The sequence below is a fragment of the Curtobacterium sp. ME26 genome (assembly GCF_903970945.1).
In the GTDB taxonomy this organism is placed as follows: domain Bacteria; phylum Actinomycetota; class Actinomycetes; order Actinomycetales; family Microbacteriaceae; genus Curtobacterium; species Curtobacterium citri.
This window is the reverse complement of the sequence record NZ_CAJCKG010000010.1, coordinates 56,169-105,716: the sequence shown is the minus strand read 5'-3', so window position 1 is coordinate 105,716 and position 49,548 is coordinate 56,169. Positions and strand designations below refer to the sequence as shown.

The window sequence follows — 49,548 nt, the reverse complement described above, 5'->3', positions numbered from 1 at the left end:
ACTCACGAGACGAGTGTACGGACCGGACGGAAGGGGCTGTCACCCGTCCGGGGGCACTGGGGACGAGCGACCTCCGGAGGGCCCTCCGCGACACGCCGATCGTCGGATTCCACACATGTGGATCGAACCTGTCCACGTGTGTGGGGAAGTGTCGGTGGTCGGCCCCAGACTGGCGGAATCACGGGCCTCCCCGAGGTGTTCACACTGTGGAGAGCTTGTGGAGAACTACACGGCTGTAACACTTCCTCTTGTGGTCGGTGCGGCGGCCAGCCACTAGATGTAGTGTGGAGTCATCGCAGCGGCCCCTCCCGGACCGTGTCTGCGGACAAGCATCAGCACCACCTCCACAGCATCGGAACACCCAGCAAGAACCAGGGGAGATCATGGCCGTCACCGTCTACACCAAGCCGTCCTGCGTCCAGTGCACCGCGACGTACCGCGCCCTCGACAACAAGGGCATCCAGTACGAGGTCCTCGACGTCTCCGCGGACGAGGCAGCGCTCGAGCACGTCAAGAGCCTCGGCTACATGCAGGCCCCCGTCGTCGTCACCGACGACGACCACTGGTCGGGCTTCCGTCCCGACAAGATCGCGACGCTCAGCGCCGAACTCGCGTGATGCGTGCGGGTCCCGTCACGGGACCCGCACCTCCGCCGGCCTGGAGGCACGCACCGCCTCCGACGGGCCACCCCCGATCTGCTGTCCGCACCTCTCCCAAGGAGCGCGCGCATGAGTCGCCTCGTCTACTTCTCCAGCGTTTCCGGCTACACGGCCCGTTTCGTCGAGAAGCTCGGCAGGGACGCGGACCGCATCCCGCTCCACCCGCGTGATCCGTTCCTCCAGGCCGACGAGCCCTACGTGCTCGTCCTGCCGACGTACGGGGGCGGCAACGGGCAGGGCGCGGTGCCCAAGCAGGTCATCAAGTTCCTCAACGACGAACGCAACCGCTCGCTCATCCGCGGCGTGATCGTCGGGGGCAACACGAACTTCGGCGAGGCCTACGGCCTCGCCGGGGACGTCATCGCGCAGAAGTGCGGCGTCCCTCTGCTCTACAGGTTCGAACTCTTCGGAACGCCGGACGACGTCCAGGCGGTCAACCAAGGATTGGATGCATTTTGGACGCAGCAGTTGCAGACGTCGATCTGACGTCGCCGCAGACGGGGATGGACTACCACTCCCTCAACGCGATGCTCAACCTCTACGACGCGAACGGGAACATCCAGTTCGACAAGGATCGTGAGGCTGCCAAGCAGTTCTTCCTGCAGCACGTCAACCAGAACACCGTCTTCTTCCACAACCTGAAGGAGCGGCTCGACTACCTGGTCGAGAACGAGTACTACGAGCGCGAGACGATCGACATGTACTCGCTGGAGTTCATCCAGCAGCTCAACGACCTGGCCTACTCGAAGAAGTTCCGGTTCCAGACGTTCCTCGGTGCGTTCAAGTACTACACGAGCTACACGCTCAAGACGTTCGACGGCAAGCGCTACCTCGAGCGCTTCGAGGACCGCGTCGTCATGACCGCCCTCGGCCTGGCGCAGGGCAACGAGCAGCTCGCGATCGACCTCGTCGAGGAAATCGTCGCCGGCCGCTTCCAGCCCGCGACCCCGACGTTCCTCAACACGGCGAAGGCCCAGCGCGGCGAGCTCGTCTCCTGCTTCCTCCTCCGCATCGAGGACAACATGGAGTCGATCTCGCGCGGCATCAACTCCTCGCTGCAGCTCTCGAAGCGCGGCGGCGGCGTGGCCCTGCTCCTCTCCAACATCCGCGAGGCCGGCGCCCCGATCAAGCAGATCGAGAACCAGTCCTCGGGCATCATCCCCGTGATGAAGCTGCTGGAAGACTCCTTCTCCTACGCGAACCAGCTCGGTGCGCGTCAGGGTGCCGGTGCCGTCTACCTGTCGGCGCACCACCCGGACATCATGAAGTTCCTCGACACCAAGCGCGAGAACGCCGACGAGAAGATCCGCATCAAGACACTGTCGCTCGGTGTCGTCGTGCCGGACATCACGTTCGAGCTCGCGAAGAACAACGAGGACATGTACCTGTTCTCGCCGTACGACGTCGAGAAGGTCTACGGCGTCCCCTTCGGCGACGTCCCGATCTCCGAGAACTACCGCGCGATGGTCGACGACCCGCGCATCAAGAAGACGAAGATCAAGGCGCGTGACTTCTTCACGACGATCGCCGAGATCCAGTTCGAGTCGGGCTACCCGTACATCGTGTTCGAGGACACGGTGAACAAGGCCAACCCGATCAAGGGTCGGATCAACATGTCCAACCTGTGCTCGGAGATCCTGCAGGTCAACACCCCGACGACCTTCAACGAGGACCTGTCCTACAAGGAGATCGGCAAGGACATCTCCTGCAACCTCGGCTCGCTGAACATCGCGCTGACGATGGACTCGCCGGACTTCGGCAAGACCATCGAGACGGCGATCCGCGGCTTGACCTCGGTGTCGCAGATGTCGCACATCTCGTCGGTCCGCTCGGTCGAGGACGGCAACGACAAGTCGCACGCCATCGGCCTCGGCCAGATGAACCTGCACGGCTACCTCGCTCGTGAGCGCGTGTACTACGGCTCCGAAGAAGGCATCGACTTCACGAACATCTACTTCTACACGGTGCTGTTCCACGCCCTGCGTGCCTCGAACAACATCGCGATCGAGACGGGGGAGACGTTCGACGGCTTCCGTGACTCGAAGTACGCGTCGGGCGAGTTCTTCGACAAGTACACCGAGCAGGCGTGGACGCCGGCGACCCAGCGCGTCGCCTCGCTGTTCGACGACGCGAACATCGCGATCCCGACGCAGGACGACTGGAAGGCGCTGAAGGCGTCCATCCAGGAGCACGGCATCTACAACCAGAACCTGCAGGCCGTCCCGCCGACCGGTTCGATCTCGTACATCAACCACTCGACGTCGTCGATCCACCCGATCGCGTCGAAGATCGAGATCCGCAAGGAAGGCAAGCTCGGCCGCGTCTACTACCCGGCGCCGTTCATGACGAACGACAACCTGGACTACTACCAGGACGCGTACGAGATCGGTGCCGAGAAGATCATCGACACCTACGCGGCTGCCACGCAGCACGTCGACCAGGGCCTGTCCCTGACGCTGTTCTTCAAGGACACCGCCACCACGCGCGACATCAACAAGGCGCAGATCTACGCATGGCGCAAGGGCATCAAGACGATCTACTACATCCGTCTGCGCCAGCTCGCCCTCGAGGGCACCGAGGTCGAGGGCTGCGTCAGCTGCATGCTGTAGAGCTGCTGCTCTCTTCCTGGAGGCGCGGGGCGGGCCCCGCCCCGCGCCTCCAGTCGATACAAGTCCACAAAGAGCTCAGGACCAGGTTCGCGAAAACCTGGTCCTGAACAGCCCCTAACAGGGACTCCAACTTGTCGGCTGGAACGTCCACTGTACATGAGTCGAACCGACCCTCCCGGGTCGGGCTCTCGGGGCTGAGGTAGCCCCGAGAGGAGGTGATGACAGTGGGCAAGAACGTTAACAGGAGTGCGGCAAGTGGGCGCTTCGTCAGTAACGCTGCTGCCGCTCGTTGGCCGTCGAAGACGACCACCGAGCGCGTCGGTAGCGGGACTGGGAACTCCCGTACCGTGAGCCGGTCGGCCAGCAGCGGCCGGTTCGTGACCGAGGCAACCGCGAAGCGGGACCCCGGCGGCACCATCACGCAGCGCGTGTAAGCGCTGGGACGGGGCAGGTTACGGCCTGCCCCGTTCACCTCGACGGCAAGCTACATTCAGGAAGAGACCATGACCCTCACCGACCCGGTCCACGCCACGGGCAAGTCCATCCCGCTGATCAGCGCGGTCAGTGCCATCAACTGGAACCGCATCCAGGACGACAAGGACGTCGAGGTCTGGAACCGTCTGGTCAACAACTTCTGGCTGCCCGAGAAGGTGCCGCTGTCGAACGACGTGCAGTCGTGGAACACGCTCACGCCGGAGGAGCAGCAGCTCACCATGCGGGTCTTCACCGGCCTGACGCTGCTCGACACCATCCAGGGAACCGTCGGCGCGATCAGCCTGATCCCCGACGCGATCACCCCGCACGAAGAGGCCGTCTACACGAACATCGCGTTCATGGAGTCGGTGCACGCGAAGAGCTACTCGTCGATCTTCTCGACGCTCGCCTCGACGCCCGAGATCGACGACGCCTTCCGCTGGTCCACCGAGAACGTGAACCTGCAGAAGAAGGCTCAGATCGTCCTCGACTACTACACCGGTGACGACCCCCTGAAGCGCAAGGTCGCCTCGACGCTGCTCGAGTCGTTCCTGTTCTACTCCGGCTTCTACCTGCCGATGTACTGGTCCTCGCGCGCCAAGCTCACCAACACTGCCGACTTGATCCGCCTGATCATCCGCGACGAAGCCGTCCACGGGTACTACATCGGCTACAAGTTCCAGAAGGGCCTCGAGGGCGCTTCCGAGGAGCGCAAGCAGGAGATCAAGGACTACACGTTCAACCTGCTGTTCGAGCTCTACGAGAACGAGGTGCAGTACACGCAGGACCTCTACGACGGTGTCGGGCTGACCGAGGACGTCAAGAAGTTCCTGCACTACAACGCAAACAAGGCGCTGATGAACCTGGGCTACGAGCCGATGTTCCCCAAGGAGACGACGGACGTGAACCCGGCGATCCTGTCGGCGCTGTCGCCGAACGCGGACGAGAACCACGACTTCTTCTCGGGGTCGGGGTCGTCGTACGTCATCGGCAAGGCCGTCGTGACGGAGGACGAGGACTGGGACTTCTGATCCTGGTCTGACTCGAGGGAACGCCCCGCTGGCTTCGGCCGGCGGGGCGTTTTCGTGCTTCCCGAGCTGTGGACGCCTCCGGATGGCGCCCCTTCACCGAGAACGATTGCGGACGGGCCATGTGCGACAGGCGGTCGCTGAGCCGGTCCTGCGTGCGACTGCGTCCGGTCCAGGACCGGCTATCGGACACCTCTAAGCTCGGGGCATGGGGATGAATAAGGATCAGCGACTGGCCGCGATCATCGGGGGCGTGGTGGCGGTGGTTGCGGGTTGCTCTGTGGCCGTTGCGGGGGCTCTCGGCCTATTCGGTTCGTAGCCGACCTGTCTCACCGACCGATCCCCTAGCGAGGTCTTCGAGGAGCCTTTGATCGTTTCGTGGCTCGTCGATGAGTGTCACGAGTTTCGGTGGCGGATGATCACTGAGGCGGAGCCCGTGAGGAGGGCGACGATTCCGACGACCTCGATTGTGAGGAGGTCGGGGTGGAGGACCGACTGGCCTCGTAGTGCCTGCCACAGCGTGATCGAGGTGGCTGCGGCGTAGCCCGCCCCGGCGGTGACCACGACGCGCAGCCGAGTCTGTTCGCGCATGGTCGCCGGCAGGACGAGCGCGAGGAGGGGGAGTACCTGCAGAGCGTGCATTCCCACGAAGTGGGACACCCGGAGGTCGCCGTGGACGGTGTTCCACCCGAGGAAGGGGATGCCGCCGGACGCGTCGTCACCGCCGACGGAGTGTGACCCGTACGTCCCCGAACCCGGGTCCGCGAGCTGCGCCGCCGTCGGGACGACCATGAGGAAGCCGACGGACAGGCCGACCAGCGCGATGACGAGACCGATCCGCAGTGCCCAGGCCGTTGCCCGGTCCGGCAGGTGCGAGAAGACGGCGACCGCGGCGCCGACCAGCAGGGTGGCGCAGTACATCAGGGTGACCCCGCCGGCCATGAGCTGGTAGAAGAGCTGGTTCGTCGGCGTCGAGACGTTGAAGTGGCTGCCGACACCGCGCACCACCTGGACGGCGATGACGACGATCTCCAGGAGGGACGCGCCCGCGCCGATGGTCCCGGCCCACCAGCCGAGTCGACGGAGGACGGGGCGCTGCACCATGGAGAGCATCCACGCCAGCGTCACCGCGTAGAGCGCCAGCGAGATCGAGAACTTGAGCGGCTTCGCCCAGATCGGGTCCGCGGCGAGCGTGCGGTGGTCGACGAGCATCCCCACGAGGCAGACCACCGCCCAGACGCACATCGCCGCGGCGAAGGCCACGAGCGGTCGATGCCACCCGCGCGCCCCGGGACGGACCGCCGGGGTGTCGACGCGGACGGTGCTCACCGGCGGGCGTCCACTGCGGTCATGTCCTCCGAGATCGACCAGAGACGAGCCGCGATGTCCGGGTCCTGCACGCGCTTGGACCGCCCGATCACCTCGGCGCCGCCCCGCATGTGCATCATGCGCTGCGGCCCGACGAAGGTGTCCCCGGGCAGGTCGGCCGTCGCGGCCATGAGGGAGGGTAGCGCCCCGTCCTCCGGCTCCTGTCCGAGGACCGGGACGAGTCGGTCCCAGAGGTTGGGGCGCGCTCCGGCCGGTCGCTCGTAGATGGCCGTCTTGACCAGCCCGGGGTGCGCGGCGAGGGCGCGCACGCGGGACCCCGCCGCCAGCAGCCGCCGGTCGAGTTCAGAGGTGAAGAGCAGGTTGGCGGCCTTCGAGTCGGCGTAGGCGCGGCCGCCGTTGTACGTGCGTCGGTACCAGTCGAGGTCCGTGAGGTCGAGTCGGGCCATACGCTCCGCTTGGGAGGCGACGGTGACGACCCGGTCGGTGATGTGCGGCAGGAGCAGAGTCGTCAGCAGGAAGTGCCCGAGGTGGTTCGTGCCGAACTGGAGTTCGTGCCCGTCCGCGGTCCGCTGGAGGTCCTTCGACTCGACGCCGGCATTGTTGACGAGGATCGCGATCGGCTCGTCGATGCCGGCCGCGAACGCCTCGACGGTCTCCAGTCGCGCGAGGTCGAGCGCGCGGACCCGGTGCGTTCCCGGCGTTCCCGGGAGGGTCGACGCGACCGCGCGCCCCTTCTCCGTGTTCCGGACCGCGAGGACGATCCGCGCTCCCGCCCCGGCCAGTGCGACGGCCGTCGCCCTCCCGATGCCGCTCGTGCCGCCGGTGATGATCACGGTCTCGTCGGTCGGTGCCCGACCGGTCCTGGTGTCGTCCATGACGTCAATGTAGACACCGCAAACATTGTTGTCAACGCCTACACTGGAGGCATGAGTGCGCAAGCGCGGACGTACCACCACGGGTCGCTCCGGCAGGAGCTCGTGCGCGAGGGGCGCGCGCTGCTGATCGAGGAGGGGCAGCAGGCGGTGACGGTGCGTGAACTCGCGCGTCGCGTCGGTGTGAGCCACGCTGCGCCGCTGCGCCACTTCCGCGACCGCGACGCCGTCCTCGACGCGATCGCCGCGGACGGCTTCGACGAGCTCCGCGGTCACCTGGAGGCCGCTCGCGGACCGGGGGACCTCGAGCCTCGCCTCACGGCGTACGTCCGGGCGCACGTCCGCTTCGCCCAGCGGAACGGGCCCCTCATGCAGCTGATGTTCGCCTCGACGGAGGGCGAGACCCGGGACGAGGCCTCGCGGTCCTCGGCGGAGCGGTTCTTCACGCTCGGTGCGGAGCTGCTCGGCGAGCGCGACCCGTCGTCGCTGGGCCCCATCCCGTTCCTGCTCGCGGCGACGACCGAGGGCATCAGCGCGCTGGCGGCCGCCGGCCGGATCCCGCCCGACCGGGTGGACGACGTCGTCACCGCGGCGGTGCGGATGCTCCTGCCGCAGATCGAGCAGCAGCTCGGCTGAACTCCGACGTCTCGGCACGCGACGCCGGGGCGACCTGCCGCTCACCGGCCGGCTGCGAAGTGTTCCTCGACAGCTGCTGCCGACAACGTGTCGTCGTAGACGGTGACGTCGTCGAGGTTGCCCTTGAAGTGGAACGTCGTGTGGTTGCCGGGCCAGCCGTTGAGGTTGTCGAAGCCGATCCGCCACCATCCGGTGCTGACCTCGGCCCTGGTGTTGCTGTTCGCCACGACCTGCTTGCCGTCGATGTAGAGGCGCATGCCCGAGGCGTCCATGGTCGCGGTGGCGAGGTGCCAGGCACCGTCGTTGAGGCCGGCTGCGGAGCTGATCGCGGTGTTGGTGCCGTTGTAGGCGCCGAAGTACACGGCGCCCTCGTCGGAGAGGTAGAGCTGGCGGTCGTACTTGGTGGACTGGTCGGTCTGGAGGTTCCCGAAGCCGAGGAGCACCCCGCCGGTGGTGGTGGTCGTCCTGAACCAGGTCTCGATCGCGAACACCTGCGGCGCCTCGATCGCCGTGTCCGTGATCACCTGCCCGCGGACCCCGCCGGTCAGCAGGGACGGGCTGTCGCCGGGACGACACGTGCCCGGGGCGAGGGAGACGCCCGGCGTGAGGGTGCCGTGGTGCCCGTTCCCGGATCCGTCGGCCGCAGTGGTCCCGGGTGCGTCGTCGAAGCGGTAGGTCAGATACGTGTGCGCGAACGGGGCGCGCTGAAGGCACGGGAAGGTGCCGGTGGCGAAGCGGTCCGCCGTGTTCGCGGCGGCCGCCGTGAACGCCGCGTGCGCGGCGCTGTTCGCAACGACCGCCACGGCGAGGCCCGCGGCCAGCACACCGATCAGGGCCACGCTCCGGGCTCGTTCCGCCCGGCCGGACCGTCGCCGTCGCCGTCCGTGCCCGACCGGACGGGTCACCTCGGACCCGCCGGGGCCGCTCAGTCGGGACGAGAGCACGAGGGCGCCGCCGAGTCCGAGCGCCGCCGCGGCGAGCCTGCCGGTGTCGTGCTCGCGGACCCACAGTGCGGGGAGACCGACCAGCGGGACCCGGAGCACGCCGATGCCGCGCACGTCCTCTGGGTCCACCGTCCGGGCGTCCGGCGCGGGGTTGGCGTCGCCGCGGAGCTGCAGGGCACCCGACGGCGTCCGCGCGACGAGTCGGTGCAGCAGCAGCGCTCCCGGGCGATCGGGGTCCTCGACCAGGAGCACCTGCCCGACCGTCACGTCCCGACCGTGGACCGGCATGGCGACGACGACGTCGCCGGGGCGGATCTGCGGCGCCATCGAGCCGGAGACCACCGTCGTGGGGATCCACGCCCACGCCGCGGGCAGCGCTGCCCACAGCAGCAGGCCCACCGTGACCAGGAGGACCGTGCGGCCGAGCAGTGCTGCGACGAACACCACCCAGGTCGCGGTAGAGGCGTCCTCGGACAGCGTCGCCACCGTTGCGGGGGACCGTTCGCGTCGTCCGTCCGGACGCGGGGCGACGTCGACCACGACCGGACTCAGGAACTCTGGGCTTCCCAGGTGAAACCGATGCGTGCGGTCCCGTTCTGGGCGGAGTTCGGCGTCGCAGGGTCGAGTGCGACCGTCATCTGGTAGGTGCGCGACTCGGGTGAGCCGCCGGCGGTGCGCCAGGTGCCGACGCCGTTCGAGGCCTTCGTGGCGGTCGTCCCGAAGTCGGCGAGGGTGCCCGACCAGACCATGGCGCCGGACGGCAGCGGGGTGAATCCGCTGCAGTTGCCGAAGGTGCCACCGGTGCCCTGCGTGATGGAGACGTTCAGCGAACTCGACAGCGCGTTGGTGGTCGCGGGGCTCGTGCCGTACAGCTTGACCGTCGACGGGAGCGAGCCGGTCGACGTGACGACGATGCACGAGGTCTGGCTGTCGCCGGGCTTCAGGCCGGTGGCCGTGAAGAGCGCGGTGTCGGAGTCGTCGTCGCTGAGCGCGACCGACCCGGCGGACCAGCTGTTCGGGGCGTTGCTCGTGGTGGCGGAGAAGGCGGCGTAGGACGCCTGCGCGATGATGAGGCCGGACGTCAGGACCGCAGTCGGGACGACGGCGAGGGCGATGGTGCGGCGTGCTCGCTGGGTGAGCTGCATGGTCTTCCTTCAGGAGTGTCGACACACCGAGATCGCGGACGCGCGACTGTGTCGGGTTTCGGAGAACGGTGTCTGGGGTGGCCGCAGGCGGAGCCCCAGGTGCGGGGTGCGTGTCGACGGTGAGCAGCAGCGTCGACCCGCGGAGTGTGGTGGGAGCCGGTCGTGCCGGCCCCCACCACGGGCGGGCGATCAGACGCGGCCGAGCAGCGCCTCGTTGAGGATGGTGCCGCCGAGCATCCAGCCGCCGTCGGCGACCTCGTCGAGGATGACGAGCGTCGTGGGGCGGGCTCGTTCGCCGTACGCGGCGACGATGGCGTCGGTGACGGCGTCCTGGAGCTTCTTCTTCGACTCGGGGGTCAGGGTGTCAGCGGGGACCTTGATGTTGGCGAAGGGCATGGTGTTCCTCTCGGTGGGTGTCCCGGACGGTCCGGGGTCAGAGTGCGGCGTTCGCGGACAGGAGGTCCCCGATGCCGACGCGGTGGTAGAACTCGGCTCGGATGCGGTCGGCCACCGCCGACACGACCTCGCTGCCGTCGCGCGAGGGGTCGACGTGGACCCGGTACGGGCGACTGCCGGCGGGGAGACCGACCAGGCGGACGATCTCGTCGGCGACGTCCTGCACGTCGGCGTCCACCGGTACGATCGCGGCGAGACGCCCGGTCAGGTCCTGGCGGAGCGTCCCGTACTCGGCGTCGTGTTCTGCGACACGTGCGGTGTCGTCGGGGACCGCGGCGTTGGTGAAGTGGTTCGTCCCGGAGGTGAAGGCCCCCGGCACGACGATGGTGGTGTCGATGCCGAAGCGGATCAGTTCCGCGGCGTAGCTCTCGGCGAGGGCGTCCATGCCGGCCTTCGCGGCGAAGTACGGCGCGAGGAACGGCGGGTGGCCGCCGCGGGTGGACGAACTGCCGACCCAGACGACCAGGCCGGATCGCCGGTCGCGCATGTGCGGCAGGGCGGCACGGGCGACGCGCTGGGCGCCGACGACGTTGACGTCGTAGAGCGCCGCGAACTGCTCCGGCGTGAACGCCTCGGCGGGTCCGTACGCCATGTGCCCGGCGTTCTGCACGAGGACGTCGATGCGTCCGTGCTTGCGGACGACCGTGTCGACGGCGTCGTCGACGGACTGCTGCGACTGGACGTCCAGCTCGACGGCGCCGAGCTGCAGGCCCTCCTGCGCGGCGAGGTCCGCGAGCGCGGTGCGGGCGGGTGCGTTCCGGCCGTCGACGGCACGCATCCCCGCGACGACGACGTTGCCGGCCCGCGCGAGCGACTCCGCGGTCAGTCGACCGAAGCCGCTGGACGCGCCCGTGACGAGGATGATACGGGGCGTGGTCATCAGACCATCCCGCCGTTGGCGCGGATCGTCTGCCCGTTGACCCAACGGCCGTCGGGCCCGACGAGGAACGCCACGACGCCGGCGATGTCCTCCGGCCGCCCGAGGCGCTCCAACGGCGGCACCTTCGCCAGCGCGTCGATCTGCTCCTGCGTCTTGCCGTCGAGGAACAGCTCGGTCGCCGTCGGCCCAGGGGCCACGACGTTCGCGGTGACGTCCCGGCCGCGGAGCTCCTTCGCCAGGATCATCACCATGCCCTCCGCCGCGCTCTTGCTCGCGACGTACGCGCCGTAGGTCGGGAACTGCGTCCCCACGACCGACGTGGACAAGCCGACGAAGGCGCCGCCTGCCCGGAGTCGGCGGGCTGCCTGCTGCGCGACGACGAAGGTGCCACGGATGTTCGTCCGGTGGAGTGCGTCGAGGGCCTCGAGGTCCTGGTCGGCGATGGTCGACAGGGCGAGCCGTCCGGCGGAGTGCACGACGACGTCGACGCCGCCGTGGTCGGTCTCGACCCGGTCGAGCATCGCGGCGACGGCGTGCTCGTCGGCGACGTCGGCCTGCACGGCGAGAGCGCGCCCGCCTGCTCCTTCGATCTCGGCGACGGTGGCGGCTGCGGCGTCTGTGCCGCTGGCGTGGTTCACGACGACGGTGAAACCGTCTGCGGCGAGTCGGGTCGAGATCGCGCGGCCGATGCCGCGGGATCCGCCAGTGACCACGGCGATGCGCTCGGGTGCGGTGCTCATGGTGCTTCCTTTCACTGGTACGCGTCGTTCATTTCGACGTTACGCAGACGCTAACACGGATACGATCATCGATACAACCTGCGCTACGATTGGCGCATGGCCCGTACTGACGAAGCACTCCGGAGCGATCTGCTCCGCGCCGCGGAGGAGCAGCTGGTCGCTGCGCCCGACGGCGACGTCGCCACCCGTGCGGTGTGCGAGGCGGCGGGTGTCACCCAACCGGTGCTCTACCGCCTGTTCGGCGACAAGCGTGGGTTGCTCGACGCCCTCGCGGACGCGGGGCTCGAGCGCTACACGCAGCGGAAGGCCGAACTCGAGGTGTCCGACGACCCTTCGGTGGACCTCCGCCGGGGTTGGGACGACCACCTCGCCTTCGCCCGCGAGCACGCCGCGCTCTACCGGCTGATGTTCGCACCGCGCCCCTGGGCGAGCAGCGCCGCGAGGGACGGTCTGACGGTGCTGCTCGAGCGGACCCTGTCCCGCTGCGCCGCCGCCGGCATGCTCCGGATCGACGTCCCCGTCGCGGCGACGATGCTCCTGGCTGCCAACGTCGGGTTCGCGCTCGACCGGATGGCGGACCCCGACGCTGTCGGCACGAGCGAGGTCGCTGACACCCTGCGGGACGCCGTCCTCGACGCGGTCCTCGTCGCCCCGTCGCGCCGGGGCGGCGCCTCGGACCCGGACGGCGCCAGCGCGGCCGCGCGTCGCCAGGTCCGCGCCCAGCTCGAGCAGGGGGCGTCGGACGCGCTCCTCCCGGAGGAGTCTGCACTCATGCGCATCTGGCTCGACCGACTCGACCACGACCACGACCACGACCGCGACCGAGACCGCGACCGCGACCGGAAGGCCTCCTGATGATTTCCACGTTCCTCGTCGAACACGCATCCCTGTTCCGCGCGGGGTTCTGGGTGGTCGTCGTGCTCGCAGCCGTGCTCGCATGGGTGCTCCACCGGCTGCGCCTCCGCGGGGTGCTGCTCGGTCTGTCCGCGGTGTCGCTCGTCGCGGCGCTCGTCCTCACCCTGCTGCCCGACGGCACCCGACCCGGCGGTGTCAGCTGTACGGTGCAGTTCTCCGTCCCCTTCCAGGGCCTCGACACTCTCGCCAACGTCGCGCTGCTCCTGCCGCTCGTGCTCTTCCTCGGAGCTGCGACGGGCCGCCCCCTCACGGTCCTCGCGGGTGCGGTCGCGCTCTCCGCCGGCATCGAGGCCGTCCAGGCCCTCGCACCCGCGCTCGGCCGCCGGTGCGACACGAACGACTGGTTCATGAACACGGTCGGAGCAGTCCTTGCAGCAGCCATCGCCCTCGCGATGTGCAGGATCGATCGACGCCGCGGTACCACCGTCAACGCCTGAACCACTCATGACAGTGGGCCGGTCGACACCGAGTCGGTGCCGAGGGTGGTCACGGCGCGACGTGCGCGTGGTCTCCAGCCGCCGTGAGGATCGTGAGCACCTCAACGGCCCTCGGAACGGTCTTGGTGTCCACCGCCTGGTCCCAGACCCGCCGGAAGCCGGCATGGCAGGTCATGGTCGTCCTTGCCGGACGGTGTTGGATCATCGTCGGCCTGATCCCAGAGGACGTCAACATCGCCGGACACTCCGTCGGCGCTCTCCCGATCTTCATCGTCGGGAACATCGCCCTCGTCGTCGCCGGTCGTTCCGGGTCGACCCGGGGTTGCCCGATTGTTCGTCGCTCCGCACTCGTGCTCGGGATCACGGGGCTGCTCGGCTTCATCCTGACCGCGATCGCCATCGTCAACCCCGTCGACTTGTCGGAATCGGGATGGCAGAATGCATCACGGTGTTCCCACTCCAGGCCTGGGCGCTCATCGCCGGGATCATCATTCTGCGCCAGCCGTGACCGCTCCGGGCCAGTGGGTCAACGCAGAGACTCACAAGAAGTGTCCAGTTGCCGATCGGCTACCGGTCGATGCGTGCGAGCCAGTCGCGGATCAGGGCGGCGGTGATCCCGGGTTGTTCGAGGTGCACGTTGTGCCCAGCACCATCGAGGACGACGAAGCTCCCTCGCGGGTAGTGGTCCCGGAGTGCGAGCCCGTTCTCGTAGCCGACGACGTCATCCTGCCGACCGAACAGGTGCAGGGCCGGAGCGGTGAACAGTTCCGGATGGAGCTCCTCCGGCAGGACACCGAGTGCGTAGTCGGCGGCGATACGGTCCATCACGGCAGGGTCGGCGCCACGGAGACCCGGCAGCACATACCGCTCGAACGCTGCGAACGCGGCGGCGTCCTGGATGACGCTGACCTCCTCGAAGGCTTCTCGCGCGTCGCCAGCGGCTTCGAGGACGGACGCTTCGGTGTGCAGCACGGTGCGCTTTGGGACAGTACGGTCTGCGTGTGCTGCATGCACGACACCCGCCAGGGTCGCGACTCCGAGGACGTGGTCTCGGCGTTCGTGGGCGACGTGTCGAGCGATCATGCCGCCGAACGAGTTCCCGATGACGGCGAAGGGCTCGTCGCCGAGGTGGTCGTCGATCTCGGCGAGTACCTCGTCGGCCACGTCAACCGCGCTCTTCGCGGTTGCGGTCACCGCGGCGTCTTCGGCCCACGGCAGGTCGAGGAACACGATCCGCCAAGGCAGATCCTGCACCGCGTCCGCCAGTGGCAGCATGATTCGGTGGTCCACCCCGAAGCCGTGGAGGGCGACGAGCGGACGACCAGAACCAAGAACTCGCGCGATCACCCAGCAAGCCTACGAGCATCCCGTGCCGGTAGCGGCTGTCGAGACGGTCCGCTGCCCGTTGTCCGACTGCTCAGAACGCCTCCCACGATCCAGCACGCCAGGCCCACCACGATCAGAGCGCCACCCGTCCAGATCGCGGTGGAGCTACCCGCTTCAACGTTGCCGGCGATCACCGAGCCACCAGTGAGCACGAAGAAGAGCCCGACACCATCAATGATCGCGTTGAGCATCTTGGGCCGAGGTGACCCCTTCGCACGGGTGATGCCAAGGAGATCGAGAACGCGTCTCATGCGGCGAGCGTACGGCGTCAGGCAGTCCGGTGATCGATCCGCTACCGGCCGTGCTGCGCCTCACAAAGCGCGGAACGCCATGACCACACGCGAGCGCCAGCCACATCTGAGACCTTCGGACCCGTCAGGTGAGCCTGCGAGGCGGACTCGCCCCGCGCCTCCAGGCCGTGACAGCGCCCACCCCACAGCTCGCGGCTTCGGCTACCGCCCGTGGACCAGGCCAGGGATCCGCCCCCGGAACGGGAAGAACCCTCGCGACGCGTACGGCCACGCGCGCCCGTCCCACCGCCGACGCACGATGACGAGCGAGACGCCCTCCGCGCTGAGGCGCGAGCGCAACAGGTCGAGGCGCTCCCGGACGGGGCCGACGGGCGCGAACGGGACGACCACCGTGTCCAGGTCCGCAGCGCCTGCCCAGTCGAGGACGGCGGAGGGCTCGACCGAGTCAAGCACCGTCGCATCGGTGGTCCGCGTCGCAGCGTCCGCGACCGCACCGGCGGTGAAGGCCGCGACCGCGGGGGACACACCGGCAGGGGAGCGCTGCTCGGGGGCGGCGGTCACAGCGGCTGCCCGGATCGACGCAGCGACGGACGGGTGCTCCGCGAGCAGGCTCTCGGGCTCCAGGTCCTCCTCGTGCAGCAGCAATCCGACGTGCTCGCCGACCCGGCCGTCGACGTCGTCGGACGGCACCGGGACCGCGGCCGGGAAGGGCGCCTCGTCGAGCGCTCGGGCCTGGGTCGCGAGACCCGTCGGTGCGAAGCGGCCGTCCGTGTACCGCGCGATGTTCTCCGTCGTCGCCAGGTACGTCTTCCCCCGGGTCTGCAGACCGGCGACCCAGCGCCACGACAGGGTGTTCGAGGCGGCGTCACCGTCGAGGAGGTGTCGGTGGAAGAAGTCGGCGCCGAGCTGCCAGGGCAGTTCGAGGGTGAAGACCCAGATGCTCGCGAACCACATCCGCGTGTGGTTGTGCAGGTACCCGGTCTCGACGAGCTCGTGCACCCACGCGTCCATGGCCTCGATCCCGGACCGCCCGGCGAGCACGTCCGCGTAGCGAGCGGGCAGGTCGCCGGCGAGCAGGTCAGCGACCTCTGCGCGGTAGCGGCGCCAGACATCGGGGCGCTGTTCGAGCCACCCCTTCCAGTAGGTGCGCCAGAAGACCTCCTGCACGAACTTCTCCGCGGTGTGCAGGCTGTGCCGGTCGAGCACGGCGTCGACGACCTCCTGCTCGGTGACGAGCCGGTGCCGGATGTACGGCGACAGACCGGACACGTTGGTCCGCGCCGGACCGGTGTCGTGGTTGCGGTCGCGACGGTAGTCGGCTCCGGCATGCGGGACGAACGCCTGCAGGGCGTCGAGGCCGGCGGCTCGGGAGGGTGCGGTCACCACGCGATCCTGCGCCTGTCGGCGTCGGGGGAGTTGTGCGCCGGAGGGCATGACGGGTGTCCGCAGGTGCCGCCGGCGGTCCTGACCGGACCACGTGACGGACTGGAGGCCGTGCTCACCTGGTGAGCACGGCCTCCAGTCCGTCACCGGGTCCGACCGGAACGGCCGCCCTGGTGCGGAGGGTGCCGCACCCGGTGCCGCACCGTCCGACTCGACCGGAGCGGGGCTAGGGGAGCTGCGGTGGGGCGATCAGTTCGAGGAAGCCGCCGAGTTCACCCTCGAGGTAGATGATGCGTGTGCCCGTCCGGGCGCCGCTGGTCATCTCGTGGGGTCGGCCGACCGGCCGCCAACCGTGCGCTGCACAGAGGTCGAGCACCCGGTCGAGGTCCGAGACGGTCAGCGCGATGTGCACCGTGCCGGTCTCTGCGGGCGAGCCGCCTGCCCGAGCCGCCCGAGGAGGGTCGTACTGCAGCAATTCGACCCGTCGGTCTCCGAGCACGACCGTGGCTGCACGGATGGATGCTCCGGTGACACCGGTGGTCGCGGCAGTGGTGTGCGCGTCGAGCGTGAAGGTGCGTTCGAGCGTGAAGCCGAGACCGGAGCACCACAGCACCAGCGCGTCGTCGAGGTCGCTCACGGTGAGGCCGGCGTGAGCGAAGTCCAGGACGAGTGGTGGTGTCATCCGATCAGTATCGCGGCCGGCCTGGCAGCCCCGTGAGGACGGAGTCGGGCCGTTCCGCGTCCTGGCCGACACCTGGTCGGCTCACCGGTACCACTCCTCGTCTATCGTCGCGAGCTTCGAGGGCCGCAGCTCGTCCGCCAGGCCGTAGAAGCGTTGGAACGCCATGATGAGCGGTCGCCACCGATCCGGGTCGATGCGGTCCGCTGTCCCCACGGCGCGGATGTCCTCGTGCACGTGCACGCGGGAGACCGCGGCCTCGAACAGGAACGTCGCGTCATCGCCCGGGTCCTGGTCAGCCAGGGTGTGTGCGTCGACGACGTGTGCCTCGAGGTTCACCGGGCACTCACTGATCCGTTCGGCACGGACCGTGTCCCCGGGGAGCCCGTGCAGTCCGGCTGCCGCGAGCTTGTCCGCCACGTGCCGGTACCCGACCCGCTCCTTGCCGACCGGGACGGGATCGCGACCGGTGGTGAGGGCGAGGGCGTCCACGGCCGAGACCAGCGTGGCCGAGGGGAGGTTGATGACGCACTCGCCGGTCGCCAGCAGGTTCCGTGCGGTCTGCGACCTGCCACCCATGCCGAGCACGGCGGTGTGTCCGAGCCAGAACACCGACGACATCGGAGCGGTGTTGGTCACGCCGTCCTCGTCGACGGTGCTCAAGAGGACCACGGGGGTGCCGAAGTAGAGGATCGCGGGGTCGATGCGGGTGTGCTGCACGGGCTGCTCTCGGTCGGGGCCGCGCGGATCGCGGACTCCGCTGAGTCTCGTGGCGTCGGCACTCGACGGCTGGCGGGTTCCGGACGTCGCAGCCCGTCGTCACCGCCGATGGTCGCTGCGTAGTGGCCGCACTGCCCAGACGGTACTGGTCCGGAGGCCCACGCCCGGTGGCAGCCATACTCGTGTGATGACCCGTGCTCTCGTCCTCGCCGACATCCAGCGTGACTACTTCCCGGGCGGGGCGTTCCCGCTCGTCGAACCGGAAGCAGCGGCCACCGCGGCGCGCTCCGTCCTCGAGCGCTTCCGCGCGTCTGGTGAGCTCGTCGTGCACGTCTTCCACGTCAGCGACGACCCCGACGCCTCGTTCTTCCGCCCCGGGACGGCGGGGGTGAGGTTCCATCCGTCGGTGGAGCCGGCCGAGGGCGAGGTGGTGCTCGAGAAGCACCGCCCGAACAGCTTCATCGACACCGGCCTGCAGGGCGTCCTCGACGACGCCGACGTCACCGAGCTGGTGATCGTCGGGATGATGAGCAGCATGTGCATCGACTCGACCACCCGGGCCGCGCACGAGCTCGGGTACCGGAACATCGTGGTGTCGGACGCCTGCACGGCGCCGGACCTGCGGTACGGGGACACCGTCGTGCCGGGCGCGGTCGTGCACACCGCGTTCATGGCCGCGCTCGACGGCAGCTTCGCGACCGTGACGGACAGCAGCTCCCTCGGCTGATCGGCCGGCTCAGCGGCTTCGTCGTCCGGTGACCCCTCGGCTACCGAGGCGGCTCCGATGGCCTGCCGGCGGCCCCCATGTCACCCTGCCGCTCGTCTCCCGTGTCGAGAACGCGTCCAGGTACTCGTCAGGGGGGAGGTCCGAGTCGCGCATGAGCGAGAACACCTCGGCACCGTCGTCCGGGTCGTCGACGAGTGCGAACGCCTGGGCGAGACCGAGGTACTCCGCGTCCACGTCGACGGCGTACCGAGCGGCTTCGTCCTCCGCTCTGGCGATCGCGAGGGCGAAGTCATCGGCGCGGACGATCACCACCCGTTCCTCGTACCTGCTCTCCCCGTGGCGGAACACGCACCGGACACCGAACCACGCGTCCGCGTTCGGCAGGTTCCGCCGGGCCCTCCGCCGAGCACGACGGCCGCTGGCGTCCTGACTCTGCCATGCCGGGGGCGACGAGCCGGTCACGCCGGCGGTGCCGTCCCCGCGCCCTCGGTGTCGTCCGCGCCCGCCGGCCCGGTGCCGGCCTGGTCGAGGTTCTCGTGCGGGTCGCCCATGTCCCCGGTCGCGTTCCCCGCGGGCGACAGTCCGAAGTGCTTGCGGACGGCGTTCGCCTCGCTCGGGGACAGGGTCGGTCCGGCTCCCGAGGAGGGCGCTCCCTTGATGGCGCTCTTCGTGTACCCGACGTGCAGGTCCGTACCGTCGAAGGTGGCGTCCTCGACCGGGACGAGCGTGTGGTGACTCCCGAGCAGTCCGGTCGCGACACTGACGTAGGCGGCGCTGCCGTCCTCGGCGGAGGGGAACACCTGCGCGACCTTGCCGACCGATGCCCCGTCACGATCCCGCACGGTCGCGTTCTCGACCTCGTGGATCTTGCTCTTGGTGATCATGGAGGTAGTCAACGCCTTCGTCCTGACGGCCGTGACCTGCGCGTCGAAAGGGAGCCGCGCCTCCCGGCCGGATCGAGATCCCGCACCTGACGGACGCTGGCCGTGCCGTGGAGTCGGGACGCTACCGCGCTGCCGGAACCGCGACGCCGGCGAGCTCCGCTCGGACGATGTCCGCTCCTGCGGACAGCGCGCCGAGCTTCTGCAGAGCTGCGCCGCGGGCCAGCGGTGCCATGCCGCAGTTCGTGCTCGGGATGAGCTTGTCCGCGTCGACGTGCTCGAGCGCTCGCCGCAGTACCTCGGCGACCTCCTCGGGCGTCTCGACCCGCTCGGTGGCGACGTCGATCGCGCCGAGCATGACCTTCTTGCCGCGGATGAGCTCGACGAGCTCGAGCGGCACGTGGGAGTGGATGCACTCGAGGGAGACGATGTCGATCGACGACTGCTGCAGGAGCGGGAACGACTGCTCGTACTGCCGCCACTCGGCGCCGAGGGTCTCCTTCCACCGGTTGTTCGCCTCGATGCCGTAGCCGTAGCAGATGTGCACGGCGGTCTCGGCGCGCAGGCCCTCGGCGGCACGTTCGAGTGCGGCGACGCCCCAGTCCTGCACCTCGTCGTGGAAGACGGTGAACGCGGGCTCGTCGAACTGGATGACGTCGACGCCGGCCTCCTGGAGCTCGAGCGCCTCCTGGTTGAGGATCGTCGCGAACTCCCACGCCAGCTTCTCGCGGCTCTTGTAGTGCTGGTCCGAGAGCGTGTCGATCATCGTCATCGGGCCGGGGAGCGCCCACTTGATCGGGCGGTCGGTCTGCGCGCGGAGGAACCTTGCGTCCTCGACGAAGACCGACTGCGGACGGCTCACCGCGCCGACGACCGTGGGGACGGCGGCGTCGTAGCGGTCACGGATGCGGACGGTCTCCTTGCGCTCCTGGTCGATGCCGTCGAGGTGCTCGATGAACGTCGTGACGAAGTGCTGGCGGGTCTGCTCGCCGTCGCTGACGATGTCGATCCCGTTGCGCTCCTGCTCGTGGACGGCGGAGCGGAGGGCGTCCTGCTTGCCCTCGGTCAGGGCCGCCCCATCGAGCTGCCAGGGGGACCAGAGCTTCTCGGGCTCGGCCAGCCAGGAGGGCTTCGGCAGGCTGCCGACGATCGAGGTGGGGAGGAGGGTGCTCATGTGCGTGGAGGTCCAGTCGGTCAGTGGGTGAGGGCGGCGGGCGCGGTCTGCTCGGCGAGCCAGCGGTCGAGGAAGTCGCGGTGCGGCGCGACGAGGTGCTCCTCGGTCCACCGGCCCTGCGTGACGCCGAGACGGCTGCGTTCCTCGCGGTCGTAGGCGATGCCGGTCGACGACCAGTCGCTGTGCTCGAGGGTCGGGCGGAACTCGCTCGGCGCTACCCCGTTCGCGTTGTAGATCTCCGGTCGGTAGATCTTCTGGAACGTCTCCATCGTGCTGATGGTGCCGATCAGCTGCAGGTCCGAGTAGTCGGTGACGACGTCGCCGCGCGAGTAGAAGGCGAGCGGAGCCTTCGCACCCGGGGGCATGAAGTACCGGACCTGCATCCCCATCCGGCCGAAGTAGTCGTCGGTGAGCGAGGCATGCTCGTGCTCGTACTCCGCGCCGAGGACCGGGTGGACGAAGCCCGTCTGCCGGTAGGTCTGGCTCGTCGAGACGCTGATGCACACCACCGGCTCGGCGTCGAACTGGGACCGGAAGGTGTCCGACCGCAGGAAGTGCTGGAACAGCTGCCCGTGCAGCTGCCCGAAGTCGGCCGGGAGCGAGGACGCCGCGGGCAGTCGCACCGCGAAGTCGTGGTCGCGGAGGTACGACGAGAAGTTGTTGCCGAGGATGCCCTGGTGGCGCTCGCCGGTGTGCTGGTCGACGACCGTGACGTCGAGCACCTCGATCAGGGGGAACCGCTCGACCCGTCCGCCGTCCTCGAACTGCATCGTGATCGACACGATGTCGAGCTCGACGCGGTAGCGGTCCCCGTCCGGATCCCCGGCCAGGTCGTTGCAGCGCGCGTCGATGAGCGCGAGGGCGTTGCGGAGGTTCTGCTGGCGGCCCTCGCCGCGGGCCAGGTTCGCGAAGTTCGTGGTCAGCCGCGAGCTCTCCGCCGGCGAGTAGTCCTCGTCGAAGCGGGTCCTGCTGATGCTGAAGGTGATGTCGTTCGCCATGGTCCGCAGTCCGTACGTCGAGCGCCCGCGGGCACTGTGGGAAGAGTCCTCCGATCATGCCGGGAGGCGCGGGTCATCAGGTAATACCGAGACGCTATGCAGACACATAGTCTGCATCTATGGCTCGCGTCTCGAACGACATCACGCTGCAGCAGCTCCGGTACTTCATCGAGGTCGCCTCCGAGGGCTCCATCAGCGCGGCAGCCGACCTGCTCTACATCTCGCAGCCGACGCTGTCGGCAGCGATGAAGGACCTCGAGACGCGGATCGGGCGGCCGCTCTTCATCCGGTCGGCGCGCGGCGTCGTGCTGACGGTCGACGGCGTCGAGTTCCTCGGGTACGCCCGGCAGGTCGTCGAGCAGGTCTCCCTGCTCGAGCAGCGGTACGTCGGACGTCAGGCGTCGCGCCGGCTGCTCGGGGTCTCCGCGCAGCACTACTCCTTCGCCGTCGAGGCCTTCGTCCGCATGGTCGAGGGAGCGGCCGCCGACGAGTACGAGTTCTCCCTCCGCGAGACCCGCACCTGGGACATCATCGAGGACGTCCGGACCCTGCGGAGCGAGGTCGGCATCCTCTACCGCAACGACTTCAACCGGCAGGTGCTCGGCAAGCTGATGCGGGACGCCGGCGTCGTGTTCACCTCGCTGTTCGTGGCGCAGCCGCACATCTTCGTGGCCCGGCGGAACCCGCTCGCGTCGCGGGAGCGGGCGACGCTCGAGGACCTCGCGGACCTGCCGCGGCTCACCTTCGACCAGGGCGCGAACAACTCCTTCTACCTGTCGGAGGAGATCCTGTCGACGATGTCGAGCAAGCGCGAGATCCGGGTGTCGGACCGGGCGACGATCTTCAACCTCATGATCGGTCTCGGCGGGTACACCATCTCGACGGGGCTGATCAGCGACGACCTCGATCCGGAGATCGTGGCCATCCCGCTCGACGTGGACGAGCGGATCGAGATCGGGTGGATCGCGCACACGTCGGTGCCGTTGACCGTGCAGGCGCAGACGTACCTGGACGAGCTGCGGGCGGTGGTCGTCGGCTACGGGGTCGAGCTGCTCGGCTAGGTGTGTCTCGGGTCCCCGCGGTCGCAGCAGGTCGCCCGTGGGCGGTGCGAGCGGGACACACCACGGGGCGACGCGTAGCTTCGTCGGGGTGGGGAACCGACCGATCGACCAGGACGCCGACGACACGCAGCAGGACACGCAGCAGGACACACGGCACGACCCGTACGCGCGACGACCCGGCTACGTGACCGGCGTCGACGGTCGTACCGACATGTGGACGACCGCGGTGGTTGCGGGCGTGGTCACGGCCGCCGCCGTGCTGTTCGTCTCCGGGCTGCTGCACCTCACCGAGCCGATCGCGTACTCGGCGGCCGTCGTGATCGGCCTCGTCGTGTGGCTGACGATGCGCGCTCGCCGACGAGCAGCGGACCGTCGCGCGGGACGGTCTCCCGATGCGGTCGCGGAAGCGCGGACGAGAGCGGTGGCCGACGCGAACGGCGGTCGGCGGTTCTTCGTCGCGCCGAACCCCGTGGTCCCCATCGTGATGGGGTGCATCTTCCTGGCGCTCGGGGTCGCGAGGACGGCGGCCGCCGGCGTCTCGGGTGGTTCCGTGCTCGTGGCGGTGGTCCTCGTCGCATGTGCGGGGTACTTAATCGTCCAGGGCATCGGCACGCTCGTCGTGCGACGGCGGAGCGGCGATGCCCCGCACCCGGATGCAGGCGGCGTGGATGAGCGTGGGCGCGGGGACCACGGAGCGCACTGACGCACGCACGGGCCCGCACTACGGTTCCGTCATGGAGTACTCGTTCGCACCGCCCTCCGCGACGGAGTTCAAGGCGCTCTACGACGAGACGGGATGGGCCGACCGGGACGTCGACCGGTTCGAGGCGGCGCTCTCCGGGAGCTGGGTCGTCTGCACCGCCCGTGACGCCGCCGGTCGGCTGGTCGGGATGGGCAGGCTCATCAGCGACGGGGCCCTGCACGCCTTCGTCACCGAGATGATCGTCACCGAGGGAGCGCGGGGCGCGGGCGTCGGTGGACAGGTGCTCGCGCGGCTGGTGGACGAGGCGCGGCGGCGTGGGGTGGACGACGTGCAGCTCTTCGCGGCGCGAGGTCGAGCGGAGTTCTACGAGCGGCACGGGTTCGAGCGTCGGCCCGACAGCGGACCGGGCATGGACCTGGCGAACCAGCGTTGACGAGAGTTAGCTAATGGTGTTAGCTTCTGGCTATACGCCGTAGCCAAGGAGCCCGACATGACCGAACACCTCGCCGTCCCCGGCGGCACCATCGCGTACGACCTCACCGGCGACGGCCCGCTCGTCGTCCTCGCGCACGGGATGGGCGACAGCCGCCGGTCCTACCGCTTCGTCGTCCCGGCCCTCGTCGCCGCCGGGTACCGGGTCGCGAACGTCGACATCCGCGGCTGCGGCGACTCCAGTGCCGAGTGGAGCGGCTACAGCCGGACCGGCATCGCGGGCGACCTGGTCGCCGTGGTCCGGCACCTCGGCGGCCCCGCCGTCATCGTCGGCCAGTCGATCAGCGGCGGTGCCGCCACCATCGCCGCGGCCACCGCGCCGGAGCTCGTCGCCGGCGTCGTCGAGATCGCGCCCTTCACCCGGAAGCAGTCCGTCGACGTCGTCGGTCTCCTGCGCAACCGCCGCCACCGGTCCGCCACCGTCCAGCTCGGCAGGGTCATGGCCGCGGGCAGCCTCGCCGGGTGGCTCGCGTACCTCGACATCGCGTACCCCACGAAGCCGGCGGACTGGGCGGAGGAACGTGCGCACATCGAGGCCGTGCTGTCCCGTCCGGGGCGGATGGCGGCGCTCACCGGCATGACGAAGACGACGCCCGCCGACGCCGGGGCGAGGCTGCCGGAGGTCCGACAGCCCGTCCTCGTCATCGAGGGCGCTGCCGACCCGGACTGGGCGGACCCCCGGGCCGAGGGGGAGCGCGTCGTCACCGACCTGCCCGACGGCCTCGGCGAGGTCGCCGTGATCGACGGCGCCGGGCACTACCCACACGCCGAGACGCCCGACGCGGTGCTCGCACTCGTGCTGCCCTTCCTCGGGCGCACGCTCGCCACGGCGGACGGGACGACCGGTGCCTAGGGCGGGACTCGACCCCGCGGTCGTCACCGCGGCCGCCGCCGACCTGGCCGACGAGACCGGACTCGCGCAGGTGAGCATGAGCGCCGTCGCCGAGCGTCTCGGGGTCCGGGCGCCGTCGCTGTACAAGCACGTCGGTGGCCTCGACGACCTGGTCGACCGGATCGCGGTGCTCGCGGCCACCGAGGTCGCGGACGAGGTCGGTCGGGCGACGCAGGGACGGGCCGGGATCGACGCGCTCGGGGCCGCGGCGCACGCCTTCCGGAGCTACGTCCGGGCGCACCCGGGCCGGTACGCCGCGACGGTCGGCCCGCGGGCGTCGGCACCGGACGCCCCCGATGCTGCGGCCGCGGCGCTCCGCGGGGCGCTGGACCCCTTCGCCGCGGTGCTGCGCGGGTACGACCTCCCCGAGGCCGAACTCGTGCACGCGCTCCGGACCTTCCGGAGCATGCTGCACGGGTTCGCCACGCTCGAGACCGGCGGCGGCTTCCGCTTGTCGGAGGACGTGGACGCGAGCTTCGCGTGGGTGGTCGCGTTCCTCGACGAGGGGTTCAGGCGGTCACCGAGCTAGGCCCTCGCGGGTCGACCTCGTCGGCCGTGGGGGAGGGCGCTCCGCCGTGTCGTTCCGCGTAGTCGCGCGCGCGCCGCATCCGTCGGACGCTCGTCGGCACCGCCCACAGCAGGACCGCCACCATCGCCACCAGGAACACGACGGGGAGCACGCCGAGCTGCCCGTCGAGCGCGGACGACACGAACTGGAACGCGAGCCCGACGTAGAGGAGGCCCGTGAACGCCAGCTGGAAGCGCATCGTGAGCGGGACGAGTCGCGCGTACTGCAGCGCGCCGTGCTCCTCCGCCGCGTCGAGCGGGATCGACCTGCCGCGGAGAACGACCTTGCCGAAGCGTTGCAACCGTCCGATGTCGCGCCCGCCGACGTCGCGCAGTGCACGGTTGAAGGGGAGCGCGACGAGCACGGCCGCGATCGCGGTCGCCGTGAAGGTGAGCTGACCGGCCAGGAGGACACTCCGCAGCACGCCGTCACGGGATCCGTCGTCCGACACCACGAGGAGCGTCGCCCCGATGGTCGCGACGACCGCCGACACGACGAACGTCACGGCGATGGCCCGGACTCCGCGTCGGACGACGGCCGCCGACGGCACGACGTCGTCGTCGGACCGCTCGACCACCCGCTCCGAGCGGCGGAAGCGGTCACCGAGCGGCCGGGCGACGGCAAGCAGCACGGCGGCTCCGCCGATCAGGACGACGGGAACCCAGACCGGCGCTCGGGCCGACACCGTCGCCAGGACGACGACCACGGCGGCGACCAGGTCGATCCCGACGACGCCGAGGAACCACCACCGCAGGTACCGCCGCCCCTCGGGCGACGACCTCGGGTCCCAGTAGCCGGCCAACGAGCCGACCAGGACCGGACCCATCACGAGGAACGGGATCGTGAACACGGACGCGAGGACGAGTCCGTCGGCCGCACCGCCGAGCTGGAACGCGACGAGGAGACCGGCGCCGAGGGCCAGCGCGGTCGCGACGACGATCACCACGAGGTAGACGAACACGCGCATCGTTGCTCCTTCGGGTCGGACACGTCGATGCTGCCAGGAACGCCGACGGGGCGGCCGGGATCTGCGGGTGTCCGCAGCCGGCCACCGGACGGGAGGCGCGGTGCGGGCCGGCACCGCGCCTCCCGTCCGACCGTGGGTCGGGACCGGAGACCGTCCCTAGCGGACCGGCTCCCAGAGCGAGAGTGCGGTGATCCAGTTCGGGTCACCGTGGCCCTGGTGCGACTGCACGGCCTCGTACGCCGTGCCCTCGTGCGTGACCCGGTCGCCCTTCGTGTAGGCGGCGTGTGCGTCCCACGCCGGGTACTCCGAGCCGGCGTCGCTCTTCGTGGTCGCGACGTGCGTGTTCGACAGCGCGGACGCGACGCCCTCCGTGTTCACCGCCCGGACCGTGTACTCGTGCCGCGTGCCCGCGCGGAGCCCGACGTCCACGAAGGTCGTCGCGCCGGTCTCGCCGACCTGCTCGCCGTCGCGGAGGACCTCGTAGCGGACGCCCCGGGTGTCGTCCCCCGCGGTCCACATCAGCGACACGGTGGACTCGGTCGTGCCCATGTCGTGCAGGTGCTGCGGTGCGGCCGGAGCGGCGGCCTGCTCGGGCATCCGGACGGTCAGGATCGCGTGGGCGAGGCCGATGTTGCCCGCCGCGTCCACGGCGCGGACGCCGAAGTCGTAGAGCTCGCCCGGGGTCAGACCGGTGAGGCGGGTGGAGCGCTGGGTGGCGGCGACCTCCTGGACGACGCGGAAGTCGTCCTCGGTCGCGCCGAGCTCGACGACCTGGTACCGAGCGACCCCGACGTCGTCCGTCGCTGCACCCCAGGTGACCTCGGCCTCGGTGGAGCTGACCGCGCGGACCGCGGCGTCGGGCACCGTGCCGGGTGCCTCGGTGTCCTGGACCGGTTCCGGGGTCTCCCCGTCGCCGGGCTGCACGTCGACGTCGATGACGTTGTAGAACGCGTTCGCGGTGTCGGCCACGTCCCAGACGGCGTAGATGACGTGGTAGCCCTCACGGTCGGACGGGATCGTGATGTGGTGCGACGGGTTGTTCGACGCCGCGGAGCCGTCGTGCGAGACGGTCTCGATGAGCTCGAGGTCGTCGCGGTCGAGTTCGTCGTTCGGGTCCCAGCCCTCCTTCGTCATGAAGTAGCGCCACTGCGAGGTCATGTGCGGGGCGGTGAACTTCCAGTTGACGGTGACGTCGCCCTGCTCGACGACGTTCTTCTGCCAGCGGTCCTCGCGCTGCTCGTCGAGAGCCGACCACTTCGCGTTGCCCGCGGAGGCGAGGTGCCCGTCGGCGGGACCGGCGGCGGGGAAGCCCTTCGGAGCCTCGAGGCTCTGCGGCTCCCACTGTGCGCCGCCCATGTCGCCGTTCGCCTTCAGGGCGGCACGTGCGGTGAGCGTCTGCCCGGGGTCGCCCGAGTCGTCGCCGACGAACCCGTGCGCGAACGCCGCGGACGGCACGAGCGTGGCGGCGCCGATCGCGACGGCGGCCGAGGCGCACAGGAGCGCGGCGGACTTGTGAGGACGCATGGTGATCCGATCTGTCGTGGTGGTGCGGGGCCTTCCCGCCTCGCTGCGACGATCCCAGCCCGGCGGCGCCGACCGGCGTCGACGAAGGGTGACGTGGCAGGTCGGCCTGGCAGGCTGGACGCGTGCACACCACCATCGACTCCGCGACCGAGGTCGTCTCCGGCATCCGGTTCCCCGAGGGCAACCGCTGGCACGACGGCCGGCTCTGGTACTCCGACATGCACACGGGCGAGGTGTTCTCCCTCGACCCCGTGACCGACGCCGGCCCCCGGCTCGAGGCGACGATCGACGGGCAGTCGTCCGGGCTCGGCTGGCTGTCGGACGGTCGGTTGGTCGTCAGCGCCATGAACGCGCGGTCGATCGTCGCCGTCGAGGCCGACGGCACGCAGTCGGTGTTCGCGGACCTGTCGCCGATCGAGTCCTCGCTCGTCAACGACCTGGTCGTCGACGAGACGACCGGTCGCACCTACGTCGGCGCGTTCGGGTACGACCTCTACGGCGGCGAGGAGCTCCGCCCCGGCCCGCTGTACGTCGTCGACCCCGACGGGTCCGTCCGGCCCGCCGCCGACGGCCTGGTCTTCCCGAACAGCATGAACGTGCTGCCCGGCACCCGGACGCTGGTCGTCAGCGAGACCTGGGGTGGTCGTCTCACCGCGTTCGACATCGCGGCGGACGGGTCGCTGGGCGGTCGACGGGAGTGGGCAGCCCTGCCGGAGGGCACCACGCCGGACGGCAGCACCGTCGACGCGGAGGGCGGCATCTGGGTCTGCTCGGTCGACACGGGGGAGTTCCTCCGCGTCGTGGAGGGCGGCACGGTCACGGACCGCATCGACGCCCCCGGACTGTGTGCCGTCGACTGCGCGCTCGGCGGCGAGGACGGCCGCACGCTCTACCTCGCGACCGCCGACAGCTACGACCCGGCGGTGACGGCGCGCACGCGCGCCGGTCGGATCAGCGCCGTCCGCGTCGCGGTCCCCGGTCCCTGACCGGCGCGTCCGTCCGGACCCAGTGACGGACGGGAGGCGCGGTGCCAGCCGGCACCGGGCCTCCCGTCCGTCGGCGGTCGCGGTCAGAGCCCGACGCTGCCCTGCGAGATCCCGCCGTCGATGGTGACGGTCGTGCTGGTCATGTAGGCGGCCTTGCCCGACGCCAGGAACACGACGACCTCGGCGATCTCGTGCGGCTTCGCAGGGCGGCCGAGCGGGATGGCGTCGTCGAGCTGCCGCAGCTTGTCGGGGTCCGAGGTCGTCGCGGTGTTGATCGGGGTGTCGACGGCGCCGGGGGCGATGTTCACGATCCGGACGCCGTGCGGTCCGAGCTCCACGCCACCGCTGCGGGCGAGCATGCGCATCCCGCCCTTCGACACGCAGTACGCGAGGTTGCCGGGCATCGGCCAGTCCTCGTGGACGCTCGAGATGTTCAGCACGAGGCCGCCGTTCCCCTGGGCGATGAACTGCTTCGCCGCAGCCTGCGTGCCGAAGAAGGCGCTCTTCATGTTGACGGCCATGACCTTGTCGTAGCCCTCCTCGGTCTCCTCGAGCAGGGACTTCCGGTCCTCGATCCCGGCGTTGTTGACGAGGACGTCGAGCGAGCCGAAGGCGTCGACGGCCTTCTGCACCATCGTGTGCAGGTCCGCGGCGCTCGTGATGTCGGCGTCGACCCCGACCGCGTGGCCGCCGGCCTGCTCGATCCGGGCGATGAGCGAGTCCGTCGCCTCGGGGTGGGCGACGTAGTCGATGACGATGTTCGCGCCCTCCGCGGCGGCAGCGAGGCAGATCTGCTCGCCGATCCCGCTGTTGCCGCCGGTGACGACGATGGTCTTGCCTTCGAGCAGCATGCTTCCTCCTGGTGGGTCCGGTGTCGCCCACGCTGCTCCGCCGTCGCTGGTGTCGTCCGGCGGATCGGCTGAGGCTGTGCGCAGCCGGGACGCCCGTCAGGTCGGGCGCCCGATCTCAGTGCGTGTCGCCGAGGCCGGCGCCGAGGAAGGTCGAGGTGACCGTGTCGTCGGAGAGTACGCAGTTCCAGATGGCGTACGGGTCGGTGTGACCGTCGTCGAAGGTGAACGGGTAGACGAGCGCGTAGTGGCCGTCCGGAGTCGTGTACCCGGTCGGGTCCGCGGTGAACGTGAGCGTGACGCCGGACTCGTCGGCGCCGGTGCTGCACGCGTCGTGGATGTGCTGCGCGAGTGCCGACCGGGCCCCGTCGGTGCCTTCGGCAGCGGGAGCGGTGGCGGTGGCCGTGGCCGTGGCGGTCGAGCGGGGCGCGCTCGCCGACGGGCTCGACGTGTGCGTCGGGCTCGACGGGCTCGACGTGATCCCTGTCAGCGACGCAGCGCTCGTGGCGGTGGCCTCGGTGGCGCATCCGGTCAGTGCGAGTGCGGCCGCGCAGACCGCGAAGAACGCGGTCGTGGTGCGGCGTGTGGTGTGGTGCAACGTCGGTCCCCTCCTGGTGTGACGAACAGGTGCTCGTACTGAGAGATGTCGTCGGCGGGCAGATCCTGACACCCGTGACGAACCACGGACACGACGTCGAACCAGGGGGCGGCCGTGGTTCGACGTCGCTTCCGTGGTTCGACGGTCGAGCCGTCTTCCGTCAGTGCTCCGGCCCGCGCAGCAGCACCCAGACGGCCGCGTCCCGCTGCAGGTGCCCGTCCTGCACCGCGTCGGGAACGGACGCGACGAGCACCTCGCCGTCGGGCAGTGCGACCGGCGCGGTGCCCGCGTTCGCGACGACCGCGACCGGCCCGTTCCTCCACGCGAGCACCCCGCTGCCCGGCACCGTCAGGTCGTCGAGCCACCGCAGCTCGCCGGCGCCGAGGTCGTGCTCGCGTCGGACCGCGAGCGCCGTGCGGTACATCGTCAACGTCGACCGGGGATCGTCGCGTTGCCGATCGACGGCGAACTGCCCGAAGTCGTCGGGCTGCGGCAACCACGTGTCCGCGTCGGCACCGAAGGCGAAGCCGAACGCGGGCTCGTCGGCGGTCCAGGGGATCGGGACGCGGCAGCCGTCACGACCGCGGATCGAGCGGCCGGACCGCTCCCACACCGGGTCCTGCCGCACGTCGTCGGGCAGTGTCGTGACCTCGGGCAGACCGAGTTCCTCGCCCTGGTACAGGTACGAGGACCCCGGCAGGCCGAGCATCACGAGCGTGGCAGCGCGGGCACGTCGCAGCCCGAGCGGACGATCCGGCTGCGGGTCGTCGACGCCCACGCCCGACTCGAGCTCGACCGGTCCCTCGTACCCGAAGCGGCTCGCGTGCCGCATCACGTCGTGGTTCGAGAGCACCCAGGTCGTGGGCGCACCGACGGCCTGGTTCGCGGCGAGGCTGGTGTCGACGGTCGCACGGATCGCGTCGGCGTCCCACGGCAGCGACAGGTACGCGAAGTTGAACGCCTGGTGCATCTCGTCCGGTCGGACGATCCGGGCGGCGCGCTCGGGCGGCAGCCACGCCTCGGCGCACAGGATCCGCTGTCCCTCGTACTCGTCGAGGATCCGGCGCCACTCGCGGAAGACGTCGTGGATGCCCTCCTGGTCCCACATGGGCGGCATGACGCCGTCGATCGGCTCGACCACGCCGTGCGTGGCGTGCGGCCAGTCCGGCAGCCCGGGCGCCTTGACGATCGCGTCGCAGACGTCGACACGGAACCCGTCGACGCCGCGATCGAGCCAGGAGCGCAGCGTCGTCGCGAACTCCTCGTGCACGCGGGGGTCGTCCCAGTTCCAGTCCGGTTGCTCCGGCGCGAAGAGGTGCAGGTACCACTGGCCGGGGCGGCCGTCGGCCTCGCGCACGCGGGTCCAGGCCGGGCCCTGGAACATCGACTCCCAGTCGTTCGGCGGCTCGTCGCCCTCGGGTCCACGTCCGTCCCGGAAGTGGAACATCCCCCGTTCGGCACTGCCGGGAGGCGCGGCGAGCGCCCGCTCGAACAGCTCGTGCTGGTCGGAGCAGTGGTTGGGCACCAGGTCGACGACGACGCGCAGGTCCAGCTCGTGCGCGCGGGCGATCAGGGCGTCGGCGTCGGCATCGGTGCCGTACATCGGGTCGACGGTGCGGTACTCCGCCACGTCGTAGCCACCGTCGGCCTGCGGCGACGGGTAGAAGGGCGACAACCAGATGGCGTCGGCGCCGAGCGCCGCGACGTGGTCGAGCCGCGCGGTGATGCCGGGCAGGTCACCGGTGCCGTCGCCGTCGCGGTCGGCGAAGGACCGTGGGTAGACCTGGTAGATGACGGCGGTGCGCCACCAGTCGTGGTCGGACGTCATGCGCGCGGGACCTCTCGTTCGTACAGCTCGGGGCGGCGGTCCCCGAGCCAGTCGTTGTGCGGGCTCGTCGACTTGTCCCGCGCGAGCGTCGGGAACACGTCGGCGGTGACGGCGGTGCTCCCGGCGGCGGGCGCCGCCTCGGCGACGACCCATCCGAACTGGTCGACGATGACGCTCGCCTCGTTCCAGTCCTGTCCGCGCTCGGTGCCGGCGCGGTCGCAGCAGGCGATGAAGACGCCGTTGCCGCGGGCGGTGGCCTGTGCGGCGATGACCTCGGCGACACGGTCGCGCTCGGGGTGCTCGCCGACCGGCCAGTTCGTCGGTACTGCGATCAGGTCGGCACCGGCGACGGCGAGCATGCGGGGCATCTCCGGGAACTCCATGTCGTAGCAGACGAGCACGCCGATCCGGCCGTGCACCGTCTCGACGACCGGGGGAGCCTCGTCGCCGGCGTCGAAGACCAGCGTCTCCCGGTCCCACAGGTGCGTCTTCCGGTACACGGCGCGGGTACCCGATGCGTCGACGACGGCGACGCTGTTCCGGACCCGCTGGCCCTGGCGCTCGCCGAAGCCGAACACGACCACGGTGTCGGTGCCGTCGAGGAGTTCCCGGATCCGGACGAACAGGGGGTCGTCGGTCGTGATCGCGCTCCGCAGCGCCTCGTCGCGGTCGCGGAACACGTACCCGCAGGTGACGAGTTCCGGCAGGACGAGCACGTCGACGCCGTCTCCGAGCGCCCGTTCGACCGACGCGACGACCAGCGCGGTGTTCGCGGCGACGTCACCGAGCACCGGCGCGACCTGGTCGCAGCGCAGCCGGGCGATCCCGCTCACTTGACGGCCCCCTCGGTGAGCCCGGTGATGAGTCGGCGCTGCAGCACGACGTAGGCGACGACGATCGGCAGGGCGACCAGGACGGCCGCGGCCGCGGTGACGTCGGGCTGCGCGCCGCGCTCCGCTCCGGAGAAGAACGACAGCGACAGGGGTGCGGTCTGCACGGCCTCGTTCTGCGGCACGAGCACCAGCGCGAGCAGGAACTCGTTCCACGTGAACAGGAACAGGATCGTCGCGAGGGTGGCTACGGCGGGCATCGCGACCGGCATGAGGACGTCGCGCAGGATGCGGAACCGTCCGGCGCCGTCGATCCGTGCGGCCTCGAGCAGCTCGACGGGCACGGACGCGAAGAACGACCGCATCCAGAACACCCCGAGCGGGACCGACAGGCCGACCTGCGGCAGGATCAGCGCCCAGTAGGTGTCGACGAGACCCCAACCCGCGAGCATCTGGTAGAGCGGCAGCACCGTGACCTCGTACGGCAGGACGAGCCCGACGAGCAGCAGGCCCAGCAGGACGCGGCCGCCGGGGACGCGCATGTGCGCCAGTGCGTAGCCGGCGAGACACGCGACGGCAGCGGTGACCACCACGACGGTGATCGCCACGACGGCACTGGAGACGAGTGCGGAACCGAACCCGCCCTGCGTCCACGCGGCCACGTAGTTGCCGAAGCCGCCGCTGCCGGCGCTCGCCGCGCCTCCCGTCCGACCGCCACCCAGCGAGGTGACGACGACCGACGCGAGCGGGAACGCGGCGATCAGCGCGGCGACGACGAGGACGGCGTGCGTCAGCGCCGTCTCGGTGCGGGCGACCCTCATGCGCGGACCCCCTTCCGACGGTCGCGGTCCGGGCGTTCGCGCAGCGCGAGCTGCACGACGCCGACGACCACGAGGATGAGCACGGTCAGGACGACCGCGAGGGCCGAGGCCTGGCCGAGGGCGCGGTCCTGGAACGCGTCCTGGTAGACGAAGACGCTCGGGACCGTGGTCGACGTACCGGGACCGCCACGGGTGGTGTTCCAGATGAGGTCGAAGTTCCGGAGCGCGAACGTGATCGTCAGGATGAGTGCGATGGAGATCTGCGGGCGGAGCGCCGGCAGGGTGATCGCGGTGAACTCGCGGAACGCCCCGGCGCCGTCGAGCCGCGCGGCCTCGTACAGGGACCGGTCGATCGTCGCGATGCCGGCGAGGAAGAGGACCATGCAGAGGCCGTACTCGACCCAGGTCCCGATGAGGCCGATGGACGGCAGCGCCGTGCCGAAGTCACCGAGCCACGTGTGCGTCAGGCTGCCGAGCCCGACCGCGCGGAGTGCGCTGTTCACCGGACCGTCGTCGGCGAGGATGCCGCGCCAGGCGACCGCGACGACGACGCTCGAGAGGATCTGGGGCAGGAACAGCACCGCGCGGAGCACCGTCAGGCCGTGGATCCGGATGCGGGACATCGCCCCGGCGAGCAGCAGGCCGACGAGCACCGGCAGCGCGGCGTAGAAGACGAGCAGGACGAGGGAGTGGCCGAGCGCTTCGCGGAGGTCGGCGTCGGTGAACACGGCGGTGTAGTTCGACAGGCCCGCCGGGGTGGCGACGGAGATCCCGTCCCAGTCGTAGAACGAGATCCGGACGGACTGGACGATCGGTACGACCACGAACACCACGAAGAACGCGAGTGCCGGCGCGACGTAGAGCAGCGAGGACCAGCTGGGCCGGGAGGCCGCCGGGCGACGCGTTCGTCGCGCCGTCCGGACGGCCTCCCGGTCCTCGCCCCGCTGGGCGAGTGCGGTCGTCATGTCAGCCGTGCGCCTTCGCCCAGGTCTCCTGGACCGTCTCGGTGAAGGCCTTCGGGGTGGTCCTGCCGGCCATCACCTCCTGGAGCGAGCCGCCCATCTTCGTCAGCATGTCCGTGGTGGTCCAGTCGTAGTAGCCGACCTGGGTGCCCGCGGCGATGGTCTCCTTCAGCGCGGTGAGGGTCTGCTCCTGCAGCGGGTCCGAGCTCGAGACGCCGTCGGTCACGACCGGCAGGCGACCGGTGTCGAGGATCCACTGGCCGGTCTGCGGCGTGTGCAGCATGGCGAGGAACGCGATCGCTGCGTCCTGGTGCTCGGACTTCGTGCTGATGTGCCACGGCGATGCGGTCGCGCCGACACCGCCCGAGGTCAGCGAGCCGAAGCCGAACTCCTCGGCGTGCAGCGACGCGCCGTTCCACGAACCGCCGACGAAGAAGACCCCGTCGCCGCCGGCGAAGCGCGCGATCGCGTCCTCGTTGCTCAGGCCGTCGTACCCGGTCCCGAAGTACCCCTTCTCCGCCCAGTCGCGCATGGTCTGCGCGGCCTCGACGTTGCCCGAGGTCTCGAAGGTGCTGCCCGACTTCCCACCGATCCAGTCGGCGATGTCCTTCGGCTCCTGCGTCGTGGCGGCGATGTCGGAGAAGACGTGCGTCGCGGCGTACTGGTCCGAGTTGCCCAGGACGATCGGCTGCTCGCCGGCCGCCTTCGCCTTCGCCAGGTCGGCCTCGAGGTCGTCGATCGAGGTCGGCGGCTGGAGGCCGAGCGCGTCGAGCTTCGCCTTGTCGTAGTAGATGCCCTGCACCTCGCTGATGGGCGACATGCCGTAGAGGGTGCCGGAGCCGAACGTGCTCCCGTCGGCCTTCCACTCCGAGGGCGCCAGGGTCGACGCGCCGGTACCGGACGTCCAGCCGTAGGTCTTCGCGACGTCGTCGAGCGGCCGGACGAGCTTCCCCTTGACGAGGGCGCCGTCGACGGCGTACCCGATGTTGCCCTGGAAGAGGTCGGGCGCGTTCGTGGAGTTCGCGGCGTTGACGACGGTGGCGATCAGGTCGTCGAAGCTCTTGTACGTGATCTTCACGTCGACGTTCGGGTAGGCCTTCTCGTACGCGGGGACGAGCTTCTCCATGAGGGGCTTCTCGGCGACGTCCGCCCACATCGTCAGGGTGGTGTCGCCGCCCTTGTCCACGTCCGCCGCCGTCACCTTGCTCGTGATGTCCGGCTGGTCGGCGCCCTGGGTGGAGCCGCCGGCGCCCGGAGCGGAGCAGCCGGCGAGGGCGACGACGAGTCCGATGGCTGGGAGTGCGGCGAGCAGGGGTCGCCGTCGTGCTGCTGCGGTCATGGTCACTTCCGGGTCGTGAGTTCGGGGGAGGGGAGCGTGCTGCGGTGGAGCCGGTCGGTGCGGAGCGTCGCGGTCGCGCGGTGGGCGGACATGCCCTCGCTGGCCGAGATGACGTCGACGGCGTCGGCGAGGGCCGGGGTGGCCTCGCGGGCGATGCGCTGGTAGGTGAGGGGCTTGAGGAACCGGGAGACGGACAGCCCGGCGCTGTGCTTCGCGCCGCCGGCGGTCGGCAGGGTGTGGTTCGTGCCCGCCATGCCCTTGTCCGAGTACGCCACCGTGCTCCACGGCCCGATGAAGAGCGAGCCGTAGTTCGTGAGGTGGTCGTGGTACCAGGCGTCGTCGGCGGTCTGCACCTCGAGGTGCTCGGGTGCGAGCTCGTCCATGACCGCCACCGCGGACTCGCGGTCGTCGACGACGACGACGGACCCGAAGTCGTGCCAGGCCGGGCCGCAGATGGCGTTCGTCGACAGGGTGGGGAGCTGGCGTTCGACCTCGGCGACGACCGCCTCACCGAGTGCCCGCGACGTCGTGACGAGGGCGGCTGGGGAGTTCGGGCCGTGCTCGGCCTGTCCGAGCAGGTCCGCTGCGACGAGCTCCGGGTCGGCCGTCTCGTCGGCGATGACCGCGACCTCGGACGGCCCGGCGAGCAGGTCGATCGCGACGGTGCCGAAGAGCTGCCGCTTCGCCTCGGCGACGAACGCGTTGCCGGCGCCGACGATCATGTCGACCGGCGCCTCGCCGAGCAGCCCGTACGCCATCGCCGCCAGGGCCTGGACGCCACCGACGACGAAGAGCCGGTCCACACCGGACACGTACGCGGCGTAGGCGACCGCGGCGTTGACCCCGCCGTCCGGCTGCGGTGGCGTGCAGGCGATCACCGTGGGCACGCCGGCGGCCTTGGCGACGCCGACGCTCATGAACGCGCTCGCGGTCAGGGGGAAGCGCCCGGCCGGCAGGTACGCGCCGACACTGCCGACCGGGACGTAGCGCTGACCGACGGTGAGGCCCGGCAGGAGCTCGGCCTCGAAGTCGGTCAGGTGGTCGCGCTGGAGCCGGGCGAACTGCTGGGTGCGCTCGGCGCCGAGCTCGATGGCCGCGCGGAGCGCCGGGTCGAGCCGGTCGCCGGTGGCGGCGAGCTCGTCGCGGCTGAGTTCGACCACGTCGGCACCGTCGAGCTCCGTGGCGTACCGCCGCACCGCCTCGATGCCGTCTCGGGCGATCTCGGCCAGCATGCCGGCGACGCGCTCGGCGACCGCGGGGTCGCGCTGCGCCTCGGGGGCATCGACGGCGGGGGCCTTGACGAACGAGAACCGGTGGGCGTTCTCGGCGGAGAACCGGGGGCTGAGCTTCATGGAGACGAGCCTGACCGGCGACGGGACAGAGGACAAGGGCCGATGATCCACGGTCGGCCATAGGGTGACCCTGTGACGCTCACCCAACTCCGGGCCTTCCTGGTCATCGTCGCCGCCGGATCGTTCTCGGCCGCCGCCGTGCAGCTCGGGATGGCGCAGCCCTCGGTCTCCGAGCTCGTCAAGCGCATGGAGGAGACGTACGGCGTCCGGCTCTTCACCCGCGGCAGCCGCGGTCTCGTCCTGACCGCGGCCGGGGAGGGACTGCTCCCGCACGCGCGGCAGGCCGTCGAGGCAGCGGACGCGGCCGACCGCTCCCTGCGCGAGCTCACCAGCCTGCAGGGCGGCGTCGCCACGTTCGGGCTCCTGCGGAACGCGAACTACTACTTCCTCTCCCGGCTGCTGGAGCGCTTCCACGCCCGGTACCCGGACGTGCGGCTCCGGGTGATCGGCCTGAACTCGGTCGAGGTCGCCGAGGCCGTCGCGGCGGGCGAGCTCGAGGCGGGCCTGGTGGTGCTGCCGATCGACGCGGAGGGGCTCGAGGTGACGCCGCTGCGTCGCGACGACGTCCTGTTCGCGTCGGCCGACCCGGAGCGCACCGCGCGGCCCGTCACGATCGAGGACCTCGCGGCGACGGACCTCGTGCTCTACGACGCGCACTACGGCTGGCGGGACCCGACACGACGGCAGCTGGCGGAGCGAGCGCAGTTCGCCGGTGTGTCGCTGGTCCCGCGGATCGAGGTGGAGCACATCGACTCGGCGCTCGACCTCGTCGCGCGCGGCGCCGGGGACACCGTCGTGTCCGGAGCGGTGGCGGCCGGGCGGAACTTCCCGGCCGGCCTGCACACGGTGCCGTTCGCGGAGCCGCTGCACGACGTCATCGCCCTGGTGCAGCGATCAGGGGTGGTGTTGTCCCCCGCCACCCGCGAGCTCGCACGACTGGCGCGACGGATGCTGCTCGAACGGTGACCGGTCGGTCGAGGGCGGCGCGTACCGTGCGGGGCGACAGGAAACCGGCACACGACGGAAGAGGGACCACCATGTCCGGAACCACGCACGACGACCAGCGCCACGTCGCCGAACTGCTCGGCGACGCCGAGGTGGCGATGCTGACCACCATGACCGAGGACGGTCGGCACGTCAGCCGCCCGATGGCGATCCAGGAGGCCGAGTTCGACGGCGACCTCTGGTTCTTCGCGTACGACGACTCCGCCAAGGCCCGGCAGATCACCGCGCACCCCGAGGTGAACGTCGCGTTCTCCGACACGAAGGGGCACTCGTGGACGTCGCTCGCCGGGCGCGCGAGCGTCGTGCACGACCGGCAGAAGGCCGAGCAGCTCTGGGCGAAGCCGCTGCAGGCGTGGTTCCCGGACGGACTCGAGACGCCGGGGCTCGCGCTGATCAGGGTCGAGGCGGACTCCGCCGAGTACTGGAAGGGGCCGAAGAGCACGGCGGCCTACGTGGCGAAGACCGTGCGGGCCGCGGTCACGCGCGACCCGGGTCGCGACCCCATCGAGAACGGGACCGTCGAGCTCTGACGGGTCCCACGGACGGACGGGAGGCGCGGTGCCAGCTGGCACCGCGCCTCCCGTCCGTCAGGCCGTCAGCCGCGCACGCGACGTCGGCGACGCACCGTCAGCACGACCCCGCCCGCGGCGAGCAGTCCCGCGGCCAGCAGCGCCAGCGGCAGCAGGTCCGCACCCGTCCACGCGAGGGCACCGTTGCGGCCCCCGGCTGCGTCCGCGCCCGCGGCAGCCCCCGCTCCGTCGGCACCCGCCGCCGGACCGGACCCGCCGGGCGAGCCGGCTCCCGGCGTCGCACCGGGCGTCGGGGTCGGCGTCGCACCCGGCCCGGACGCCGCGGGCGTCACCGTGAACGCCGCCCGGGCGAGCACCGTGTCACCCACCGACGCCGTCACCGTGACCCGGCCGGACGCGGTGGCCGGCACCGCCAGCTCGGCCGAGAACGCGCCGGCCGCGTCGGTGTGCGCGGTGGCACCACCGAGGTCCGGCGTGGTGGCGAGCGCCACGTCGGTGTCGGCCGGGAAGCCCGCGCCCGTCACGGTCTGCACGGCACCCGCGGCGACCTGCGGGTCCGCGACCCGGAGCGTCGGGGTCGCCGCTGCCTCGCTGCTGAACCGCACGACCGTGTGCTCGGTCACGGACCGCTCGTCGACCGGCACGCTGAGCGTGCGCGTGGCGGCGTCGTAGGTCCACGCCGTGTCGGCGACCGGGCGGCCGTCGACGGTCACGGTGCGCGGACGGTCCGCGTCGCGGAAGGTCGCGGTCCACGAGCGGTCCTGCACCTGGCCCGCGAACGTGCCGTCCACCGGGGCGATGTCGAGCGTGCCGCCGGTCGCCTGCTGCGTGTAGCGGACGGCCGTGGAGGCACTGCTCGCCGCCGCCTTCCCGCGCACGTCCGCCGTGCTGGTCGCGCCCTCACCGGCGTCCTCGTACAGGTCGAAGGCGCCGTCCGCGCCGGTCGCCACCGTCAGGGTGACGGCGTCGAGCGGTGCCGCGTCGTTCGCGACGTGGTGCGAGCGGGTCGGGACGATCCCACCGCTCTTCACGAACACGGGCATGCTGTCGAGTCCGGTCGTCACGTCGGCGGTGGTGCCACCGGCGTACGTCTTCCCCGTGAACCAGTCGGTCCAGGAGCTGCCGGCCGGGAACCACACCGAGCGGGTGGCGGTGCCGGTGTCCGCGTCGTTCGCGGTCGTGACCGGGGCGACGAGGACGTCCGCGCCGTACAGGTACTCGGAGCCGGCCTGGGCGTAGGACTGCTGCGCCTCGGGGTACTGCAGGTAGAGCGGTTGCAGGATCGGGGTGCCGGTCGCCGTCGCCTGGGCGGCGAGGGTGTACGTCAGGGGGAGCAGGTCCTCGCGGAGGTTCAGGAACTGCTTCGCCGACGCGTTCGCGGCGGCCGGGTACTGCCAGGGCAGCCGGTCGCTGTGGTTGCTGTGCAGGCGGTCGATCGGCTGGAAGGTCCCGAGCTGCACCCAGCGGGCGTAGAGGTCCTCGGGCAGCTGGGTCGTGCCCGGCTCGGCGCCCTCGATGCCGTACTGCGCACCGTTGTGACCGCCGATGTCGTGGCTGATCGACGCGAGGCCGGTCGCTGCGGACTCACCCGGGGTGTACCCGACCTCGGCCGCCAGCATGTCCCACGACGACGTGGTGTCGCCGGTGAAGTGCACCGTGGTGCGCTTGTCCGCCCACGGCCCGGTGGGGACCGCCTGCGGGTTGCCGTAGCCGCCCGCGGTCAGCGAGCCGTACGCCCGCGAGAACGCCAGGCCGCGGCCGCCGAGGGCCTCGTTCGTCGCCTTCGCGTACTGCTGGTTGATGAAGGCGTCGGGGGTGACGCCGTTCGCCGAGTACTTCGAGTTCTCGCTGCAGCACCAGTCGAGCCACCACATGTCGACGCCCTCGGGCTGCATCGACGTGTGCAGGTCGAAGTAGGCCTTGAGCTGGTCGGGGTCCGACCAGTCGAACAGGTAGCGGTCGCCGTCGCCCTTCGTGAGCTTCCCCTTCGCGGTGACCTGCGCCTGCGCGAACTTCGGGTCCTTGCTCGAGATCGACGGGTGGATGTTCAGGGTGTTGTGGATGCCCTCGGCGTGCCAGTCGGCGAGCAGCCCGGTCATGTCCGGGATGCGGGCCGGGTCGACCGACCAGCCGTCCCACTTGCTGTCGCCCTCGTTCGTCGTGCTGCCGGTCTTGTAGTCCGTGTCGATCGCCATGACGTCGACCGGGACCCCCTCGTCGCGGAAGCGCTTCGCGATCGCCAGGTAGTCGGCCTGCGAGCGGTCGTAGTACTCGGAGTACCAGACGCCGTACGCCCAGCGGGGGAGGAGCTTCGTCGGTCCGGTCAGGACCGCGAGCTCCTGGAGTGCGTGGCGGTAGTCGGAGCCGTAGCCGAAGACGTAGCCGTCCTGGTACGGCTTCCCGCCGTGGTCACCGGCGGGGGTGACGGTGTCCGTCGTCGGGTCGTACCCGGCCGAGGCGCTGTCGTCGAGGAGCGACCAACCGTCCTGGTACAGCAGGCCCGGGTTGGTCTTGACGGACCCGTTCGCGGTGTCGAGGTCGCGGCGGTACCCGCCGAGCGGGGCGTGCGCCGCGAGCACCGGCGATGCGGTGTCGACGACGGCCACCGTGTCGAAGTTGACGTTGCAGTTCGCCGCGACGGTCGGGCAGCCGATCACCACGTCGTTCGTCCCCGCGGCGAGGTGCACCGGGACGGACACGGTGTTCCAGTCGTCCCAGCCGCTCGTCCTCGGCAGCTCGGCCGTGGTCGCCGCCTGGCCCGCGGGCGCGGCGGTCAGCGTCGGGACGGTCGCGGAGCCGTTGGCGTAGCGGACCTGGAGGACGTGGTCGCCGGCCGTCGGGACGCCGGTGACGTGCACGGTCAGCTGGGCGCCGCTGCGCTCGAACCCGGCGACGAAGCCGGTGCCGGCGAAGCCGTTGTGGTTCGTGGCCGTGTCCGCGGGAGCGGTCAACGCCGCGTCCTCGGCCTGGCAGACGACCCCGAAGGCGCAGTCCTGCCCGCCGGCGGCGGTCGACGGCGCCGGGTAGGCGGCGCCGCTCGGCACGAGGGCCAGGCTGTCGACGTTCACCTGCCCGGAGTCGCCCGCGGTCCGCTCGATGCGGACGGTGTGCGTGCCGGCGGTCAGGTCGAGTGCCGCGGCGGTGGTGGTCCGCCAGTCGTCCCAGCTCGCACCCGGGGCGAGGCTGATCGTCTGCGCCGTCCCGCCGTCGACGGTGACGGTGAGCGTCCGGGTGGCGACCTTGCCGTCGCCGCCCTGGCTGTTGGCGTAGCGGAGGGCGAGGTCGTACGAGCCGGTCGTCGACGCGGTGGTGGTGAACGACACCGCGTTGCCGACGGACTCGAAGCCCGCTGCGAACCCGGCGCCGGTGTAGCCGCCGTGGTCGGTGGCGAGCGAGAGGCCGCTGAGCCCGAGCGCCTCGGCCTCGCACAGCGTCCCGATCGTGCAGGACGGGGTCGGCTTCGTGACCCACGGCGTCCCGGTGACGTGCTGCCCCGACGGCAGGGTCAGGCTGGTCTGCAGGGTGTCCTGCGTGAACGGGCCCGAGCCCTCCTCGTACCGGACCTGCATCGCCCCGGTGTCGATGGTCAGCCAGCCGTCCTGCTCGGTCTTCGTGAACCGTGTCGGCGCGAAGTCGTCGCGGCCGACGACGTTGAACGTGCTGCCGTCGGTGAACCGCGAGTCCCCGGCGTACTCGGTCCGGATCAGGGTGGGGGAGAGCACCTCGAACCGGGCCTGGCCGGACACGACGGTGCGGGCGGCCGCGGGGTCCGCGGCGGCGGGGAGCGCCGTGAGGCCGAGCATGCTCAGCGCGGTCGCGGCGACGAGGGCCGAGGACAGCGCACGGCGCTGCCCTCGGGAACGGACGGGGTTGGCGCGCAAGTGTGCTCCTCGTGGACGACGTCGTCCATCGGGCCGTTCGACGGCCGTGACCACGGTCGCCCGGTTCGGCGGCCGCGTTTACAACGCTGGAAACCATACGGCGTCCGTGGCCCCCGGGGAAGGGGCACGGCTGCACGAGTGGTACGGCAGGGCGACGGTTCTCCGGCGACCGACCGGCGGGGTCTGTCGGTCCCGCGGAGTGGTCGAGCCGAGACGAGCAGGCAAGCGCCCGGGTCGCAGCCGCGTCGGCCGTCGCTGATCGGCCATCGGCACTGGCCCGGACGTGCTCCGTCGCGTATGATCTGTTTAATCGTTTAAGCATCGTTCGCCGATGCTACGACCGCCATCTCAGCAACGACGCTCGGAAGGAACCGCTTCACCATGCGCACCACCAGACCATCCCCACGACGACGGCGCACGGTCGCCGCCGCACTCGGCGCCCTCGCACTCGTCACGGGCAGCCTCTTCGCCACGACGTTCGGCGTCGGCACCGCCTCCGCCGCCACGAACGGCCCCTGCGACACCTACGGCGGCGCGGGTACCGCGTGCGTCGCCGCGTACAGCTCCACCCGGGCGCTCTTCGCCGCCTACAACGGGCCGCTCTACCAGGTGCAGCGCGCCTCGGACGGGGCGACCACCGACGTCGGGCTCCTCGCCGCGGGCGGGTACGCGAACGCCGCGACGCAGGACGCCTTCTGCTCCGGCACGACGTGCACGATCCCGAAGATCTACGACCAGACCAGCAACCACAACGACCTGACGGTCGCCGGCGCCGGGGACGCGGGACCCGCGAACCACGCCGCCGACGCCGCTGCGCTGCCGGTCACGGTCGCCGGGCACAAGGCCTACGGCGTGTTCATGCCGCAGCAGGTCGCCTACCGGATCTCGAGCACGGTCGCCAAGGGCACCGCGCGCGGGGCCAGTCCGGAGTCGATGTACGAGGTCGCGAGCGGCACGAACGTCAACCACGGCTGCTGCTCCGACTTCGGCAACGTCGAGACCCAGGCGAAGGACACCGGCAAGGGGCACATGGACGCCCTGAACCTGTCGATGCTCAACGGCAAGGGCAGCGCGGGCCGCGGGCCCTGGGTGCAGGCCGACATCGAGAACGGCGTCTACGAGGGGAAGACGGCGATCAACACGGCGAACACCGGCAACGCGAGCAAGTTCGTCACCGCGCTCCTCAAGAACGACGGCGTCGCGAACTTCGCGCTGAAGGGCGGTGACTCGCAGGGCGGCTCGCTGTCGAAGTGGTACGAGGGTGCGCTGCCGACGGACAGGGACGCCGACGGTCAGGGCTACACGCCGATGAAGCTCGAGGGCTCGATCGTGCTCGGCGCGGGCGGCGACAACTCGAACCGCGGCACGCAGTCGTTCTTCGAGGGCGTGATGACCACCGGGTACTCGACCGACGCTGCGGACGACGCGGTGCAGGCGAACATCGTCGCGCAGGGCTACCAGGGTGTCTCGACGGGTGGGGGACCCGGCGCGTTCATCACCGGCCCCGGCGGCAAGTGCATCGACGTCGCCGGTGACGACACCGGCGGCAACACCGCGGTCGTGCAGCTCTACGACTGCCGGACCCTCGCCGCCGACCAGCACTGGCTCGGCAGCGTGTACGGAGCGCACACGCTGAGCACGCTCGGACGGTGCCTGGACGCGAACGGCAACGGCACGGCGAACGGCACCCACGTCGAGCTCTACGACTGCAACGGCGTCGGCGGGCAGCAGTGGATCGTGCAGCCCGACGGGTCGATCAAGAACCCGCAGTCCGGTCGGTGCCTCGACGATCCGTCCGGCAACACCGCGAACGGCACCGCGCTGCAGCTCTACGACTGCAACGGCAACGCCGCGCAGAAGTTCGTCGCGGCGGTGCCGATCGGCACGATCGGCGGCAAGTGCGTCGACGTAGCGGGCAACGACCTGCAGCAGAACGGGCAGCAGGTGCAGGTGTTCGACTGCCAGACCCTGCTGACCGACGAGCAGACGACGGACCAGCAGTGGGCGTACAACGCGAACGACCACACGATCCGCACGCTCGGGCGCTGCCTGGACCTCGACGGCAACGCGACGGCGAACGGCACGCACCTCGAGCTGTACACGTGCAACGGGGTCGGTGGGCAGCAGTGGGTGCCGCAGGCGAACGGCTCGGTACTGAACCCGCAGTCCGGTCGGTGCCTCGACGTCCCGTCGGGCAACACCGCGAACCAGACGCCGCTGCAGCTGTACGACTGCAACGGCCAGGCGCCGCAGGTGTTCCGCTTCAACTGATCCAGGTGCCGGACGGGAGGCGCGGGGCGGTCCCGCCACGCGCCTCCCGTCCGGCCGCACAACAACACTTGCTCAATCGATTCAGCAGGTGCAGACTGTCCGCAGCGGTTAATCGATAAAACAACCGCCCCGTCCACTCCGAGGAGGCGCCCCGTGTCCAAGTCCGTGACCCTGAAGGACGTCGCCGCCGCGGTCGGGGTGACCTCGGCCGCCGCGAGCATGGCACTCTCCGGTCACGAGCGGATCAGCGAGAGGACACGGGCCGCCGTCAAGCAGGCTGCCGACGAACTCGGCTACGTGCCGAGCTCGGCCGGACGGGCCCTGCGCAGTCAGCGTGCCGACGCGGTCGCCCTCATCGTGCCGAACTCGTCGACGCACGTGTTCGGCCACCTGTACTTCATGCACGTGCTCACCGGCATGTCGACCGCGGCGAACGCCCACGACGCCCAGGTGATCGTCTCCACGAACGCCGACACGTCCTCGGGCGGTGTCGCGTACGAGCGGGTGATGCGGTCCCGGACCGCCGACGGTGCGATCGTCACCAGCGCCGCGATCGACGACGACCACGTGCAGACCCTGGTCGCGAGCGGGTTGCCCGTGGTCCTCATCGGCAACTACCCGCACCTGGAACGTGCCGTGTCGGTCGGCATCGACGACGTCACCGCGACCGAACGGCTCGTCGAGCACCTGGTCACCGTGCACGGCCGACGTCGGCTCCTGCACGTGACCGGCACGCTCGACCACCAGACCGGCATCGACCGGCGCGACGGGTTCCTCCGGGCCGCGGACACGCACGGACTGTCCGACGTCGCCGTCGTCGAGGGCGACCTGTCCGAGGCGTCCGGCGCCGCGGCGGTCGAGCAGGTCCTGGCGTCCGGCGCCGAGCACGACGGCATCGTCTTCGCCAACGACGACATGGCCGTCGGGGGCCTGCGGGTCCTGCGCCGAGCAGGCATCCGAGTACCCGACGACGTCTCCGTGGTCGGGTTCGACGACTTCGGACTCGCCCGGGTCACCACCCCGGGCATCACCACCGTGCGGGTGCCGGCCGAGGAGATGGGGCGCATCGCCACCGAGCGCCTCTTCGACCTGGTCGACCGTCGCACCCCCAGCACGACGGGGCAGCACACCGAGCTGCCCGTCGAGGTCGTCCTCCGCGGTTCCTGCGGCTGCGACGACGACGCGGGGTCCCCCGCCCCCTGAGCTCATCCTCTCCCCATCCACCACAGCGCACCGTCCGACACCGAACACCGACCCGCGCACCCCTGCGACGCAAAGGAGCGTTACAACGATGAAGCACACGCGCACGACCCTCGCGGTCGTCTCCGGGGCCGCCGCCCTCGCCCTCGTCCTGACCGGCTGCTCGGCCGGGGGATCCGCGAGCACGAACGGCCCCGTCACCCTGAAGGTCTGGACCGGCTTCACCGGCGGCGACCGCCCCGGCTACGCCACCATCGTGCAGGACTTCGAGAAGGCCCACCCGGAGATCAAGGTCGACATGACCGTCCAGCCCTGGGACACCATCCAGCAGAAGCTGCCGTCCGCGTGGCTCACCGGACAGGGCCCCGACGTCGCCGCGGTCAGCTCGGACCCGAACGCCGTCGCGCAGTACGTGAAGACGAACTCGGTGCTCCCCATCACGATGACCGGCAGCGGTGACAGCAAGATCAACACCGCGCAGTTCGCCCCCGGGACGGTCGACGAGTTCACCTACGACGGCAAGCTCTACGGCGTCCCCGCGAACTTCGCGACGCTGAGCCTGTACTACAACAAGAAGCTCTTCCAGGAAGCCGGCATCGCGAACCCGCCGACGACCGTCCAGGAGATGGCGGCCGACGCGAAGCAGCTCACCACCGGTGGGAAGTACGGCATCGCGCTCGCCGACAACCAGACCATCCAGATGTGGCCGGTCCTGCAGTGGCTCGAGGGCGGCGACATCGTCACGGGCAAGGGCTGCAGCGCCGTCCAGACGAGCGCGTCGAAGAAGGGCCTCGAGACCTGGGGTGACCTGGTGGCGAAGGACGGGGTCAGCCCGGTCGGGCTCACCGGTGCCGAAGCCGACTCGCTGTTCTCCGCCGGCAAGGCCGCGATGGAGATCAACGGACCGTGGGCCGCGTCCGGGTACGAGAGCGCCGGGATCGACCTCGGCATCGTGAAGGTCCCGGTCGGCGTCGACGGCAAGTCGAGCACGCTCGGGTCGATCGCGCCGCTGTCGATCTCGGCGAAGACGAAGTACCCGGAGCAGGCGCAGCAGTTCCTGGCCTACTGGACGTCGAAGACCGCGCAGCAGAAGTTCTCGCTGCAGACCGGCTTCCCGCCGCTCCGCACCGACCTGACCGACGACGCGAAGCTGCAGGCCGACCCGACGGTGTCGGTGTTCGCGAGCCAGGTCGGCGACGCCCGGCTGTACCTGCCGCACGTCGAGAACGCCACGAAGGTCGACTCCGACGCCTACGTGCCGATGATCGGCAAGATCACCCGCGGCACCTCGGTCGCCGACGCGACGAAGGAGGCCGCGTCGACCATCGACGGCCTGACGGGTTGCAGCAAGTGACCGACCAGCTCCTCGGGTCGGCCCCGTCACGCGGTGCGCGTGACGGGGCCCCCGCCTCCGCCACCGGCCGGGAGGCGCGCCCCACCCGCCGTCGAGCGCGCCGCTTCCAGCCGGCCTGGCTCTTCATGGCGCCGTCACTGCTCATCCTCGGCGTGTTCGTCCTGTTCCCGATCCTCCGGTCGCTGTACTACTCGTTCTTCGACTGGACGGTGGGCGCCGCATCGCAGCAGTTCGTCGGCCTCGGGAACTACGTGCAGCTCACCCGCGACCCGCAGTTCTGGAACGCGCTGCGCGTGACGCTCGAGTACACGGTCGTCTCCGTCGTCCTGCTCGTGGTGCTCGGCTTCGTGGCCGCGCTCCTGCTGCAGCGGGACACCCTGCTCAACCGGATCGTCCGGTCGGTGTTCTTCTTCCCGACCATCGTGTCGCTCGTCACGATCGGCCTGGTCTGGAAGTTCCTGCTCGACCCCGACATCGGGCTCGTCGGCGGCCTGACCGCATTGTTCGGGCTCCCGAGCGTCGCCTGGCTGCAGTCCACCTCGCTCGCCCTGCCGACCGTGATCCTCGTGTCGGTGTGGAAGAGCATCGGCTTCGCGATGATCCTGTTCATCGCCGGGCTCAAGGGCGTCCCCGCCGAACGGTACGAGGCGGCCGAGCTCGACGGCGCGAACCGCTGGCAGACGACCTGGCGCATCACGCTGCCGAGCATCCGCCCGACCCTGCTCTTCACGTCGATGATCCTGACGATCCAGTCGTTCCAGGTCTTCGACCTCGTCTACGTGATGACCGGCGGCGGACCCGTGTTCGCCACCGACTCGCTCGTGAACCTGCTCTACCGCGACGGCTTCGTCGACTACCAGACCGGCTACGCGTCGGCCATCTCCTGGGTCCTCTTCGTGATCATCATGCTCATCTCGCTCCTGCAGCTCCGACTGTTCCGCTACGACGATGTCGACTGACGCGCTCACCCGGCGACCGCCCGTGGCGGAGCCGACCCGTGCCTCCCGGCCGGACCCCGACCGACGCGCCCGGCGACACGGTCGTCGGAGCGGCCTCGTCGTCACCGGCTCCGTCCTGAAGTGGGTGTACCTCGGCATCGGGCTGGTGTTCGCGCTCGTGCCGTTCGTCTGGATGGTGAGCGGGTCGTTCCGGTCCGAGGCCGACCTGTTCGGCCACCCCGCCTCGCTGTTCCCGACGAGCATCACGCTGCACGGGTACCAGGGGGTGTGGTCGCAACTGCCGTTCCTGCGGTTGCTGCTCAACTCGTTCGTGTTCACCGTCGTCACGACCGTGCTGACGCTGCTCTTCGACTCGATGTGCGCGTACGCACTGGCCCGCATGCGGTTCGTCGGGCGGAACGTGGCGTTCGTGCTCGTCATCGCGACGCTCATGGTGCCGTTCCAGGTGACGCTCATCCCGGTGTTCGTCGAGCTGTTCCACCTCGGCTGGTTGAACACCTACCAGGGGCTGATCATCCCGCGGGCGACGAGCGCGTTCGGGATCTTCCTGTTCCGGCAGTTCTTCATCGACATCCCGCCGGAGCTCGACGAGGCGGCGCGCATCGACGGCGCCGGGCACTGGCGGATCTACTGGCAGGTGATCCTGCCGCTGGCGAAGCCCGCGATCGCGACCGTCGCCGTGCTCAACGGCATGGCCCTGTGGAACGACCTGCTCTGGCCGCTCGTCGTGAGCACGTCGAACGACATGCTGACGCTGCCCGCCGGACTGACGCTGTTCGGCGGGGCGCACGTGACCGACCACGCGGTCCTGCTCGCCGGTGCGGTGATCTCGCTGCTGCCGATCGCCGTCGGGTTCTTCTTCGCGCAGAAGTACTTCGTCGCCGGTGTCGCCACCTCGGGGCTGAAGTGACCGGCCCGTCCGCCTTCGCCCGCGGCACGTTCACCTGGGCGCTCGGGATCGAGGACACCTGCGTGCACCCGCCGGCCCGGTTCGCGATGGCGCCGCTCGACGAGCACGCGCTGACCGGGCACGACCGAGCGTGGCGGAGCGACCTCGACGCGGTCCGTGACCTCGGCGCCACGGCGCTGCGGTACGGCGTCGACTGGCCCCGTGTGCACCTCGGACCCGGCCGCTTCGACTGGTCGGAGCTCGACGAGCGCCTGCCGCACGCCGCGGCCGGCGGGGTGACGGTCATCGCCGACCTGGTGCACTACGGCACACCGACGTGGCTCGACGACTCGTTCGCCGACCCG

General features: G+C 70.5%; 49 protein-coding genes (1 of these 49 cut by a window edge). 22 read left to right on the top strand and 27 right to left on the bottom strand.

All coding sequences use genetic code 11. The annotated features are described in order from the left end of the window. The first annotated feature begins 383 nt into the window (after positions 1-383). From nrdH to nrdF, 4 genes are all read left to right on the top strand, one after another. The gene (gene nrdH / locus H7A69_RS06430) at positions 384-617 is read left to right on the top strand and encodes a glutaredoxin-like protein NrdH (protein WP_058727719.1); all 234 of its coding nucleotides are present in this window, start codon (positions 384-386) and stop codon (positions 615-617) included. A 111-nt stretch (positions 618-728) separates the two neighbouring features. Further along, positions 729-1,145, top strand: coding sequence for a class Ib ribonucleoside-diphosphate reductase assembly flavoprotein NrdI (gene nrdI, locus H7A69_RS06425; protein WP_182046291.1), 417 nt, complete (start codon positions 729-731; stop codon positions 1,143-1,145). 17 nt (positions 1,146-1,162) lie between these two features. After that, positions 1,163-3,268 carry a class 1b ribonucleoside-diphosphate reductase subunit alpha gene (gene nrdE / locus H7A69_RS06420; RefSeq protein WP_141719021.1) on the top strand — a complete coding sequence of 702 codons (2,106 nt, stop codon included), beginning with the start codon at positions 1,163-1,165 and terminating at the stop codon, positions 3,266-3,268. 503 nt (positions 3,269-3,771) lie between these two features. Further along, a complete protein-coding gene (gene nrdF, locus H7A69_RS06415; RefSeq protein ID WP_065963154.1) occupies positions 3,772-4,773 on the top strand; it encodes a class 1b ribonucleoside-diphosphate reductase subunit beta in 1,002 nt (333 codons plus the stop codon). A 393-nt stretch (positions 4,774-5,166) separates the two neighbouring features. On the opposite strand, the gene H7A69_RS06410 is transcribed toward nrdF, so the two are convergent. Both H7A69_RS06410 and H7A69_RS06405 read right to left on the bottom strand, forming a co-directional pair. Then, a complete protein-coding gene (locus H7A69_RS06410; protein ID WP_182046290.1) occupies positions 5,167-6,099 on the bottom strand; it encodes a hypothetical protein in 933 nt (310 codons plus the stop codon). Then, positions 6,096-6,974, bottom strand: coding sequence for an SDR family NAD(P)-dependent oxidoreductase (locus H7A69_RS06405; RefSeq protein ID WP_182046289.1), 879 nt, complete (start codon positions 6,972-6,974; stop codon positions 6,096-6,098). Before H7A69_RS06405 ends, H7A69_RS06410 begins: the two co-directional genes overlap by 4 nt. A 51-nt stretch (positions 6,975-7,025) precedes the next feature. On the opposite strand from H7A69_RS06405, the gene H7A69_RS06400 reads away from it, so the two are divergent. Next, positions 7,026-7,607 carry a TetR/AcrR family transcriptional regulator gene (locus H7A69_RS06400; protein ID WP_182046288.1) on the top strand — a complete coding sequence of 194 codons (582 nt, stop codon included), beginning with the start codon at positions 7,026-7,028 and terminating at the stop codon, positions 7,605-7,607. A gap of 41 nt (positions 7,608-7,648) precedes the next feature. On the opposite strand, the gene H7A69_RS06395 is transcribed toward H7A69_RS06400, so the two are convergent. From H7A69_RS06395 to H7A69_RS06375, 5 genes are all read right to left on the bottom strand, one after another. Next, positions 7,649-8,998, bottom strand: coding sequence for a LamG-like jellyroll fold domain-containing protein (locus tag H7A69_RS06395; protein ID WP_182046287.1), 1,350 nt, complete (start codon positions 8,996-8,998; stop codon positions 7,649-7,651). A gap of 101 nt (positions 8,999-9,099) precedes the next feature. Beyond that, entirely contained in the window at positions 9,100-9,696 is a 597-nt protein-coding gene (locus H7A69_RS06390) for a hypothetical protein (RefSeq protein WP_182046286.1), read from the bottom strand. Between the two features lie 189 nt (positions 9,697-9,885). Beyond that, positions 9,886-10,092 carry a tautomerase family protein gene (locus tag H7A69_RS06385; RefSeq protein ID WP_182046285.1) on the bottom strand — a complete coding sequence of 69 codons (207 nt, stop codon included), beginning with the start codon at positions 10,090-10,092 and terminating at the stop codon, positions 9,886-9,888. A gap of 37 nt (positions 10,093-10,129) precedes the next feature. After that, positions 10,130-11,032: an SDR family oxidoreductase gene (locus tag H7A69_RS06380; protein WP_182046284.1), complete on the bottom strand. Its 903-nt coding sequence runs from the start codon at positions 11,030-11,032 to the stop codon at positions 10,130-10,132. Continuing rightward, a complete protein-coding gene (locus tag H7A69_RS06375) occupies positions 11,032-11,772 on the bottom strand; it encodes an SDR family oxidoreductase (protein WP_182046283.1) in 741 nt (246 codons plus the stop codon). Before H7A69_RS06375 ends, H7A69_RS06380 begins: the two co-directional genes overlap by 1 nt. A gap of 96 nt (positions 11,773-11,868) precedes the next feature. On the opposite strand from H7A69_RS06375, the gene H7A69_RS06370 reads away from it, so the two are divergent. Both H7A69_RS06370 and H7A69_RS06365 read left to right on the top strand, forming a co-directional pair. Then, positions 11,869-12,627: a TetR/AcrR family transcriptional regulator gene (locus H7A69_RS06370; RefSeq protein WP_182046282.1), complete on the top strand. Its 759-nt coding sequence runs from the start codon at positions 11,869-11,871 to the stop codon at positions 12,625-12,627. Beyond that, entirely contained in the window at positions 12,627-13,124 is a 498-nt protein-coding gene (locus tag H7A69_RS06365; RefSeq protein WP_182046281.1) for a VanZ family protein, read from the top strand. Before H7A69_RS06370 ends, H7A69_RS06365 begins: the two co-directional genes overlap by 1 nt. Before the next feature lie 49 nt (positions 13,125-13,173). Here H7A69_RS06365 and H7A69_RS06360 read toward each other — a convergent pair whose 3' ends face one another. From H7A69_RS06360 to H7A69_RS06340, 5 genes are all read right to left on the bottom strand, one after another. Further along, positions 13,174-13,524: a hypothetical protein gene (locus tag H7A69_RS06360; protein WP_182046280.1), complete on the bottom strand. Its 351-nt coding sequence runs from the start codon at positions 13,522-13,524 to the stop codon at positions 13,174-13,176. 167 nt (positions 13,525-13,691) lie between these two features. After that, on the bottom strand, positions 13,692-14,471 hold the full coding sequence (locus H7A69_RS06355) for an alpha/beta fold hydrolase (RefSeq protein ID WP_182046279.1): 780 nt from the start codon (positions 14,469-14,471) through the stop codon (positions 13,692-13,694). Between the two features lie 491 nt (positions 14,472-14,962). Continuing rightward, complete coding sequence (locus H7A69_RS06350) at positions 14,963-16,144, bottom strand: FAD-binding domain-containing protein (RefSeq protein ID WP_220456202.1); 1,182 nt, start codon at positions 16,142-16,144, stop codon at positions 14,963-14,965. A gap of 226 nt (positions 16,145-16,370) precedes the next feature. Continuing rightward, positions 16,371-16,826: a VOC family protein gene (locus H7A69_RS06345; RefSeq protein ID WP_182046277.1), complete on the bottom strand. Its 456-nt coding sequence runs from the start codon at positions 16,824-16,826 to the stop codon at positions 16,371-16,373. Between the two features lie 81 nt (positions 16,827-16,907). Next, positions 16,908-17,543 (bottom strand): flavin reductase family protein, encoded by a 636-nt coding sequence (locus tag H7A69_RS06340; RefSeq protein ID WP_182046276.1) that lies wholly within the window; start codon positions 17,541-17,543, stop codon positions 16,908-16,910. Between the two features lie 187 nt (positions 17,544-17,730). On the opposite strand from H7A69_RS06340, the gene H7A69_RS06335 reads away from it, so the two are divergent. After that, positions 17,731-18,270, top strand: a complete 540-nt coding sequence (locus H7A69_RS06335; RefSeq protein ID WP_182046275.1) for a cysteine hydrolase family protein — start codon at positions 17,731-17,733, stop codon at positions 18,268-18,270. Positions 18,271-18,279: 9 nt separating this feature from the next. Here H7A69_RS06335 and H7A69_RS06330 read toward each other — a convergent pair whose 3' ends face one another. The 4 genes from H7A69_RS06330 to H7A69_RS06315 form a co-directional block, all read right to left on the bottom strand. Further along, positions 18,280-18,582, bottom strand: coding sequence for a hypothetical protein (locus H7A69_RS06330; RefSeq protein ID WP_182046274.1), 303 nt, complete (start codon positions 18,580-18,582; stop codon positions 18,280-18,282). Between the two features lie 146 nt (positions 18,583-18,728). After that, positions 18,729-19,154, bottom strand: a complete 426-nt coding sequence (locus H7A69_RS06325) for a PRC-barrel domain-containing protein (protein WP_182046273.1) — start codon at positions 19,152-19,154, stop codon at positions 18,729-18,731. Positions 19,155-19,275: 121 nt separating this feature from the next. Next, positions 19,276-20,325: a methionine synthase gene (locus H7A69_RS06320; protein ID WP_182046272.1), complete on the bottom strand. Its 1,050-nt coding sequence runs from the start codon at positions 20,323-20,325 to the stop codon at positions 19,276-19,278. Positions 20,326-20,345: 20 nt separating this feature from the next. After that, entirely contained in the window at positions 20,346-21,323 is a 978-nt protein-coding gene (locus H7A69_RS06315; RefSeq protein WP_182046271.1) for a putative oxygenase MesX, read from the bottom strand. A 119-nt stretch (positions 21,324-21,442) separates the two neighbouring features. On the opposite strand from H7A69_RS06315, the gene H7A69_RS06310 reads away from it, so the two are divergent. The 5 genes from H7A69_RS06310 (at position 21,443) to H7A69_RS06290 (ending at position 25,000) form a co-directional block, all read left to right on the top strand. After that, entirely contained in the window at positions 21,443-22,384 is a 942-nt protein-coding gene (locus H7A69_RS06310) for a LysR family transcriptional regulator (RefSeq protein ID WP_182046270.1), read from the top strand. Between the two features lie 88 nt (positions 22,385-22,472). Further along, positions 22,473-23,087, top strand: a complete 615-nt coding sequence (locus H7A69_RS06305) for a hypothetical protein (protein ID WP_182046269.1) — start codon at positions 22,473-22,475, stop codon at positions 23,085-23,087. Positions 23,088-23,118: 31 nt separating this feature from the next. Next, complete coding sequence (locus H7A69_RS06300; RefSeq protein WP_182046268.1) at positions 23,119-23,520, top strand: GNAT family N-acetyltransferase; 402 nt, start codon at positions 23,119-23,121, stop codon at positions 23,518-23,520. A 57-nt stretch (positions 23,521-23,577) separates the two neighbouring features. Continuing rightward, the gene (locus tag H7A69_RS06295) at positions 23,578-24,432 is read left to right on the top strand and encodes an alpha/beta fold hydrolase (protein WP_182046267.1); all 855 of its coding nucleotides are present in this window, start codon (positions 23,578-23,580) and stop codon (positions 24,430-24,432) included. Next, complete coding sequence (locus H7A69_RS06290) at positions 24,425-25,000, top strand: TetR/AcrR family transcriptional regulator (protein WP_182046266.1); 576 nt, start codon at positions 24,425-24,427, stop codon at positions 24,998-25,000. Before H7A69_RS06295 ends, H7A69_RS06290 begins: the two co-directional genes overlap by 8 nt. Here H7A69_RS06290 and H7A69_RS06285 read toward each other — a convergent pair. Both H7A69_RS06285 and H7A69_RS06280 read right to left on the bottom strand, forming a co-directional pair. Further along, the gene (locus tag H7A69_RS06285; protein WP_182046265.1) at positions 24,981-26,006 is read right to left on the bottom strand and encodes a hypothetical protein; all 1,026 of its coding nucleotides are present in this window, start codon (positions 26,004-26,006) and stop codon (positions 24,981-24,983) included. The two genes, H7A69_RS06290 and H7A69_RS06285, sit on opposite strands and share 20 nt — an antisense overlap. A gap of 156 nt (positions 26,007-26,162) precedes the next feature. Then, positions 26,163-27,530, bottom strand: a complete 1,368-nt coding sequence (locus tag H7A69_RS06280; RefSeq protein WP_182046264.1) for a lytic polysaccharide monooxygenase — start codon at positions 27,528-27,530, stop codon at positions 26,163-26,165. 122 nt (positions 27,531-27,652) lie between these two features. Between H7A69_RS06280 and H7A69_RS06275 the strand changes: the two genes are divergently transcribed. Then, positions 27,653-28,516, top strand: coding sequence for an SMP-30/gluconolactonase/LRE family protein (locus H7A69_RS06275; RefSeq protein ID WP_182046263.1), 864 nt, complete (start codon positions 27,653-27,655; stop codon positions 28,514-28,516). Between the two features lie 83 nt (positions 28,517-28,599). Here H7A69_RS06275 and H7A69_RS06270 read toward each other — a convergent pair whose 3' ends face one another. The 8 genes from H7A69_RS06270 to hisD form a co-directional block, all read right to left on the bottom strand. After that, on the bottom strand, positions 28,600-29,367 hold the full coding sequence (locus H7A69_RS06270) for an SDR family NAD(P)-dependent oxidoreductase (RefSeq protein ID WP_182046262.1): 768 nt from the start codon (positions 29,365-29,367) through the stop codon (positions 28,600-28,602). 115 nt (positions 29,368-29,482) lie between these two features. Beyond that, on the bottom strand, positions 29,483-29,962 hold the full coding sequence (locus H7A69_RS06265) for a hypothetical protein (protein WP_182046261.1): 480 nt from the start codon (positions 29,960-29,962) through the stop codon (positions 29,483-29,485). A gap of 160 nt (positions 29,963-30,122) precedes the next feature. Next, positions 30,123-31,790, bottom strand: coding sequence for a glycoside hydrolase family 13 protein (locus tag H7A69_RS06260; protein WP_182046260.1), 1,668 nt, complete (start codon positions 31,788-31,790; stop codon positions 30,123-30,125). Continuing rightward, positions 31,787-32,623 (bottom strand): nitrilase-related carbon-nitrogen hydrolase, encoded by an 837-nt coding sequence (locus tag H7A69_RS06255; RefSeq protein ID WP_220456201.1) that lies wholly within the window; start codon positions 32,621-32,623, stop codon positions 31,787-31,789. The genes H7A69_RS06260 and H7A69_RS06255 overlap by 4 nt, the downstream gene beginning before the upstream one ends. Next, a complete protein-coding gene (locus H7A69_RS06250) occupies positions 32,620-33,441 on the bottom strand; it encodes a carbohydrate ABC transporter permease (RefSeq protein ID WP_182046259.1) in 822 nt (273 codons plus the stop codon). Before H7A69_RS06250 ends, H7A69_RS06255 begins: the two co-directional genes overlap by 4 nt. Next, positions 33,438-34,406 (bottom strand): carbohydrate ABC transporter permease, encoded by a 969-nt coding sequence (locus H7A69_RS06245; protein WP_182046258.1) that lies wholly within the window; start codon positions 34,404-34,406, stop codon positions 33,438-33,440. The genes H7A69_RS06250 and H7A69_RS06245 overlap by 4 nt, the downstream gene beginning before the upstream one ends. 1 nt (position 34,407) lies before the next feature. Next, positions 34,408-35,742, bottom strand: a complete 1,335-nt coding sequence (locus H7A69_RS06240; RefSeq protein ID WP_182046257.1) for an ABC transporter substrate-binding protein — start codon at positions 35,740-35,742, stop codon at positions 34,408-34,410. A gap of 2 nt (positions 35,743-35,744) precedes the next feature. Next, entirely contained in the window at positions 35,745-37,094 is a 1,350-nt protein-coding gene (gene hisD, locus H7A69_RS06235; protein ID WP_182046256.1) for a histidinol dehydrogenase, read from the bottom strand. A gap of 72 nt (positions 37,095-37,166) precedes the next feature. Between hisD and H7A69_RS06230 the strand changes: the two genes are divergently transcribed. Together H7A69_RS06230 and H7A69_RS06225 are read left to right on the top strand one after the other, a co-directional pair. Further along, on the top strand, positions 37,167-38,060 hold the full coding sequence (locus tag H7A69_RS06230; protein WP_069712923.1) for a LysR family transcriptional regulator: 894 nt from the start codon (positions 37,167-37,169) through the stop codon (positions 38,058-38,060). 71 nt (positions 38,061-38,131) lie between these two features. After that, positions 38,132-38,629 (top strand): pyridoxamine 5'-phosphate oxidase family protein, encoded by a 498-nt coding sequence (locus H7A69_RS06225; RefSeq protein WP_182046255.1) that lies wholly within the window; start codon positions 38,132-38,134, stop codon positions 38,627-38,629. Between the two features lie 65 nt (positions 38,630-38,694). Here H7A69_RS06225 and H7A69_RS06220 read toward each other — a convergent pair whose 3' ends face one another. Continuing rightward, entirely contained in the window at positions 38,695-42,510 is a 3,816-nt protein-coding gene (locus H7A69_RS06220; RefSeq protein WP_220456200.1) for a TIM-barrel domain-containing protein, read from the bottom strand. Positions 42,511-42,891: 381 nt separating this feature from the next. Between H7A69_RS06220 and H7A69_RS06215 the strand changes: the two genes are divergently transcribed. The 6 genes from H7A69_RS06215 to H7A69_RS06190 all read left to right on the top strand — a co-directional run. After that, positions 42,892-44,781 carry an arabinofuranosidase catalytic domain-containing protein gene (locus tag H7A69_RS06215; RefSeq protein ID WP_182046254.1) on the top strand — a complete coding sequence of 630 codons (1,890 nt, stop codon included), beginning with the start codon at positions 42,892-42,894 and terminating at the stop codon, positions 44,779-44,781. A 153-nt stretch (positions 44,782-44,934) separates the two neighbouring features. Then, on the top strand, positions 44,935-45,984 hold the full coding sequence (locus tag H7A69_RS06210; protein ID WP_182046253.1) for a LacI family DNA-binding transcriptional regulator: 1,050 nt from the start codon (positions 44,935-44,937) through the stop codon (positions 45,982-45,984). Between the two features lie 88 nt (positions 45,985-46,072). Continuing rightward, positions 46,073-47,335, top strand: coding sequence for an ABC transporter substrate-binding protein (locus H7A69_RS06205; protein WP_182046252.1), 1,263 nt, complete (start codon positions 46,073-46,075; stop codon positions 47,333-47,335). Further along, positions 47,332-48,294, top strand: a complete 963-nt coding sequence (locus tag H7A69_RS06200) for a carbohydrate ABC transporter permease (protein ID WP_069712929.1) — start codon at positions 47,332-47,334, stop codon at positions 48,292-48,294. The genes H7A69_RS06205 and H7A69_RS06200 overlap by 4 nt, the downstream gene beginning before the upstream one ends. After that, the gene (locus H7A69_RS06195; protein ID WP_220456199.1) at positions 48,284-49,204 is read left to right on the top strand and encodes a carbohydrate ABC transporter permease; all 921 of its coding nucleotides are present in this window, start codon (positions 48,284-48,286) and stop codon (positions 49,202-49,204) included. Before H7A69_RS06200 ends, H7A69_RS06195 begins: the two co-directional genes overlap by 11 nt. Then, positions 49,201-49,548: the beginning of a family 1 glycosylhydrolase gene (locus tag H7A69_RS06190; RefSeq protein ID WP_182046251.1), read on the top strand. 969 nt of this gene lie beyond the right edge of the window; 348 of the gene's 1,317 nt are visible here — the first part of the coding sequence; it begins with the start codon at positions 49,201-49,203; the stop codon falls past the right edge of the window. The genes H7A69_RS06195 and H7A69_RS06190 overlap by 4 nt, the downstream gene beginning before the upstream one ends.

Bases quoted from the DNA above. Each gene is read 5' to 3' on its own strand.
- nrdH (WP_058727719.1), top strand. From the start codon at position 384: ATGGCCGTCACCGTCTACACCAAGCCGTCCTGCGTCCAGTGCACCGCG.
- nrdI (WP_182046291.1), top strand. From the start codon at position 729: ATGAGTCGCCTCGTCTACTTCTCCAGCGTTTCCGGCTACACGGCCCGT.
- nrdE (WP_141719021.1), top strand. From the start codon at position 1,163: ATGGACTACCACTCCCTCAACGCGATGCTCAACCTCTACGACGCGAAC.
- nrdF (WP_065963154.1), top strand. From the start codon at position 3,772: ATGACCCTCACCGACCCGGTCCACGCCACGGGCAAGTCCATCCCGCTG.
- H7A69_RS06405 (WP_182046289.1), bottom strand. From the start codon at position 6,974: ATGGACGACACCAGGACCGGTCGGGCACCGACCGACGAGACCGTGATC.
- H7A69_RS06400 (WP_182046288.1), top strand. From the start codon at position 7,026: ATGAGTGCGCAAGCGCGGACGTACCACCACGGGTCGCTCCGGCAGGAG.
- H7A69_RS06390 (WP_182046286.1), bottom strand. From the start codon at position 9,696: ATGCAGCTCACCCAGCGAGCACGCCGCACCATCGCCCTCGCCGTCGTC.
- H7A69_RS06385 (WP_182046285.1), bottom strand. From the start codon at position 10,092: ATGCCCTTCGCCAACATCAAGGTCCCCGCTGACACCCTGACCCCCGAG.
- H7A69_RS06380 (WP_182046284.1), bottom strand. From the start codon at position 11,032: ATGACCACGCCCCGTATCATCCTCGTCACGGGCGCGTCCAGCGGCTTC.
- H7A69_RS06375 (WP_182046283.1), bottom strand. From the start codon at position 11,772: ATGAGCACCGCACCCGAGCGCATCGCCGTGGTCACTGGCGGATCCCGC.
- H7A69_RS06370 (WP_182046282.1), top strand. From the start codon at position 11,869: ATGGCCCGTACTGACGAAGCACTCCGGAGCGATCTGCTCCGCGCCGCG.
- H7A69_RS06365 (WP_182046281.1), top strand. From the start codon at position 12,627: ATGATTTCCACGTTCCTCGTCGAACACGCATCCCTGTTCCGCGCGGGG.
- H7A69_RS06360 (WP_182046280.1), bottom strand. From the start codon at position 13,524: ATGGCGATCGCGGTCAGGATGAAGCCGAGCAGCCCCGTGATCCCGAGC.
- H7A69_RS06345 (WP_182046277.1), bottom strand. From the start codon at position 16,826: ATGACACCACCACTCGTCCTGGACTTCGCTCACGCCGGCCTCACCGTG.
- H7A69_RS06335 (WP_182046275.1), top strand. From the start codon at position 17,731: ATGACCCGTGCTCTCGTCCTCGCCGACATCCAGCGTGACTACTTCCCG.
- H7A69_RS06325 (WP_182046273.1), bottom strand. From the start codon at position 19,154: ATGATCACCAAGAGCAAGATCCACGAGGTCGAGAACGCGACCGTGCGG.
- H7A69_RS06320 (WP_182046272.1), bottom strand. From the start codon at position 20,325: ATGAGCACCCTCCTCCCCACCTCGATCGTCGGCAGCCTGCCGAAGCCC.
- H7A69_RS06315 (WP_182046271.1), bottom strand. From the start codon at position 21,323: ATGGCGAACGACATCACCTTCAGCATCAGCAGGACCCGCTTCGACGAG.
- H7A69_RS06310 (WP_182046270.1), top strand. From the start codon at position 21,443: ATGGCTCGCGTCTCGAACGACATCACGCTGCAGCAGCTCCGGTACTTC.
- H7A69_RS06300 (WP_182046268.1), top strand. From the start codon at position 23,119: ATGGAGTACTCGTTCGCACCGCCCTCCGCGACGGAGTTCAAGGCGCTC.
- H7A69_RS06295 (WP_182046267.1), top strand. From the start codon at position 23,578: ATGACCGAACACCTCGCCGTCCCCGGCGGCACCATCGCGTACGACCTC.
- H7A69_RS06285 (WP_182046265.1), bottom strand. From the start codon at position 26,006: ATGCGCGTGTTCGTCTACCTCGTGGTGATCGTCGTCGCGACCGCGCTG.
- H7A69_RS06280 (WP_182046264.1), bottom strand. From the start codon at position 27,530: ATGCGTCCTCACAAGTCCGCCGCGCTCCTGTGCGCCTCGGCCGCCGTC.
- H7A69_RS06270 (WP_182046262.1), bottom strand. From the start codon at position 29,367: ATGCTGCTCGAAGGCAAGACCATCGTCGTCACCGGCGGCAACAGCGGG.
- H7A69_RS06260 (WP_182046260.1), bottom strand. From the start codon at position 31,790: ATGACGTCCGACCACGACTGGTGGCGCACCGCCGTCATCTACCAGGTC.
- H7A69_RS06250 (WP_182046259.1), bottom strand. From the start codon at position 33,441: ATGAGGGTCGCCCGCACCGAGACGGCGCTGACGCACGCCGTCCTCGTC.
- H7A69_RS06245 (WP_182046258.1), bottom strand. From the start codon at position 34,406: ATGACGACCGCACTCGCCCAGCGGGGCGAGGACCGGGAGGCCGTCCGG.
- H7A69_RS06240 (WP_182046257.1), bottom strand. From the start codon at position 35,742: ATGACCGCAGCAGCACGACGGCGACCCCTGCTCGCCGCACTCCCAGCC.
- hisD (WP_182046256.1), bottom strand. From the start codon at position 37,094: ATGAAGCTCAGCCCCCGGTTCTCCGCCGAGAACGCCCACCGGTTCTCG.
- H7A69_RS06225 (WP_182046255.1), top strand. From the start codon at position 38,132: ATGTCCGGAACCACGCACGACGACCAGCGCCACGTCGCCGAACTGCTC.
- H7A69_RS06215 (WP_182046254.1), top strand. From the start codon at position 42,892: ATGCGCACCACCAGACCATCCCCACGACGACGGCGCACGGTCGCCGCC.
- H7A69_RS06205 (WP_182046252.1), top strand. From the start codon at position 46,073: ATGAAGCACACGCGCACGACCCTCGCGGTCGTCTCCGGGGCCGCCGCC.
- H7A69_RS06195 (WP_220456199.1), top strand. From the start codon at position 48,284: ATGTCGACTGACGCGCTCACCCGGCGACCGCCCGTGGCGGAGCCGACC.